This window comes from Flavobacterium ginsengisoli, from assembly GCF_029625315.1.
GTDB lineage: Bacteria > Bacteroidota > Bacteroidia > Flavobacteriales > Flavobacteriaceae > Flavobacterium > Flavobacterium ginsengisoli.
In genome coordinates, this window is record NZ_CP121110.1 from 4,037,472 (window position 1) to 4,095,142 (window position 57,671).

45 protein-coding genes and 10 pseudogenes (2 of these 55 cut by a window edge) are annotated in these 57,671 nt (G+C 33.5%); 23 read left to right on the plus strand and 32 right to left on the minus strand.

From position 1 onward, the window contains the following. From P5P87_RS18915 to P5P87_RS18940, 6 genes and pseudogenes are all read right to left on the minus strand, one after another. Positions 1-84: the start of an alpha/beta hydrolase gene (locus P5P87_RS18915; RefSeq protein ID WP_278020260.1), read on the minus strand. 810 nt of this gene lie to the left of the window's left edge; 84 of the gene's 894 nt are visible here — the first part of the coding sequence; it begins with the start codon at positions 82-84; its stop codon lies beyond the left edge, outside the window. After that, positions 85-1,368: an MFS transporter gene (locus P5P87_RS18920; RefSeq protein ID WP_278020261.1), complete on the minus strand. Its 1,284-nt coding sequence runs from the start codon at positions 1,366-1,368 to the stop codon at positions 85-87. It lies immediately after the preceding gene. Next, positions 1,355-3,058, minus strand: a pseudogene (gene recJ, locus P5P87_RS18925) (single-stranded-DNA-specific exonuclease RecJ). Before recJ ends, P5P87_RS18920 begins: the two are co-directional and overlap by 14 nt. A 251-nt stretch (positions 3,059-3,309) precedes the next feature. Beyond that, positions 3,310-3,654 (minus strand): HopJ type III effector protein, encoded by a 345-nt coding sequence (locus tag P5P87_RS18930; RefSeq protein ID WP_008465164.1) that lies wholly within the window; start codon positions 3,652-3,654, stop codon positions 3,310-3,312. A gap of 86 nt (positions 3,655-3,740) precedes the next feature. Continuing rightward, positions 3,741-4,457, minus strand: coding sequence for a 16S rRNA (cytidine(1402)-2'-O)-methyltransferase (gene rsmI, locus P5P87_RS18935; RefSeq protein WP_278020262.1), 717 nt, complete (start codon positions 4,455-4,457; stop codon positions 3,741-3,743). 45 nt (positions 4,458-4,502) lie between these two features. Then, positions 4,503-5,561: a hypothetical protein gene (locus P5P87_RS18940; RefSeq protein ID WP_278020263.1), complete on the minus strand. Its 1,059-nt coding sequence runs from the start codon at positions 5,559-5,561 to the stop codon at positions 4,503-4,505. A 236-nt stretch (positions 5,562-5,797) separates the two neighbouring features. Here P5P87_RS18940 and P5P87_RS18945 point away from each other — a divergent pair, with 236 nt between their 5' ends. Next, a complete protein-coding gene (locus P5P87_RS18945) occupies positions 5,798-6,388 on the plus strand; it encodes a thymidine kinase (protein WP_095928508.1) in 591 nt (196 codons plus the stop codon). Between the two features lie 44 nt (positions 6,389-6,432). Further along, positions 6,433-6,852 (plus strand): hypothetical protein, encoded by a 420-nt coding sequence (locus P5P87_RS18950; protein WP_198855416.1) that lies wholly within the window; start codon positions 6,433-6,435, stop codon positions 6,850-6,852. Positions 6,853-6,917: 65 nt separating this feature from the next. On the opposite strand, the gene rpoN is transcribed toward P5P87_RS18950, so the two are convergent. From rpoN to P5P87_RS18965, 3 genes and pseudogenes are all read right to left on the minus strand, one after another. Next, positions 6,918-8,378: an RNA polymerase factor sigma-54 gene (gene rpoN, locus P5P87_RS18955; RefSeq protein WP_278020264.1), complete on the minus strand. Its 1,461-nt coding sequence runs from the start codon at positions 8,376-8,378 to the stop codon at positions 6,918-6,920. 137 nt (positions 8,379-8,515) lie between these two features. Further along, positions 8,516-9,963: pseudogene (gene asnS / locus P5P87_RS18960) on the minus strand (asparagine--tRNA ligase). 446 nt (positions 9,964-10,409) lie between these two features. Next, positions 10,410-12,776 carry an efflux RND transporter permease subunit gene (locus tag P5P87_RS18965; protein ID WP_278020265.1) on the minus strand — a complete coding sequence of 789 codons (2,367 nt, stop codon included), beginning with the start codon at positions 12,774-12,776 and terminating at the stop codon, positions 10,410-10,412. Between the two features lie 274 nt (positions 12,777-13,050). Here P5P87_RS18965 and P5P87_RS18970 point away from each other — a divergent pair, with 274 nt between their 5' ends. The 4 genes and pseudogenes from P5P87_RS18970 to P5P87_RS18985 all read left to right on the plus strand — a co-directional run bounded on the left by P5P87_RS18970 (position 13,051) and on the right by P5P87_RS18985 (position 17,334). Next, a complete protein-coding gene (locus P5P87_RS18970) occupies positions 13,051-13,497 on the plus strand; it encodes a hypothetical protein (protein WP_278020266.1) in 447 nt (148 codons plus the stop codon). A 4-nt stretch (positions 13,498-13,501) separates the two neighbouring features. After that, positions 13,502-14,263 carry a sensor histidine kinase gene (locus P5P87_RS18975; protein ID WP_198855420.1) on the plus strand — a complete coding sequence of 254 codons (762 nt, stop codon included), beginning with the start codon at positions 13,502-13,504 and terminating at the stop codon, positions 14,261-14,263. Continuing rightward, positions 14,226-14,945, plus strand: coding sequence for a LytR/AlgR family response regulator transcription factor (locus P5P87_RS18980; RefSeq protein ID WP_198855421.1), 720 nt, complete (start codon positions 14,226-14,228; stop codon positions 14,943-14,945). Before P5P87_RS18975 ends, P5P87_RS18980 begins: the two co-directional genes overlap by 38 nt. 117 nt (positions 14,946-15,062) lie before the next feature. Beyond that, positions 15,063-17,334 (plus strand): annotated as a pseudogene (locus tag P5P87_RS18985) (cation:proton antiporter). Between the two features lie 145 nt (positions 17,335-17,479). Here P5P87_RS18985 and P5P87_RS18990 read toward each other — a convergent pair. The 3 genes from P5P87_RS18990 to pyrH all read right to left on the minus strand — a co-directional run bounded on the left by P5P87_RS18990 (position 17,480) and on the right by pyrH (position 21,442). Continuing rightward, positions 17,480-19,975, minus strand: coding sequence for a DUF5686 family protein (locus P5P87_RS18990; RefSeq protein ID WP_278020267.1), 2,496 nt, complete (start codon positions 19,973-19,975; stop codon positions 17,480-17,482). 120 nt (positions 19,976-20,095) lie between these two features. Beyond that, a complete protein-coding gene (gene frr / locus P5P87_RS18995; protein WP_278020268.1) occupies positions 20,096-20,659 on the minus strand; it encodes a ribosome recycling factor in 564 nt (187 codons plus the stop codon). Between the two features lie 75 nt (positions 20,660-20,734). Then, a complete protein-coding gene (gene pyrH / locus P5P87_RS19000; protein WP_111425130.1) occupies positions 20,735-21,442 on the minus strand; it encodes a UMP kinase in 708 nt (235 codons plus the stop codon). 193 nt (positions 21,443-21,635) lie between these two features. On the opposite strand from pyrH, the gene P5P87_RS19005 reads away from it, so the two are divergent. Beyond that, the gene (locus P5P87_RS19005) at positions 21,636-22,253 is read left to right on the plus strand and encodes a thioredoxin family protein (RefSeq protein WP_198855424.1); all 618 of its coding nucleotides are present in this window, start codon (positions 21,636-21,638) and stop codon (positions 22,251-22,253) included. A 338-nt stretch (positions 22,254-22,591) separates the two neighbouring features. On the opposite strand, the gene truB is transcribed toward P5P87_RS19005, so the two are convergent. The 7 genes and pseudogenes from truB to P5P87_RS19040 all read right to left on the minus strand — a co-directional run bounded on the left by truB (position 22,592) and on the right by P5P87_RS19040 (position 28,045). Continuing rightward, entirely contained in the window at positions 22,592-23,281 is a 690-nt protein-coding gene (gene truB, locus P5P87_RS19010; RefSeq protein WP_278020269.1) for a tRNA pseudouridine(55) synthase TruB, read from the minus strand. Next, positions 23,281-24,077: pseudogene (locus P5P87_RS19015) on the minus strand (undecaprenyl-diphosphate phosphatase). Before P5P87_RS19015 ends, truB begins: the two are co-directional and overlap by 1 nt. Before the next feature lie 80 nt (positions 24,078-24,157). Then, on the minus strand, positions 24,158-24,415 hold the full coding sequence (locus P5P87_RS19020; protein ID WP_198855427.1) for a DUF3098 domain-containing protein: 258 nt from the start codon (positions 24,413-24,415) through the stop codon (positions 24,158-24,160). A 70-nt stretch (positions 24,416-24,485) separates the two neighbouring features. Continuing rightward, positions 24,486-25,359, minus strand: a pseudogene (locus tag P5P87_RS19025) (cell division protein FtsX). 248 nt (positions 25,360-25,607) lie between these two features. Beyond that, entirely contained in the window at positions 25,608-27,254 is a 1,647-nt protein-coding gene (locus tag P5P87_RS19030; RefSeq protein ID WP_278020270.1) for a TonB-dependent receptor plug domain-containing protein, read from the minus strand. A 2-nt stretch (positions 27,255-27,256) separates the two neighbouring features. Beyond that, positions 27,257-27,604, minus strand: a complete 348-nt coding sequence (locus tag P5P87_RS19035; RefSeq protein ID WP_278020271.1) for a Plug domain-containing protein — start codon at positions 27,602-27,604, stop codon at positions 27,257-27,259. Positions 27,605-27,697: 93 nt separating this feature from the next. Continuing rightward, positions 27,698-28,045 (minus strand): winged helix-turn-helix domain-containing protein, encoded by a 348-nt coding sequence (locus P5P87_RS19040; RefSeq protein ID WP_278020272.1) that lies wholly within the window; start codon positions 28,043-28,045, stop codon positions 27,698-27,700. A 273-nt stretch (positions 28,046-28,318) separates the two neighbouring features. Between P5P87_RS19040 and leuS the strand changes: the two are divergent. The 4 genes and pseudogenes from leuS (at position 28,319) to P5P87_RS19060 (ending at position 33,636) form a co-directional block, all read left to right on the plus strand. Further along, a pseudogene (gene leuS / locus P5P87_RS19045) lies at positions 28,319-31,181 on the plus strand (leucine--tRNA ligase). A 547-nt stretch (positions 31,182-31,728) separates the two neighbouring features. Next, entirely contained in the window at positions 31,729-32,577 is an 849-nt protein-coding gene (locus tag P5P87_RS19050) for an alpha/beta fold hydrolase (protein WP_278020273.1), read from the plus strand. A 2-nt stretch (positions 32,578-32,579) separates the two neighbouring features. Further along, on the plus strand, positions 32,580-33,053 hold the full coding sequence (locus P5P87_RS19055) for an RNA polymerase sigma factor (protein ID WP_278020274.1): 474 nt from the start codon (positions 32,580-32,582) through the stop codon (positions 33,051-33,053). Further along, on the plus strand, positions 33,040-33,636 hold the full coding sequence (locus P5P87_RS19060; RefSeq protein ID WP_278020275.1) for a hypothetical protein: 597 nt from the start codon (positions 33,040-33,042) through the stop codon (positions 33,634-33,636). The genes P5P87_RS19055 and P5P87_RS19060 overlap by 14 nt, the downstream gene beginning before the upstream one ends. Before the next feature lie 67 nt (positions 33,637-33,703). On the opposite strand, the gene P5P87_RS19065 is transcribed toward P5P87_RS19060, so the two are convergent. Beyond that, positions 33,704-34,102, minus strand: a complete 399-nt coding sequence (locus P5P87_RS19065) for an MmpS family transport accessory protein (protein ID WP_278020276.1) — start codon at positions 34,100-34,102, stop codon at positions 33,704-33,706. Between the two features lie 167 nt (positions 34,103-34,269). Between P5P87_RS19065 and P5P87_RS19070 the strand changes: the two genes are divergently transcribed. The 4 genes from P5P87_RS19070 (at position 34,270) to P5P87_RS19085 (ending at position 37,689) form a co-directional block, all read left to right on the plus strand. After that, entirely contained in the window at positions 34,270-36,282 is a 2,013-nt protein-coding gene (locus P5P87_RS19070; RefSeq protein WP_278020277.1) for a tetratricopeptide repeat-containing sensor histidine kinase, read from the plus strand. After that, positions 36,272-36,715: a response regulator gene (locus P5P87_RS19075; RefSeq protein WP_278020278.1), complete on the plus strand. Its 444-nt coding sequence runs from the start codon at positions 36,272-36,274 to the stop codon at positions 36,713-36,715. Before P5P87_RS19070 ends, P5P87_RS19075 begins: the two co-directional genes overlap by 11 nt. Before the next feature lie 26 nt (positions 36,716-36,741). Beyond that, positions 36,742-36,900: a response regulator transcription factor gene (locus tag P5P87_RS19080; RefSeq protein WP_278020279.1), complete on the plus strand. Its 159-nt coding sequence runs from the start codon at positions 36,742-36,744 to the stop codon at positions 36,898-36,900. Between the two features lie 102 nt (positions 36,901-37,002). Then, on the plus strand, positions 37,003-37,689 hold the full coding sequence (locus P5P87_RS19085; RefSeq protein ID WP_278020280.1) for a zinc metallopeptidase: 687 nt from the start codon (positions 37,003-37,005) through the stop codon (positions 37,687-37,689). 183 nt (positions 37,690-37,872) lie between these two features. On the opposite strand, the gene P5P87_RS19090 is transcribed toward P5P87_RS19085, so the two are convergent. From P5P87_RS19090 to P5P87_RS19100, 3 genes are all read right to left on the minus strand, one after another. Further along, entirely contained in the window at positions 37,873-38,343 is a 471-nt protein-coding gene (locus P5P87_RS19090; RefSeq protein ID WP_111365821.1) for an Lrp/AsnC family transcriptional regulator, read from the minus strand. 142 nt (positions 38,344-38,485) lie between these two features. Then, positions 38,486-39,235: a uroporphyrinogen-III synthase gene (locus P5P87_RS19095; protein WP_008465120.1), complete on the minus strand. Its 750-nt coding sequence runs from the start codon at positions 39,233-39,235 to the stop codon at positions 38,486-38,488. A gap of 14 nt (positions 39,236-39,249) precedes the next feature. After that, complete coding sequence (locus P5P87_RS19100; protein WP_198855439.1) at positions 39,250-39,918, minus strand: DUF4271 domain-containing protein; 669 nt, start codon at positions 39,916-39,918, stop codon at positions 39,250-39,252. 107 nt (positions 39,919-40,025) lie between these two features. Between P5P87_RS19100 and P5P87_RS19105 the strand changes: the two are divergent. The 3 genes and pseudogenes from P5P87_RS19105 (at position 40,026) to P5P87_RS19115 (ending at position 42,599) form a co-directional block, all read left to right on the plus strand. Next, positions 40,026-40,750: pseudogene (locus tag P5P87_RS19105) on the plus strand (polyprenol monophosphomannose synthase). 10 nt (positions 40,751-40,760) lie between these two features. Further along, entirely contained in the window at positions 40,761-42,101 is a 1,341-nt protein-coding gene (locus P5P87_RS19110) for a dihydroorotase (protein ID WP_278020281.1), read from the plus strand. Between the two features lie 9 nt (positions 42,102-42,110). Then, complete coding sequence (locus tag P5P87_RS19115; RefSeq protein ID WP_198855442.1) at positions 42,111-42,599, plus strand: DUF4296 domain-containing protein; 489 nt, start codon at positions 42,111-42,113, stop codon at positions 42,597-42,599. Here P5P87_RS19115 and P5P87_RS19120 read toward each other — a convergent pair. Further along, the gene (locus tag P5P87_RS19120) at positions 42,594-43,595 is read right to left on the minus strand and encodes an NAD-dependent epimerase/dehydratase family protein (protein WP_278020282.1); all 1,002 of its coding nucleotides are present in this window, start codon (positions 43,593-43,595) and stop codon (positions 42,594-42,596) included. The two genes, P5P87_RS19115 and P5P87_RS19120, sit on opposite strands and share 6 nt — an antisense overlap. 233 nt (positions 43,596-43,828) lie before the next feature. On the opposite strand from P5P87_RS19120, the gene tyrS reads away from it, so the two are divergent. Together tyrS and P5P87_RS19130 are read left to right on the plus strand one after the other, a co-directional pair. Next, complete coding sequence (gene tyrS / locus P5P87_RS19125; protein WP_278020283.1) at positions 43,829-45,124, plus strand: tyrosine--tRNA ligase; 1,296 nt, start codon at positions 43,829-43,831, stop codon at positions 45,122-45,124. A gap of 173 nt (positions 45,125-45,297) precedes the next feature. Beyond that, positions 45,298-45,642, plus strand: a complete 345-nt coding sequence (locus tag P5P87_RS19130) for a hypothetical protein (protein WP_198855445.1) — start codon at positions 45,298-45,300, stop codon at positions 45,640-45,642. 68 nt (positions 45,643-45,710) lie between these two features. On the opposite strand, the pseudogene P5P87_RS19135 reads toward P5P87_RS19130, so the two are convergent. From P5P87_RS19135 to P5P87_RS19150, 4 genes and pseudogenes are all read right to left on the minus strand, one after another. Further along, positions 45,711-46,691 (minus strand): annotated as a pseudogene (locus P5P87_RS19135) (LuxE/PaaK family acyltransferase). A gap of 140 nt (positions 46,692-46,831) precedes the next feature. Next, the gene (locus P5P87_RS19140; protein WP_095928275.1) at positions 46,832-47,170 is read right to left on the minus strand and encodes a T9SS type A sorting domain-containing protein; all 339 of its coding nucleotides are present in this window, start codon (positions 47,168-47,170) and stop codon (positions 46,832-46,834) included. Positions 47,171-47,276: 106 nt separating this feature from the next. Then, a pseudogene (locus P5P87_RS19145) lies at positions 47,277-48,457 on the minus strand (hypothetical protein). 212 nt (positions 48,458-48,669) lie between these two features. Beyond that, positions 48,670-51,444, minus strand: coding sequence for a TonB-dependent receptor (locus P5P87_RS19150; protein ID WP_198855448.1), 2,775 nt, complete (start codon positions 51,442-51,444; stop codon positions 48,670-48,672). 244 nt (positions 51,445-51,688) lie between these two features. Between P5P87_RS19150 and P5P87_RS19155 the strand changes: the two genes are divergently transcribed. The 3 genes and pseudogenes from P5P87_RS19155 to P5P87_RS19165 all read left to right on the plus strand — a co-directional run bounded on the left by P5P87_RS19155 (position 51,689) and on the right by P5P87_RS19165 (position 54,939). Next, positions 51,689-52,372: a response regulator transcription factor gene (locus tag P5P87_RS19155; protein WP_278020284.1), complete on the plus strand. Its 684-nt coding sequence runs from the start codon at positions 51,689-51,691 to the stop codon at positions 52,370-52,372. Between the two features lie 206 nt (positions 52,373-52,578). Further along, positions 52,579-53,663 (plus strand): annotated as a pseudogene (locus P5P87_RS19160) (sensor histidine kinase). A gap of 163 nt (positions 53,664-53,826) precedes the next feature. Further along, entirely contained in the window at positions 53,827-54,939 is a 1,113-nt protein-coding gene (locus P5P87_RS19165; RefSeq protein ID WP_278020285.1) for a porin, read from the plus strand. Positions 54,940-55,282: 343 nt separating this feature from the next. On the opposite strand, the gene P5P87_RS19170 is transcribed toward P5P87_RS19165, so the two are convergent. From P5P87_RS19170 to P5P87_RS19185, 4 genes are all read right to left on the minus strand, one after another. Continuing rightward, positions 55,283-56,362, minus strand: a complete 1,080-nt coding sequence (locus P5P87_RS19170) for a glycosyltransferase (RefSeq protein ID WP_278020286.1) — start codon at positions 56,360-56,362, stop codon at positions 55,283-55,285. A gap of 214 nt (positions 56,363-56,576) precedes the next feature. Then, positions 56,577-56,969, minus strand: a complete 393-nt coding sequence (locus P5P87_RS19175) for a hypothetical protein (protein WP_278020287.1) — start codon at positions 56,967-56,969, stop codon at positions 56,577-56,579. After that, positions 56,947-57,153 (minus strand): hypothetical protein, encoded by a 207-nt coding sequence (locus P5P87_RS19180; protein ID WP_278020288.1) that lies wholly within the window; start codon positions 57,151-57,153, stop codon positions 56,947-56,949. The genes P5P87_RS19175 and P5P87_RS19180 overlap by 23 nt, the downstream gene beginning before the upstream one ends. A gap of 63 nt (positions 57,154-57,216) precedes the next feature. Further along, positions 57,217-57,671, minus strand: partial view of a hypothetical protein gene (locus tag P5P87_RS19185; protein WP_278020289.1) — the final stretch only. 2,980 nt of this gene lie beyond the right edge of the window; the window shows 455 of its 3,435 coding nt (coding positions 2,981-3,435); the start codon falls outside the window, past its right edge; its stop codon occupies positions 57,217-57,219.

Below are 57,671 nucleotides of genomic sequence, written 5' to 3' on the forward strand. Positions count from 1 at the left end.
GTTTCCGTAGGTTTTTATATAGAGATTTTGCCCTTTTGCGAAAAAGAAAAATATTAGAAATAAAGAAAGAAAAAATGACTTCATCTATTCTAATTTATGATGATCGTCCATATCTTTTTTCAAATCTAAATTTCTAAAAGTTGGCGATTTCAATGCAGTGAAAACTACAGTTAAAAGCGTAATACTTCCTCCAAAAACAACTGAAGTTACAGCTCCCATCAATTTGGCAGTTGCACCACTTTCGAAAGCGCCTAATTCGTTTGAAGATCCGACAAAAATTGAATTTACGGCACCAACACGTCCGCGCATGTGATCTGGAGTTTTAAGCTGTAAAATAGTCTGACGGATTACAACAGAAATTCCATCGGCCAATCCGCTTAAGAATAAAGCAAAAACAGAAAGCCAGAAATAAGTCGATAATCCAAATAAAATAATTGATAATCCGAAAACAAAAATGGCGATTAAAAGTTTTTTTCCAGCATTTTCATACAAAGGCACATAAGCAGAAACTAGCATTGTAATGAAAGCACCTACAGCAGGAGCAGCTCTTAAAATTCCGAATCCTTCAGATCCTACTTTCAAAATATCTTGTGCAAAAACAGGCAATAATGCAACGGCACCTCCAAAAAGTACAGCAACCATATCAAGTGATAGTGCACCAAGTACAATTTTGTTTTTAAAAACGAATGTCAAACCTTCTATAAGACTATCTTTTATAGATTCTCCCATTTTCGGATTTACGATCGGTTTTTGACTGATTTGTGATAGGGCAATTAACGAAAGAATTGAAAATCCGAAAACCAAGCACATTGACCAATGAACTCCAATCCAGTTAATTGAGAAACCCGCCAATGCTGGTCCCATAACCGCTCCAATTTGCCAAACTGAACTACTCCAAGTTGCAGCATTCGGATATACTTTTTTAGGAATGATTAATGAAAGAAGCGAGAAAATAGTTGGCCCCATAAAGGAACGAACAATTCCTCCGAAAAATACTAAAGCGTAAATCGAATATAAAATAATATGTGTAGACCAGCCTCCAACTACTTTTGGCCAAGTCAATAAGAAAAGCCCAAAACTAATTACTGAAAATCCTAAAATACATTTTACCAGTAAGCTTTTCTTTTCTCTTTGGTCTACAATATGTCCTGCGAACAAAGACATTGAAACAGCAGGAATAATTTCCATTAAACCAATAATTCCTAAAGAAAGCGGGTTTTTGGTTAAGCTATAAACTTCCCATTCGATTACAATAAATTGCATTGACCAAGCAAAAACCATTGCAAAACGCAATAATAAAAATATATTGAATTCTCTATAACGTAACGCCTGATATGGATCTGGCTTATTTGATTTAATTTCTTCCATTTGTTCTAATGTCTTTCAGCATAAGTTGTGTTGAAACAGTTCCGTTCCATTCGTTTTCAGCAATTGAATAAGCCAGCTGAAACGGATTTTGATTTTTTACAATATTTAATTTTTTTCCTAATCCGAAACCAATTGCGGCGATTCCGTCTGAATTGTTTTGTTTGGCAAAAAGCCTTAAATGTTCTTCTTCTGCACCCAAAGTTTTAGCATAACCTGTATCAATCGCATTTTCAGTCATAAAAACAGGTGTCATATTCTGAGGTCCGAAAGGTTCAAATTGTTTTAAGATTCGAATTAATTTGGGGGTTATATCAGAGAAATTGATTTCGGCATCGATTTCAATTTCTGGAGTAAGCATTTCTGGTTGGATCGTTTCTGAAACCTGTTTCTCGAAAGCTTCTTTAAAGGTTTGATAGTTTTCTGCTTTTAAAGTCATTCCTGCAGCGTACATGTGGCCTCCAAATTGTTCCAAATGTTCGGCGCAGGCGTCTAATGCATTATAAACATCAAATCCTTTTACAGATCGGGCAGAGGCAAGCATATTTGTCGCCGCTTTTAGTAAAAACCAAAGTTGGGCGATAATATGTTTCGATTAATCTTGAAGCAACAATTCCGATAACACCTTTGTGCCAATCTTCCTGAAAAACAACGGTAGAAAAACGTTCTTCTTCTTTATTTTCTATAATCTGCAGGAAAGCTTCTTTAGTTATTTTTTTATCTAAATCTTTTCGATCTGCATTATATTGTTCAATTTCAGAAGCAAATTGTTGTGCCTGTTCAAAATCAAATTCGGTTAAAAGCTCAACAGCATGATTACCATGTTTAATTCTTCCTGCTGCGTTAATTCTTGGCGAAATAATAAAAACAACATCTGTAATATCGAGAACTTTCTTTTTTACTTGATGTGTTAAAGCTTTAATTCCGGCCTCGGTTCGGTATTAATAACTTTCAATCCAAAATATGCTAAAACACGATTTTCTCCCGTAATCGGAACAATGTCGGCAGCAATTGCAGTAGCAACCAAATCCAGATATGGAACTAAATCTTCAATAGTTTCGTTTCGATTTTGTCCCAAAGCCTGAATCAGTTTAAAACCAACTCCGCAACCGCATAATTCATCGTAAGGGTAGGAGCAATCTTCTCTTTTCGGATCTAAAACAGCAACAGCATCTGGAAGAGTTTCTCCTGGACGGTGGTGATCGCAGACAATAAAATCGATATTTTTTGCTTTCGCGTAAGCGATATGATCAATGGATTTGATTCCGCAGTCGAGAGCGATAATTAAAGAAATTCCGTTGTCGTCTGCATAATCAATTCCTTTGTAAGAAATGCCATAACCTTCGGCATAACGATCGGGAATGTAAGTGGCAATATTTGGATAATGTGATTTTAAATAGGATGAAACCAAAGAAACTGCTGTTGTTCCGTCAACATCATAATCACCAAAAACTAGAATGTTTTCTTCGTTTTGAATGGCTTGTTCGATTCTGGCAACAGCTTTGTCCATATCTTTCATCAAATACGGATCGTGAAGATGTTCTAATGATGGTCGGAAGAAATTCTTTGCTTCTTCAAAAGTTTCAATACCACGCTGAATCAAAAGCGTTGCAACAAAATCTTCTACATTTAAGGCTTGTGCTAAATGTTTAATCTTATCTTCAGAAGGTTTTGGTTTTAGAGTCCAACGCATGGGTTGATTTTAGATTTTAGATTTTAGACTTCAGATTTCTGAAATCGTTTAATCTGATTGGTATTTTTTTTTGCCACAGATGAAAAGGATTTAAAAGATTATTTTTTTGCCACGAATTACTCGAATTTCCACTAATTTAATTCGTGCTAATTCGAGTAATTGCTTCGCCTATTCGCTATCGCTCGGGTCGTGGCAACTTTCATATTAATCTGTGTTAATCTATTTAATCTGTGGCAGAAATATATTTTGTTTTATTTTGCTTCTAAAGCATTTCCTTCAAATTGAATTCCGTCCCAACCTAAATTGATGAAATTTCTAATGTTTTGGTGATTTGTTCCGTTTGGATCTCCTAGAACTTCTTCAAAATAAAAAGCGCCAAAACACGCTAAAGTTTCTTCTTTGCTTAAATTTTGCAGTTTTGCAAAAGAAAATAATTTGCAAGAACCTGAGTTTTCGCCTGCAGCGTTATGTTGTGTTCCGTTTTGAAAAGCAGTTGGAGTAAAATTGTAATTTTCTTCAATTACTGCAATAGTTTCAGGAAATGTAATTTGTGTTGGAGTTTGTTTTACTTTTTCTAAAAAGGCTTGTATGCTCATATTTGTTGTTATTAGTTTTTTTGCCACGAATCACACAAATTTCCACTAATTTAATTCGTGCTAATTCGTGAAATTCGTGGCGAAAATTATTCTTCGTCCTTAGAGTATTTACTTTTCTTGGCTTCTTTTTCTATTGTTTTTCCGGCCACGACAACTACGATTTCGCCGCGTGGTGCTGTTTTTTCGAAGTGCGCTAAAACTTCTTTTGCCGTTCCGCGTACATTTTCTTCGTGTAATTTTGATAATTCTCTCGATACGCAAACTTGTCTGTCTTCTCTAAAATATTGGACAAATTCAGCTAAAGTTTTAACGAGTTTATGCGGAGAAACGTATAAAATCATTGTTCGAGTTTCTTCGGCTAAAGCCAAAAATCTGGTCTGACGTCCTTTTTTATCAGGCAGAAAACCTTCAAAAACAAATTTGTCATTTGGAAGTCCGCTATTTACAAGAGCGGGAACAAAAGCTGTTGCGCCTGGAAGACATTCTACTTCGATTTTATTTTCGACACAAGCACGAGTTAATAAAAACCCTGGATCTGAAATAGCTGGAGTTCCTGCATCTGAAATTAAAGCGATAGTTTCGCCGGCTTTCAAACGAGCAATTAAATTTTCAGTTGTTTTGTGTTCGTTGTGCATATGATGGCTATGCATGTGTGTGCCAATTTCAAAATGCTTCAACAATTTTCCGCTTGTGCGTGTGTCTTCCGCCAAAATCAAATCGACTTCTTTCAAAACCCGAATGGCTCTAAAAGTCATGTCTTCAAGATTGCCAATTGGCGTTGGAACGATATATAATTTTGACATAATTGTTTATTCGTGAAATGTAAAATGTGAGATGTGAAAATGTCTTTACGAGAATTTTTTCTCGATAATTCCCATAAAGCGCTCGGCATAATCCTCTTTTCCTTCCCAGTCGTTATAATCTGGTTTTACCATGTTTTCGATAAATTCTTTAGCTTCTGTATAAGAATCAAAAGTCATTAATTGATTTAAAACACGGCTGTAATCTTCTGTGCTATTTCCGAAAAGATTTTTGGTAAAAGCAATTCTGTCATTCAAGTCAATATGAAAACCTCTTGCTAGTTTTTCGTTCAAACTAACCGACTTTGGTTGTGCAGGAGTTTCAAGAATAGCAGTTTCTACTTTTTTAGGTTCTTTAAAATCACTGATAGAAGGAGTTTGCGTTGGCGGAACAGCTTCAAAACTGTCTACTTTTACAAACTGTGCATCAGCATAATTAACACCAAAATCTTCAAATTGAATAGTTGGTTGTGCTGGAATTTCTGCTTTTGGCTCTATTTTCGGTTCTTCTTTAACTTCTTCTCTGATTGGTTCTGTTTCCAATTCGAAAGCAGGTTTGAAATCTGGAATTGGCTTCAATTCATTGATAGTTGTAAACGAAAGATCATCAACAGGTTTTTCAGTTTCTTCTACCTTTTCAGCAATTGGTTCAACAATTTCTTCTGCAGCTGGCTCTTCAATCTCAACAACGATTGGCTCAATGATTTCTTCAACAACTGGTTCTTCAATTTCGGCAATTGGTTCGAGAGTTTCTTTTATTACTGGTTCTTCAACTTCAATAATTGGTTCAACAGCTTTTTCTTCTGAAATTTCTGGTTCATAAGATTCTTCAAGCGCAATTACTTTTTCTTCAGTAGGAGCTTCAAGTTCAATTATAGTTGGAATTGCATCTTCTTTTTCGAAAATAGTTTCCAATTCAGAAGTGATATCGCTTTGCCCGATTGTTGGTTTTGCAGAGTCGAAATTCTCTTCAACAAATTTTAATACTGCTAATTTCTCGTATAATTTCTGAGTTTCAAGGTACAATTGATTGATATCGGATTTGTTTTTTAGTTTTAAAATTCGATGTGCAATGCTAATTAAATCAGCTTCCAATTTTTTTTTCATAACTGTTGAAAATTATAGTGAATAAGGTATTTTAGTGTATTTGATGTCTGAATGTTTCTATTCTCAAGGAAATTCAAAAGATAATTTTTTATTTCTGTTAATACGCTTTCGCGAATTTAAGGTTTGATAAAAATTTTCTACTTTTGAAAAAATGTAAAACAACACATTTTTACATCAATTTATTGCCAGTACAAAGTAATAAAAACTATTCATTTTTAAAGGTAGAAAAATACAAAATGTTTCTCGAAAATACAGTAAATCACAAAGAACAATTTGGTTGGATTGAAGTTATTTGTGGATCAATGTTTTCGGGTAAAACCGAAGAGCTGATCCGAAGATTAAAGCGCGCCCAATTTGCCAAACAAAGAGTCGAAATTTTTAAACCCGCTATTGATACCCGTTATCATGACGAAATGGTTGTGTCGCACGATGCCAACGAAATTCGTTCTACGCCAGTTCCTGCAGCGGCTAATATCTTGATTTTAGCTCAAGGCTGTGATGTAATTGGTATTGACGAGGCTCAGTTTTTTGATGACGAAATTATAACGGTTTGCAACGATTTGGCAAATCAAGGAATTCGCGTAATTGTGGCTGGCTTAGACATGGATTTTAAAGGAAATCCGTTTGGTCCAATGCCTGGACTTATGGCAACTGCCGAGTATGTAACGAAAGTTCATGCTGTTTGTACACGCACAGGAAATCTAGCCAATTATAGTTTTAGAAAAACTGCTAATGATAAATTAGTTATGCTTGGAGAAACCGAAGAATATGAGCCACTTAGTCGTGCGGCGTATTTTAATGCTATGAAAAAAAATCAGGAAAAATAAATTTAAATTACATTTATAAAAGCCTTTTAATAAAAATGAAAAGTATGAGAAAACAGAATATTTTATTATTGATATTGATTGGGATTGCATTAGCTTTTGTAGCTTATTTTCAGTTTTATCTTGCCGAAAATGCAGATGAAGTAAATACTGAAGTGGTAGAATTGGTGGCAAAATATAATAAAAGCTGTCCGTTAAATATTCAGGAAGGAATGCGACTAGACAGTGTAAGTTTGCCTGAAGGCCGAGTGGTTCAGTATAATTTGACATTGTTGAATGTTGTAAAAGAAACTGCCGATATAAATGTAATTCAGGAAGAAATGGAAAAAAGCTTGATTAGTACGGCAAAGGCAAATCCAGGACTTAAAGTTTTTAGAGAAAACGATTATGATTTGATTTATCACTATAGCGACAAAAAGAAAGCATTTTTGTTTGAGGTTAGAATACAGCCAGATCAATACAAATAATTTAAAAGCAAAAAATAAACCCGACAGGTCTTTAAAATCTGTCGGTTTTTTTTTATTGTAAAAAATTAAATCTTCTTTCTCATTCTCGCTACCGGAATATCAAGTTGTTCACGGTATTTAGCAATTGTTCTTCTAGCAATTGGGTAACCTTTTTCTTTTAAGATTTCTGCCAATTGATCATCTGGAAGCGGTTTTCTTTTATCTTCTTCTTCAATTGTGTTTTGAAGAATTTTTTTGATTTCAAGAGTTGAAACATCTTCTCCTTGATCATTTTTCATCGCTTCAGAGAAGAATTCTTTAATTAGTTTTGTTCCATACGGTGTCTCGACATATTTACTGTTGGCAACACGTGAAATTGTCGAAATGTCTAAACCAACCATATCAGCAATATCTTTTAAGATCATTGGTTTTAGTTTGGTTTCGTCACCGTCTAAGAAATATTCTTCTTGATAATGCATAATGGCATTCATTGTTACAAAAAGAGTTTCTTGACGCTGTCTGATCGCATCGATAAACCATTTAGCAGAATCCAGTTTTTGTTTGATAAACTGAACGGCATCTTTCTGAGCAGTCGATTTATCACGAGATTCTTTGTATGTCTGCATCATTTCTTGATAATCTTTAGAAACGTGCAGAGATGGAGCATTACGACCGTTTAAAGTCAGTTCTAACTCGCCATCTATAATTCTAATGGCAAAGTCTGGAACAATGTTTTCTGTTACTTTATTGTTTCCGGCAAAAGAACCACCCGGTTTTGGGTTTAATCTTTCAATTTCGTGAATTGCTTTTTTAAGCTGTTCGTTAGAAACACTGTACTTCTGCAAAAGCTTGTCGTAATGTTTCTTCGTGAAAGCATCAAACTGATTTTCGATAATGTCGATCGCTAAATCAACATATTCTGTTGGGGTTTTATGTTTTAATTGAAGAAGCAAACACTCCTGTAAATCACGTGCACCAACTCCAGAAGGTTCAAGCTCATGAATTACGGTCAACATTTTTTCAACCATTGCTTCATCAGTGTAAATTCCCTGAGTAAAAGCCATGTCGTCTACAATATCCGGAATGCTTCTGCGGATGTAACCCATATCATCAATACTTCCCACTAAGAATTCAGCGATTTCGCGCTCTTCATCATTCAAAATAAAAGTATTCAGCTGATTGATTAAATCCTGATGAAAACTTATTGGAGCCGCAAAAGGTGTTTCGCGCTCTTCATCGTCACTATAATTATTTACCTGAGTTTTATAATCAGGTGTATCGTCGTCGCTTAAGTATTCGTCAATATTAATGTCGTCTGCTTCGATTCTGTCAGATTCTGCATCATCATAATCGTCGTAGTCTTCATTAGCGTATTCATCAGCTTCGTAATCGTCTTCTTTTCCAGCTTCAAGCGCTGGATTTTCGTTCATTTCTTCTAATAAACGCTGTTCAAAAGCTTGCGTAGGCAATTGAATTAACTTCATCAGCTGTATTTGCTGTGGAGATAATTTTTGGGATAATTTTAAATTTAAAAATTGCTTTAGCATTTGATTTTGTTAAAAGTTTCAAGTTTCAAGTTTCAGGTTGAAGAACGTCTTGCAACTTGAAACTTGAAACCTGAAACAAATTTTATTATATTTTAAAACCTTAGAATCTTAGTACCTCAGTAGCTTAAAACCTCAGATTAAAATTCTGCACTTCCAGGAGTTCTTGGGAAAGGAATTACGTCTCTAATATTTGTCATTCCAGTTACAAACAATACCAAACGCTCAAATCCTAAACCGAAACCTGCGTGAGTTGCTGATCCAAATCTTCTGGTGTCTAAATACCAGTATAATTCTTCTTTGTCAATTCCTAGTTTTTCCATTTTCTCAACCAAAACATCGTAACGTTCTTCTCTTTCAGAACCACCAACGATTTCTCCAATTCCAGGGAAAAGGATATCCATTGCACGAACTGTTTCTCTTCCTGGTTCTGTGTTGTCGTTCAAACGCATGTAAAACGCTTTAATGTTTGCTGGGTAATCGTATAAAATTACCGGACATTTAAAGTGTTTTTCAACCAAGAATCGCTCGTGTTCTGATTGTAAATCAGCTCCCCATTCGTTGATTAAATATTGGAATTTCTTCTTTTTTATTTGGAGTTGAATCTCTTAAAATATCAATTGCTTCTGTATAAGAAACACGTTTGAAGTTGTTCTCCAATACGAAGTTCAATTTCTCTAACAAAGCCATTTCGCTTCTTTCCGCCTGTGGTTTTGATTTTTCTTCTTCAAGAAGTCTTCCTTCTAAGAATGCTAAATCGTCTTTACAGTTGTCTAAAGCATATTTAATTACGTACTGAATAAAATCTTCAGCCAAATCCATGTTGTCATCAAGGTCGTTGAAAGCAACTTCCGGCTCGATCATCCAGAATTCTGCCAAGTGACGAGAAGTGTTTGAATTCTCCGCTCTAAACGTTGGTCCAAAAGTATAGATCTGACCCAAAGCCATTGCGAAAGTTTCACCTTCTAATTGTCCAGAAACCGTTAAGTTAGTGTGTTTTCCAAAGAAATCTTTTTTGAAATCAATGTTTCCTTCTTCATTTTTTGGAAGATTATCCAATGGTAAAGAAGTAACTTGGAACATTTCTCCAGCACCTTCAGCGTCAGCTCCAGTAATAATTGGCGTGTTTACATATACGAAACCTTTTTGTTGGAAATAGCTGTGAACCGCATAAGATAAAACCGAACGCACACGCATAATCGCACCAAAAGCATTTGTACGTACACGCAAGTGCGCATTTTCACGTAAAAATTCTAAAGAGTGTTTTTTAGGTTGCATTGGGAATTTCTCTGCATCAGAATCTCCAAGAATTTCAAGTTTGTTCACCTGAATTTCGTATTTCTGACCTGCACCTTTACTTTCAACCAAAGTTCCAATTACAGAAACTGCTTGCTCCAGTTGTGATTCTTTTTAAAGTTTCTTCTGGTGTATTTTCAAAATCAACAACACATTGAATATTATTAATGGTAGAACCGTCATTTAAAGCGATAAACTGATTATTTCTAAAAGTTCTCACCCATCCTTTTGCATTCACTTCCTGTAACGTCGTCGTACTGTTTAATAAGTCTCTAACTTTTGTGTGTTTCATTTTTATATATAATTGATATTAAATAATATTCGTTTTGAACAACTGCAAATATAATCGATAATAATTAATTTTTGAAGCTGTTTCCCGCTCTTCGCTATATCTTTCTATTTTTAAAGGAAAAATAGAAAGGATGTCGCTACGATCGAGGCTAGGGTATTTGGTTTCAAAAGAAGAAATTTCTCTTGTTTTGTCATTTCGACGAAGGAGAAATCTTCGTAAGAAACTCGACAAAGTTATGAATTACTGAGCGGAGCTACTTGCGGAGATTTCTCCTTCGTCGAAATGACAATATTGTGGCAAATCTTTGTCGAGCTTCGTGTGAGATTCCTCGTTCCTCGGAATGACAAACTGTGCTACTATCTTTCTTTGTCAAAGTTTAAAACTTTGACAAAGATTTATGTTTTTTAAATTCGTGCCAATTCGCGAAATTCGTGGCAAACAAAAAATTATTTCTCTAAATTCTCCAATTCTTCTTTCTTCGTTTTCTTCTTTTCGAAAGTCAAAACCAACGATGGTAAAACAACCAAGTTAGCAAACATCGCAAAAACCAAAGTACAAGAAATTAATCCTCCTAAAGCAATTGTTCCGCTGAAGCTTGATAAAGTAAAAGTGGCAAAACCTAAGATCAAAACGATAGAAGTGTAGAATGTACTTACTCCAGTTTCTCTTAAAGCGCTGAAAACAGATTTTTTTACTTTTCCTTTATTTTGAGTCAATTCATCTTTGTATTTCGCCATAAACTGAATGGCATTATCAACCGAGATTCCGAAAGCGATACTGAATACCAAAATCGTTGAAGGTTTTAACGGAATTCCAAAATAACCCATTAATCCCGAAGTAATGCAAAGCGGTAAAATATTTGTAATCAAAGAAGTCGCTACCATTTTGAACGAACGGAATAAATACAGCATTAAAATTGCAATAGTTAAAATCGCAAACAATAATGATTCAATTAAGTTATGCGCCAAGTAAGTTGTTCCTTTCTGGAAAACCAATGCTTTTCCTGTGATCGTAACTTCGTAGCGGTCTTTTGGGAAAATTTCGTCAATTTTCTTGCGAAGCTTTCCTTCTACTTTTGCCATTTCATCTGTTCCAATATCTTTCATGAAAGTAGTGATTCTGGCATATTGTCCAGTCGAATCAACGTAAGCTTTCATTAAATTTTCTTTGCTGTTTTTCGTCGCATTTTTAGCATAACTTAAAATAAAAGTCTGCTCTTGCGAAGTCGGTAATTGGTAATATTCTGGGTTTCCGTTATAGAAAGCCTGTTTAGAATATTTTACCAAGTTTACTATAGAAACTGGTTTTGCTAATTCTGGAATTTCAGAAATCGTATTCTGCAATTCATCCATTTTGCGAATAGTTGAAGCTTTCATAACACCTTTTTTCTTTTTGGTATCCACCATAATTTCAAGAGGCATTACTCCGTTAAATTCCTTTTCGTAAAATAAAATATCTTTAAAGAAAGAAGCACTTTTCGGCATTTCGCCAATCAAACTTCCCGAAACTTTCATTTGTCTAACTCCATTCAAACTCACAACAAATAGAACCGCATAAATACAGTATACAATTGTCTTTTTGCCTTTAACAATAGTTGTAACTGTATTTAAAAGTGTCGAAATATAAGTTTTGTCTAAGTGATATAAATGTTTCTCTTTTGGCAAAGGCATAAAACTGTAAATAATTGGCACGATGAAAAGTGTCAAAGTATAAACAGAAAGCACATTGATAGAAGTTACCAATCCGAATTCAAAAAGAAGTTCGTTTCCTGTAATCATCAAAGTTGCAAAACCAATTGCAGCCGTTAAATTGGTCATAAAAGTCGAATGTCCAATTTTTGAAATAACGCGTTGCAATGCTTTTGCTTGATTGTTATGCAGTTTAATTTCTTGCTGGTATTTATTAATCAGGAATATACAGTTTGTAATTCCGATTACAATAATTAGCGGCGGAATTATAGCTGTTAAAATCGTGATTTTATATCCGAATAATCCAAGCGTTCCAAAAGACCAAGTTACACCAACAATCAAAATACAGATTGAAATAAACGTAGCTCTAAACGAACGGAAGAAGAAAAAGAAAATCAGAGAAACGGTCAATAAAGACGCTCCAATGAAAAGTCCGATTTCGCCTTTCATATTGTCCGCATTGATCGTTCTGATGTACGGCATTCCCGAAACTTTCAAATCAATTCCGGTTGTTTTTTCGAATTTATTGATTTTCGGAACTAGATTTTCTAGGATAAAAGTTTTTCTGTTAGCAGTATTTACCAAATTTTTATTGATGTAAACCGCAGAGCGAATACTTCCGCTTTCTTTATTGAACAAAAGACCTTCATAGAAAGGTAAATTATTGAATAATTCATGCTGAATGCCTTTTAAATAAGTAGGATCCAGAACTTTGCTTTGATCAATAAAAGGCGCTAAAACAAATTTTTCGTTAACAGTATCTTTTTCAAGCTTTTTTAAATCGTTTAAAGAAACTACTAAATCAACTTCTTTAGATTTTTTCAAACCTGTCATCAATTCATTCCATGCGGCGTAGTTTTTTGGTGTAAAGAATTTAGGATCTTTAAAACCAATAACGATAAGATTCCCTTCCTCACCAAACTTATCAAGGAATTTTTGATAATCTTTATTTGCAATATGATCTTTTGGAAGCAAGTTAGCTTCTGTATAAGTCATAGCAAGATTCTTCCACTGATAACCAAAGAAAAGAGTCAAAGCAGAAAGTATAACTAGAATCGTAATTCTGTTTTTAAGTATGATTCGGGCTAATTTTTCCCAAAATCCAACTTGAATAGTGTTTTTCATAACATCTTTAAAAAATGGATGCAAATGTAGTGAAAAGTGCTCGAAATCATAAATATTCCTTTCTATTTTACTTTATGTTAACACAAAATATATCATCTTTAAAATGGGACAATTTGCTTGCTTTTTATCGATTAGTCGTTAGCTTTTCTCATATTTGCAATTAATTTCGAATAATAGCGGAATAAATTTGAATCTTTATTTTTTGCAAATTCTCATGCAGATTTGACAGATTACAGCAGATTAGATTTTCTATTTTCCTTAAAACTCAGTACAAATGGATTCAAAACAGATTAAATTTCTAACCATTGCCATAAGTTTACTTTTACTTTTTGTTTCATTAACACAAGATGCAATTGTTGTAAATTATAGTGGAGAAGTAAGAAACGATTCGGCTTTAGGATATTTCTTGATTGGTGCAATAGCTTTTTTGGGTGGCGGATTGTTTGAAGAAATTATTTGGTTGGCCAATCCATTATGTCTTTTGGCTATTATATATTTCCTGAAAAATAATGAAAAAGCAGTTCTTTTGAGTTTAATTGCATCTGGATTAGCTATTTCTTTTGCTTTTTGGAGTGAAATTTTAGGAGCTGAAAGTGGTGCACTGGCCAAGATTGTTTCATTTGGATTAGGATATTATTTGTGGGCATCCAGTATTTTGGTGCTAACAACCGGAATTTTGCTTAATTATAAAATGTCATTAAAAGAAAGTTTACAATCTTAAAAACATGCAAAATAATAATACCATAACGTTTATTTTTCTAGCAATTCTTTTGCTTTTAATTGTTATCATTTGTTTTATGATTTATCAATTAATGCAAACCAAAAAAGCAAAAGACGATGCCGAAAAAAGCTTTTATGCTTTAGAATCTAAAGTAAACGATTTGCAATTAGAAAATTTAGAATCGAAACTAAATCCGCATTTATTTAAGAACATTCTAAACTCTATTCAGTCTCATGCTTACCAGACTTATTTTGCTTTGGATAAATTGGCCAATGTTTTGGATTATATTCTTTACGAAAGCAAAAAAAAGTTTGTAACTGCAAAAGAAGAAATTGATTTTGCATTGAATTTGATCGAAATCAATAAAATCAAAATCAGTCCGCTTTTTGAGCTGAAAGTCAAAACTAATATTAATCAAGAAGACAAATTGTACGATCAGCCTTTATTGGCACCTTTAATTTCTATTGATTTAATTGAAAATGCTTTCAAACATGCAGATTTACAAAGTGCAGATGCTTTTATTTCGGTAGTTTTTGAGTTTAAAAACAATGCTTTTTTTATGACGGTTTCAAACAAAATCTCAGATAAAAAAGTGCTAAAAAAAGAACGCAGCGGTATTGGTCACGCAACACTTGAACACCGTCTTCGCATTATTTATAAGAATAATTTCAAACTCGATAGGTTTATAGAAAACGATGTTTATATTGCCCATCTAAAAATTGATTTGCTTGAATACAAAACTGAAATGCTTGCTTCTGGACGATGAGCTTCCAGGGTTAACTTACCTAAAAATGCTTTGCGAACAGATTCCTGAATTGGAAATCGTAAAAACATGTAATGATCCCGAGAAATTGCTGTCTGATTTTTCGAACCTTGATTTTGATTTGCTGATTTCGGATATTGAAATGCCCGGAATTGACGGATTGCATTTGGCAGAAAAATTGCAGGACAAATTGGTGATTTTCTGCACAGCGTATAAAGAATATGCAGCCGAAGCATTTAATATCGATGCTGTAGATTATATTACAAAACCTGTAAAATTGGAGCGTTTGCAAAAGGCAATTGCAAAAGCGTTGGAGCGTTTTGAAAAATCAAATTCGGATAAAAAATTCATTCAGCTGAATACTGATAAAGGAAAAACGTTGCTGTACTTTAATAAAATCCAATATGTAAAAACTGCCGCGAGCGATAGTCGAGACAAAACGGTTTTGCTTGCTGATGGAAGTTTTTTGAATTTGAAAAATGTAAAATTCGATACGCTTTTAAACGAATTGCCTGATGCTGATTTCTGCCGAATCAATAAAAAAGAAATCGTAGCGGTAAAAGCAATAAAGTTCTTTAATCATAACGAAATTGTACTGCACCATTTAGAAGAAAATAATAAGAACATCACTCTAATCTTAAGCGAAACTTATCGAGCTGACTTTTTAAAGAAAGTAAAACTCTAAAACTTATTACAATTTTTTCCCGACTTGTTACATGCGATCGAAATTAACAAGTGAATTGCTTTTTCACTAAATTCACAGTACGGATATTTGCGTTAATTAAATCTAAAGAACGAGTTTATGAATAATATAAAGAACTCTGTATTTTATGTAACAGTTATTGGCGGCTTTACCGCACTAATATATTGGGTAATTTCAAAAGGTGCCTCATTAGAAGTAGGACGTAATATTGTAAAGAAAAGTGTTGAAAGCAATCATTGGAAAGACTTTCTTCATTCGATGATTGAAAACCTGCAAGCATCCTTTAGCCATTTTATTGGCACAGATCGTGACGATCATTTTAGTGGCGCGTTTGTTTGGATGGTTTTTTAGAAAAAATCGGACAGCCATCGGTAATTGGCGAAATGATTGCCGGAATTGTTTTAGGACCCTCTTTGGTCGGAATGTATTTTCCAGAGTTTTCAGCGACCTTATTTCCAAAAGAATCTTTAGGAAATTTACAGTTTTTAAGTCAGATTGGTTTAATTCTGTTTATGTTCGTTATCGGAATGGAATTGGATTTGAAAGTCTTGAAAAACAAAGCGCATGATGCCGTTGTAATCAGTCATGCAAGTATTGTAATTCCATTTGCTTTAGGTCTATCGCTTGCCTTTTTTATTTATGAAACGTATGCTCCATTGGGAGTTGAGTTTTCTTCTTTCGGATTATTTATGGGAATTGCCATGAGTATTACAGCATTTCCGGTTTTGGCTAGAATTGTTCAAGAACGCGGAATGCAGAAAACAAAATTAGGAACTATTGCCATTACCTGTGCCGCTGCAGATGACATTACGGCTTGGTGTATTTTGGCTGTTGTTATTGCCATTGTAAAAGCAGGTTCGCTTTCGAGTTCATTATACGTAATCGGAATGGCGATTTTGTATGTAATTATAATGCTAAAAATCGTTCGTCCGTTCTTAAAAAGGGTAGGAGATTTAAATGCAACTCGAGAAAGTTTAAATAAACCCGTTGTTGCCATTTTCTTTATTACACTTTTAATTTCTGCTTATGCATCTGAGTTAATTGGAATTCATGCTCTGTTTGGAGCTTTTCTTGCTGGAGCAATTATGCCAGAAAACAACAAATTCAGAAACTTATTTATCGAAAAAGTTGAAGACGTTTCAATTATTGTTCTATTGCCACTGTTCTTTGTGTTTACAGGTTTGCGTACACAAATAGGATTGCTGAATGATCCAGAATTATGGAAGATTACAGGTTTAATTATTTTGGTTGCCGTAGTTGGTAAATTCTTCGGAAGTGCTTTGGTCGCCAAATTTATGGGACAAAACTGGAAAGACAGTTTGGCTATTGGTGCCTTGATGAACACAAGAGGTTTAATGGAATTGGTAGTTTTAAATATCGGTTATGATCTGGGAGTATTGTCAGCAGAAATTTTTACTATGATGGTAATTATGGCGTTGGTGACTACTTTCATGACAGGTCCAGCGTTAGATTTTATCGAATTTATTTTTAAAGATAAAATAACAGCCGTTCAGCAGGAAATAGGAAGCAAAAGCAAATACAAGATTCTGCTTTCGTTTGCAACTCCAGAAAAAGGAAAGAAACTGCTTAAAATTGCGAATAGTTTGGTGAAAAAACAAGCTGATAATTCGATTGTAACGGCAATGCATTTGTCTTTAAGTACCGAAATACATTCTTTTGATGTGAAAGAGCATGAGAAAAAAATGTCGCTTCGGTAATTGAAGAGTCGCACGCATTGAATCAGGATATGGTGAGTTTGCATAAAGTTTCTAGTGATATTGATTCGGATATTATTGATACAGCAAATCAGGGTGAATATGACTTATTGCTGGTTGGTTTGGGGCAATCTATTTTTGATGGAACTTTGCTTGGTAAAATACTTGGGTTTACAACCAGAATTGTAAATCCAGATCGTTTGATTGATAAGTTTACAGGAAAAGAAGGTTTGTTTGAAAATAATCCGTTTGATGAAAGAACGCGCCATATTATCTTAAAATCAAAAATGCCGGTTGGAATTTTTATTGATAAAGATCTAGAGGAAGTTAATCAGGTTTTGATGCCGATTTTTAGTAAAGAAGATGCTTTTTTAATTGAATATGCTAAAAAGCTAATTAATAACAACGGTTCTCAAATTACGGTTTTAGATGCTGGAGGAGAAGTGAAAAATACTAGAGAAATTCAGGAAACAATTCGTTCTATCGAGCAGATTGCACCCAATCATATCATGATTATGAATGACAGAACACTAAAGAAAGAATTTTTAGAAAGCCAAGATCTAATGATTATCAGTTTAGATAGTTGGAAAAAATTAATAGAATCTCAAAGTATCTGGTTGAATAACTCACCATCGGTTTTAATTCTTAAACCATAAAGTTTTAAAATTTTAATAAATAAAAATCCCAAATTCCAATTTTACCTATTGGAGTTTGGGATTTTTTATATGGCGCATAACTTTGTCAAAATTTTAAACTTTGACAAAGTTATATGTCCAAAGATTGTAAGTTGAAATTTCGAAATTAAAGTCCTAAATCAAGAACATAAGAAATCTTAACCGCGATATTATCTTCAAATTTCATTAACTGATTTGGCCCATATCTATAAAATCCGCCTAAACCAAAGCCCTTAAAAATTCTGTTCAATTCGATTCCCGATTCAAAATAACCTTTATCGAGCGTTTTGTAAGTTGGACCAACATGTTGTTCTGGTTTTTCCATACTTCCCCAAGCCATTCTAGAAACTATAACAAGAGATGGTCGTACTTTTTTGAAAAGTGTAATTCGGTCAAAACCATGTTTAATTTGAAACATTAGATATTGGCTCGAGAAGAACTCATTAAAATACATGGTTTCAAAAGAGTTTCTTCCTGCAAAAGTAATACGCTGAATAACGGTTTCTTTAGTTAAGTTATTCGGAGCTGTATTGTACAAATGCGTAATTGGAACATCTCCCATTGCATAACCCGCCTGTAAAAGCAAACTTGTTTTTTGACGATTTAAGTACTTTTTTTCGTATTCTGCTTTAAAATCTATTTTGCTAAAAGTAAAATCATTATCAAAAACATTTGGCAAAGATTGTGTGTATTGGAAAGTAAACCTCGGAAATTTTTTATCGCTTTCAGTTCTTCCTGTCGGAGTTTGCATGTAATTGCTAAAGGGTGCCCATAGAATAGAAAGCATTGCCGTGGTCATAACATAATTGGAATATAATTTTCCGTTAAGATTAAAAAGATAATCAAATTTTGGCTCGATATAATTTCGTGAAAGCTCCAGAATAGCCTCAGTTTTCGGAATAAATTTGGTTTGAACATTTCCTCTCCATCCCGTATATTCATAAAATGTGCTAATGTTGATAGGGCGAGGATCGTAAATTTTAAAAACACGTCTATCAACCGAAAAGACAGTACTTGCAATTTCTCGAACATCGTCGGCATAATAGCCATTAAACCAAGTATTGGTATGTTTGTCTAATAAAACACCGCCTCCAACGCTGTATTTAAAAACACCATCTTTTGTTCCGTAAGCGGTATAGCCTTCAAGACGGAAATTTTTAGATAAACGGTCATTTGTAATACCGCCTATGCCAAGACGAAAACCTTCGTAATTGTTATAGCTTATGATTTTTTTCAAATCCAAATCGACAGGACCAATCGGGTAGAAGCCGTTGATGATTTTTCGGCCAATTCCCAAACGTTTTTCGATTCGATTTCGAATAGAAAGACTATCTAATAGCAGATATGTTTTTTGGCTCTTTAAATCAAGATTTTCTTTTCTATAGGCTTCCCAGAAACTTTCTGGTTTTTTTGCCGCATCGTCTTTAATTTCGATATAAAGAGATGGGTTTTTTATTGGGTTGTTGGTGTTAACACGAATATCAAAACTATTACTTTCAGAAAGCAGATAAGTAAAATCTGAAGCTACTTTTTTTCGCGATTCAAAATTCTCTTCAACGTCTCCATCAAATTGAATGGTTCCTCCAAGAATTCTGATGTCGTCATCATTTTTTCCTTTTACGATTTTGAAAGTGGTATTGCTCTGAAACCATATTTTTTCTTTCGGAATATATTCAAATTCATGTATCCCACTGATATCCAAAACACCTTTAATTCGCATTACAGCTTTCGCGACAGCAAAATTTTCTTTATCGATATATAAGACTCCTTCTAATCCAGAAGCTCTGTGTCTTGACTTATTTTTAAAATAAATCATATACGTGTCACGGCCTTTAATACTAACAGTATCTAACAGTTTGTAATTGTAATTTGAAGGTGCATTTTTCGAAATAGGATTTTCATACTTAGTTTCGAACAATTCGTATTTAGAATCGTAAATCGAAATAGATTGAAGGTTGAAAGCTAAAACTTCATAAATAGGCTGTTTGAAACCAGCAATTTTGGTTCCTAAAACGGTTTCTTTTAACTTGTTGTTTCCAAATTGATATTGAGAAACTTTCTCTGTTTGAAATAAATGTCGCTTACTGACAATTTCTTTAAACTTATAATCAGACGAATCGATGTTGATGATTTTTTTATTTAAATCTTTATACGCCGCCGAAGTATCGATACGTCCGTCAATCGAATCGGGATTTGCAGTTACAATTAGTTTGTTGTAGGTTTTGTATTCAAAATTATCAAGCTTTTTCTGCGGATCATTGATCGACTTATTAGCAATAACTTTTTTTATTATAGTTAATGCAGGGTTTTCATTAGAAACCACAACTTCTTTTAAGTCATCTGTCTGCTGTAAAAGTGCTACCGAATAAAAAGTTTTAGTATTGATTAAAGCAATAGTTTTAGTCTGAAAACCTATATAAGAAACAGTAAGTGACGTGGCAGAACTGCTAATTTTAAAAATGAACTTACCATCAACATCTGTAATTGTGTTATTGTTTTCTGAAGTGGTAATGGTGGCAAACGGAAGAGGTTTGTTGTTTGAATCGGTTACGATTCCGTTTATTTGAATTTGCGCTTGAAGGGTAAGCGTAAAAAACAAAGTCAAAAAACAAAATAGCTTCATACAGAATGATATAGTTTCAAAAACGAAAAGAAATTAATTTTCGTATGCAAAAATAGCAATAAAAAAATCCGTCTGGTACAATAAACCAAACGGATTTTTTATTTTTATCTCAATCTCAGATTACACTTTCATGATTTCAGCTTCTTTTGCGACCAATAACTCATCAATTTTTTTAATGTAAGAGTTTGTTAAGTTCTGAACTTCTTCTTCTGCAGATTTACAGATGTCTTCTGAAGTTCCTTCTTTTTCTAATTTTTTGATGTCAGTATTAGCATCTTTACGAGAATTACGAATACCGATTTTAGCATCTTCAGCTTCAGATTTTGCTTGTTTTGCCAAATCACGACGACGCTCTTCTGTTAATGGCGGTACACTAATAATTATCATGTCACCATTATTCATTGGGTTAAAACCAATGTTAGCAATCAAGATTGCTTTTTCAATTGCTTGCAAGATATTTTTTTCAAATGGTCGCAATGTAATTGTTCTAGCATCTGGAACACTAATTTTAGATACTTGAGAAAGCGGTGTTGCAGATCCGTAATAATCTACAAAAACACCTCCAAGCATAGCTGGAGAAGCTTTTCCTGCACGAATATTAAGAAATTCTTTCTCTAAGTGTGCAATAGTACCATTCATTGATTCCTCAGTACTTTCTAAAATAAAGTCTATTTCTTCAGTCATTTTTTCTTTAGTTTTCAGTTTTCATTCTCAGTTTTCAGTTATAGTCTTGCGCGACTGTAAAACTGTTACTGATGACTATATATTTACTACAGTTCCGATGTTTTCGCCTTCGCAGATTTTCAAAAGGTTTCCGATTTTATTCATATCAAAAACAACGATTGGCAATTTGTTTTCTTGGCTCAAGGTAAATGCAGTAGTATCCATTACATTTAATCCTTTTTTAAGTACGTCGTCAAATGAGATAAAATCAAATTTTACAGCAGAAGCATTTTTTTCTGGATCAGAGTCATAAACACCATCAACGCGAGTTCCTTTTAAGATAACATCAGCATTAATTTCAATACCTCTTAAAACTGCAGCTGTATCGGTTGTAAAATATGGATTTCCAGTTCCAGCACCAAAAATTACGATTCTGCCTTTTTCAAGGTGACGGTCAGCTCTTCTCTTAATGTATGGTTCTGCAATAGATTCCATTTTCAAAGCAGTCTGCAGACGCGTTTTCATTCCTTTATCTTCAAGAGCGCCCTGCAAAGCCATTCCGTTAATAACAGTTGCAAGCATTCCCATGTAATCTCCTTGCACTCTGTCCATTCCTGAGCTTGCTCCGGCAACGCCTCTAAAAATATTTCCTCCTCCAATAACAATAGCAATTTCTACTCCTTTGTCGTGAATCTGCTTGATTTCATCTGCATATTCGCCTAATCTTTTCGGGTCAATACCGTATTGTAAATCACCCATTAAGGCCTCGCCGCTAAGTTTAAGAAGAATTCTTTTATATTTCATGTGTGTGTTGCGTTAATTTGTGCAAATATAGACATATTCTGATTTTTAAAAATAATGTTTGCAAAAAATTAATTCTTGGTGCAATTTTAGGTTTAAAGCGACTTCGCAGTTATTTAATTTAAATGTGACAAATGTCATTTTCTCCGTCTTCCTAAATTTTGTATTTTTATTGTATCCTAAAAAAAATAAAAAAATGAAAAGCATCGTAGCCAAAGCATTATTCAATAGTCATTCTTATGCTGAATACAGAAAAATAGTAACTGATTTGTTGAAGGAGGGAAAATCAACGGGCAATGAACAATCTGAAAGTCTTACCAATTATTCCAAATTGAATGAAGCTAGAATGAATAGGCTAGAAAAAACGATCTCTATTTCAGATGCTGTCGCAGAGAAACTCCAAAACTTAGACAATCACTATATCTGGCTTGTGCTTTCTGAAGGCTGGTGCGGAGATGCAGCGCAAATTCTTCCCATCTTGAATAAAATGGCTCTTGCTTCTCATAAAAAAATCGATTTGAGAATTGCGTTTCGCGATGAAAATGATGATTTAATGAATCATTATTTGACCAATGGCGGAAGAGCGATTCCAAAAGTAATTGTTATTTGTAAAGAAGCTGGAATTGTACGCGCCGATTGGGGGCCAAGACCAAAAGGAGCTGCCGAATTAATGGCGAAACACAAAAGAGAGGTTGGCGCTATCGACGAAAAAATAAAAACCGACTTACAGTTATGGTATTTGACAGATAAAGGAATTTCGGTTCAGGAAGAATTGGTCGAAATTATGGAAAACATTAAATATAATAGACTTTAGCAAGATAATGTGTTGATAAGCAGATGTTTTGGTTGATAAAATTATCTTAAAGTCTTTTTATCTTAAATAGAATTTCGTAACTTAGTGAAGCTAACCCACTTCTATTATAACTTTCAGATTTACTCTTTTTACTGGTGTTTATTTAATGTTCAACAATTAAAAGTACACTATTATGAAAAAGTTATTCGAAAGGTTTTATGATTTCTTTTCTAAATTTTTGTTCGGAGGGAAAAATGTGCCTCACTATTAAATCGAGATGAGTATGAGATAAAATTACTTTTCTTAAGAGCTTGGCACATTACTTTTTCAAACAATAGTAATGTGCTTTTTATTTTTAGCTATTTAAAGCTCTCTTCAAATAAGGTAATATCAATAGCATTTTTCACATCGTAATCACCAATTTTTGTTCGGCGTAAAACAGTTAAATGCGAACCAGAATTCATTGCTTTCCCAAAATCGTAAGCAAGTGAACGAATGTAAGTTCCTTTAGAGCAAACCACTCTAAAATCTATTTCTGGCAATGCAATTCTTGTAATTTCAAATTCGTGAATCGTAGTTTTTCTGCTTTCAATTTCAATAGATTCTCCAGCGCGAGCATGTTCGTATAAACGAACACCGTCTTTTTTAATAGCAGAAAAAATAGGCGGTTTCTGGTCGATTTCTCCTAAAAATTGTTTTACCGTTTCATGAATTAAAGATTCATCAATATGATCGGTTGGGAAAGTTTGATCGATTTCAGTTTCTAAATCGTACGATGGAGTAGTGGCTCCAATATAAAAAGTTCCCGTATATTCTTTTGCCTGACCTTGAAGTTCTGAAATTCTTTTAGTGAATTTTCCTGTACAGATCAATAAAAGTCCTGTTGCTAATGGATCTAAAGTTCCTGCGTGGCCAATTTTGAACTTTTTAGGAAGTCCAACTTTATTAATTAAAAGGTATTTTAATTTATTGACAGCTTGAAATGAACTCCATTTTAAAGGTTTGTCAATCAATAAAACCTGACCTTCTAAATATTCTTCGGGTGTCATTATATAATAGTAAGCGGATGAATGAAAAAGTGAATCAATAATAAAATGATTCCGCAATAATTCGGTAATAACCAAAAACTTTAAATCCGTTTTTAGTCAAAAATCCGATGAAAGTTTTTATTGCTAAAAGTGCCACAACAAAAGCAACAATGTTTCCAATAACCAACATATTTACTTGATCGTGAGATAATTCAAAACCAGCTTTGTAATAATCGTAGCATTTTTTTGCAGTTGCACCCAACATAGTTGGAACGGCTAAGAAAAATGAAAATTCCGCAGCTGTAGTTCTTGATAATTTTTGAGACATTCCTCCAACAATACTAGCTCCACTTCGAGAAACTCCAGGAATCATAGCAATACACTGAAATAATCCAATTTTGAAAGCTTGTAAATAACTGATTTCTTGTGAAGTTTCAGCTGTATTTGGATTATTAAACCATTCGTCTACTTTCAATAAAATAATTCCACCAATTAAAAGAGAAACCGCAACAGTTACAGGGTTTTCTAATAAGCCATCAATAAAATCGCTTAATAATAATCCTAAAACAACGGCAGGAATAAAAGCAACTAAAAGTTTGAAATAGAAGTCAAAAGTTTGAAAGAAACGTTTAAAGTATAAAATAACAACCGAAAGTATTGCACCAAGCTGAATTACAATGGTAAAAAGTTTAGTGAAATCGTCGTGTGCGATTCCGAAAAACGAAGAGGCAATAATCATATGACCCGTTGAAGAAACAGGCAAAAATTCTGTAATTCCTTCAATAATGGCAAGAACAATAGCTTGTAATGTGTTCATTTAGAATTTTAGATTTCAGATTTTAGATTTCAGATTGATTACTTCGCTTTGCTCAGTGTCTAAAATCTATAAACCTTGTATTATTTTGATTTTTTGAATATAGAATAAATCGTGATTCCAAAACCGATTAAAACAGTTGTTGGGGCTAAACGAATACGTCTAAAGTTGAAAATGTCTTCGTTAAAAACATTCGGATCTTTACTTCCTCCACCAGACATTAAAATAAATCCTAGCGCAATTACAACAATACCAATTAATAAAATTTTATAATTGATGCTGTCAAAAAGGAATTCCTGTTTTTGAACTTGTTGTTCTTCTTTATTATTGTTGTTTTTCATCTTTATATGTTTATCAGCCTGAGCTAAGTCGAAGGCATTTTTTTTAAAATCTGTAATCTACAATCTAAAATTAGTAAAGATCGTCGGTTCTTAAATTCAAGAAACGTTGTGTTGCAAAATGCGTACTTACCCAAGTAATTAAAACTCCTAAACCAAAAACGGCAACTAAAACTAAACCAGTTAAAGCTTTGTCTTCTAGAATTCCTAAACCAGGGAAATTAGTGTCTACATAAAGCAAAAGTGCGATTAAAGCAATAATAGCCAAACCTGCGCCTAGCATTCCAAGTTTTACGCTTCGCATTACAAACGGTTTACGGATAAACGCTTTTGTAGCACCAACCATTTGCATGGTTTTGATAATGAAACGATTTGAATGAATGGATAAACGAAGCGAACTATTGATTAATAAAACAGCAATTACAGTCAAGAAACCACTGATAATCAAAATCCACATACTTACTTTTCTGATGTTGTCATTTACAAGATTTACCAATTGTTTGTCGTAAACGATATCTGAAATCATAGCATTTTTGCGGAAACGGCTTTCGATTTTTACGATACTGTCTCTCTCTACATAATCTGCTTTTAAGTGAATGTCGTATGAATTCAATAAAGGATTTTCTCCCAAAAAGGTTAAGAAATCTTCTCCGATAATATCTGTATGTTCTTTTGCAGCTTCTCTTTGGTTACATAAACAAAAGATCTGGCAAAAGGCGCTCTTTTAAGTTCGGTGTTAAATGCTTTGATAACACTGTCGTTTGCTTCATTTTTAAAAAAACGGTCATCGCAATTTTTTCTTTAAAATCGTCAGCCAACTGTTTAGAATTGATAATGAATAATCCTAGTACTCCCAAAAGGAATAAAACCAAGAATACACTTAATACTACCGAAAAATAAGAGGAAATTAACCTGCGTTTTTGAAATTTATCAAAGTTAGAACTCATAGTCTGCTTAAATTATGTGGTAAAAATAATAAAGAATTTCTTTATTTAAAGTTAATAACGAACTTTTATCCCATAAATGTACGATTCGTTCCCGAATAAAAAGTTGAATTAACCGCAAAGTACGTAAAGATTTCTTTATGCTCGAATGTTAATAACTCAAAGTTCGCAGAGCTTTTAACGATAGAAGCTTTGCGAACTTTAGCAAATATTGGAAGAAAGAAAACCTAGTTTCTTAACACCTTTGAAAATTAATTGAAAAAACGAAGTGTCACAAAAAAGTTACGGCCTTCTTCTGGATATCCTTCAACAAGACTGTAATTTCGATCGAAAATATTATTCAAACCAGCATCAAGACTGAAGTTTTTAGATATTTTGCCAGAAACATATAAATTGAGAAGCGTATAATCTGGAACTCTTGCGCCATAACTTGTACTGAAACGAGGCGAATTAAATTCGGTATTGGCAATTAATCGAAGAATTTTGATTGGACTATATTCTAAAGTTCCCATTACTTTTGTGTTTGGAACATCTGTAAAATGAATATTTGGATTGGTGATGTTTTTTCTTTCGATGTAAGTGTAATTCAAATTTAATGAGAGGTTTTCTAAAATTGCATAATTCAGTTGCGCTTCTATCCCTTTATAATCAGCTTCGCCAAAATTCTGCATTTGCGATTTTCCTGGTTCAACATTGCTTACGCTTAAGATTGCATCTGAAAGTGAACTGTAGAAAAGCGCTGTTTGAAAAGTGATTTTCTCGAAAAGATTTGTGGTATAATTTAATTCATAATTAATTGCTTTTTCGGGTTTTAAATCTGGATTCGGAATTGCTGTTCCCATTCTATAAGAATATCGGTCTTTTATAGTTGCAAATCTGGTTTTCTGAGAAATGGTTGCGCCCAGTTTTTGCTGATTATTTAACTGATAGAAAAGTCCAACTTGCGCATTAAAAGCATCACTTGCCCCAGCATCTGGAAAATCTGAAATTGTTTTTGTTGTGCTGTTGTAATCCTCAGCTTCCAAGTTTTTTCGAATGTTGTAACTAACGCCAGGAATTACAGTGAATTTTGAATTGACTTTGTAAACATCTTCAATTCCAATTAAAACCGTATTGTCTATAAAATGGCGAACAGGTTCACCAAGATTGTTCTCGCGATGCACATCTTCTTTAAATTGAAAGGCAAATTTTAAATCGTTTTTTGGAATTATTTTAGTGTTGTATTCCAGATTTCCTCCAAAGGTATAATCGTTGTAAATGCTTTCAAAAGCATACGGTTTTGTTTGTGTCGAATAAGAAGAATCGTCGTAACTATCGAGTGTGTTTTTAAATCGGTCAAAATACAATCTTGTTTTGAAACTGTTTTTATCATCAAAAGCAGAATTAGAAATAAAATAAAAACTTTCTTTATCCCAGTTTGGCCATTGCCAATAGCGAGGTTTTAGCAAAAGCGAATTTTGCGTGTCGTATCCCGTATAAACAGGATTTCCTTTTTCGCCCTGCTGATTGATGTAGCCAATTGCATATTCGCTTTTTTCAGTTGGAGTCCATCCAACTTTAAAGCTGATTTTTTGGTCTGTTCGATACGAATTGTCTCTTTGTCCGCCATTCTCATTGGCTGTCGGAACAAAACTAGAAGACATTCTAAAAGAATCACGGTCTAAATAAGAAAACCCGCCTTGAAAATAGAATTTACCTATTTTCGAACCGATATTTACATTTCCTCGATATCCGTTTTCATTAATCATTCCTAAAGCGGCATCATATTCTAATTTTTTAGAAGGTTTTCTAGAAACAAGATTGATCGCGCCTCCAAGCGAATTTGGTCCGTAAAGTACAGACGAAAATCCTTTAGAAACATCTACTGCGCCTAAATCAAAAGTGGTAAATCTGGCCAAATCTACATAACCGTCATACGGAACATAAACCGAATTCCGTCCATATAAACCGGAACCTGTCTTAAGTCGAAACCGCGAACAGAAACCATCGATTCATTTCTTGGGCCAGAAGCAGTTAAACTTATTCCAGGTAATAGATTCAAAGCTTTCGAAACCTCCATTTTATTTTGTGATTCCATTGTTTTTGAAGTCACTCGGTTCAAAGTGTCTTTGTTTTGTTGATTGGTAATAATGACTTCTCCAAGATTAAAGACATTTGAAATTTTGAGAGAATCTGTGGTTTTCGAATTGTTTTGTTGTGCAAATCCGATGAGTGGAAAAAGCAGAAAGGATAATAATTTTGGTTTCATATAAAAATAGTTTTTCAGTATGTTTTAAAATGAATACTGCTTGTTAAAAAAAAAGGGTTTGGTTAATCGTTTTTTTTTAGAATAGGGTTGATTTTAAAATTTTAAATTTTGAGTTTCTTTTTTGGCAAATTCTTTAATACGATTTTCAACGTCATAAAAAACTTCGATGGCTCTTTCTCCTGCTTCAGTTAATTTTGCACCGCCGCCTCCTTTTCCGCCAAGAAGTTTTTCTACCAATGGAGATTCTGCCCGCTGATTCATTTCTTCAACCAATTGCCAAGCTTGCCTATATGCCATTTTCATTTCTTTCGCGGCATTTGTAATTGATCCTGTTTTTCGGATATTTTCTAAAAGCCAGATTTTACCAATTCCTAAAAACGCACCTTCGGTTTCTTCGATCCAAATACGAACTTCAACAGAATATTTTTTATCCTTATTCATTTTTATTCCCTTAATGACTTTTGTAAAAATAATGATTAGTTAATAAAAATATTCTTTCCTTCTTTTAAGAAATTGATTTGTGAAATAAGTAATGTACGTATTTTTGGTGCTAATATAAGTATTTTTACGTAATTAAAAATAAGTATTTTGTTATTTTATTTGTTTGTCAGTGAAATAGCTTTGCTACAATCCGCAATAAATGTAAATTTGCTACTTAATTAATTTAGTGAAAAGCTTAGAACCTTAGTAACTTAGAATCTTAGTCGCTTAGAAATGAAGTACAATCCAAACGAAATTGAAGCCAAATGGCAAAAATATTGGGCAGAAAATCAAACTTTTGCAAGAAAAATAACTCCGAAAAACCGAAACATTATGTTCTCGACATGTTTCCTTATCCATCTGGAGCAGGACTGCATGTAGGACATCCGCTGGGTTATATTGCTTCAGATGTGTATTCTCGTTTCAAAAGACATCAAGGTTTCAATGTTTTGCATCCAATGGGATACGATAGTTTCGGATTACCGGCAGAACAATATGCAATTCAAACAGGCCAGCGTCCGGAAGATACAACTCGTGTAAATATTGATGGAGGTGTTGATAAAGAAGGAAAACAAATTGCTGGTTATAGAAAACAATTAGATAAGATTGGATTTTCATTTGACTGGGGACGTGAAGTGCGTACATCAAATCCAGATTATTACAAACATACACAATGGATTTTTATCCAATTGTTCAACTCTTGGTATTGCAAAAAACAAGGTCAAGCTTTTGATATTTCTGAGTTGGTAACTGTTTTTGAAGAAAGTGGAAATGCATTAGTCGAAGCAGTTTGCGATGACAATGTTGCGATTTTTACTGCTGATGAATGGACTTCTTATTCTGAAGATCAAAAAGAAAAAATTCTTTTACAATATAGATTAACATATTTGGCAGAAACCGAAGTAAACTGGTGTCCAGGCTTAGGAACTGTTTTGGCAAATGATGAAATTGTAAACGGAGTTTCAGAACGTGGAGGCTTTCCTGTTATAAGAAAAAAATGACACAATGGAGTATGCGAATTTCTGCTTATGCCGAACGCTTGCTTGAAGGTCTAAATAATATTGACTGGAGTGAGTCAATCAAAGAATCTCAAAGAAACTGGATCGGGAAATCGGTTGGTGCTTTGGTTACTTTTAATGTGAAAAATCATGATGAAGTAATCGAGGTTTTTACTACTCGTCCTGATACTATTTTTGGGGTTACTTTTATGACTTTGGCGCCAGAACATGATTTGGTTACTAAAATTACAACTCCAGAACAAAAAGAAGCTGTTGAAGCGTATATCGAAAAAACAGCAAAACGTTCAGAGCGTGAACGTATGGCCGATGTAAAAACTATTTCTGGTGCGTTTACTGGAGCTTATGCCGAACATCCATTTACAAAAGAACCAATTCCGGTTTGGATTGGTGATTATGTTTTGGCAGGTTACGGAACTGGTGCTGTAATGGCGGTTCCTTGCGGAGACGAAAGAGATTATGCTTTTGCTAATTTCTTTAAAGGTCAGAATGGAATGCAGGAAATTAAAAACATTTTCGCAAATGTTGATATTTCTGAAGCCGCTTATGGATCTAAAGACAATGTTGAAATCGCAAATTCTGATTTCTTAAACAGATTGAATTATAAAGAGGCAACTCAAAAAGCAATCGCTGAATTAGAAAAATTAGGACAAGGAAAAGGTAAAACCAATTACCGTTTGCGTGATGCAGTTTTCTCTCGTCAGCGTTATTGGGGTGAGCCATTCCTGGTTTATTATGTGAATGGATTACCAAAAATGATCGATACACAGCATTTGCCAATTATTTTACCAGAAGTAGAGAAATATTTACCAACAGAAGACGGTTTACCTCCATTAGGAAACGCTGCAGTTTGGGCTTGGGATACAAAACAAAATAAAGTTGTCAATACAGATTTAGTTGACAATGTTTCGATTTTTCCTTTAGAATTAAATACAATGCCAGGTTGGGCAGGAAGTTCATGGTATTGGATGCGTTATATGGATGCACACAATGAAAATGAATTTGCAAGCAAAGAAGCTTTGGCTTATTGGGAAAATGTAGATTTATACATTGGTGGAAGCGAACACGCAACTGGTCACTTATTGTATTCTCGTTTTTGGAACAAATTCTTAAAAGATAAAGGTTTGGCTCCAACCGAAGAACCATTCAAAAAACTGATCAATCAGGGAATGATTTTAGGAACAACGGCTTATGTTTACAGATTGGAAGGAACGAATACTTTTGTATCTAAAAATAAAATTGAAGGTCAAAATGTACAGCCAATTCGCGTTGATGTTCATTTCGTGAATTCTTCTGATGAATTGAATATTGAAAAGTTCAAAGCTTGGAGAGAAGATTTCAATACGGCAGAATTTATTTTTGATGAAAACGGAAAATACATTGTAGGACGCGAGGTTGAAAAAATGTCGAAATCATACTATAATGTTGTAACTCCAGATGATATTTGCGCTGAATATGGAGCAGATACATTGCGTTTGTACGAAATGTTCTTAGGTCCTTTAGAGCAAGCAAAACCGTGGAATACTGCTGGAATTTCTGGAGTATTTGGTTTCTTGAAAAAATTATGGAGATTGTATTTTGATGATAATGGTTTAATCGTAAACGATGAAGAGCCAACAAAAGACAACTTAAAATCGTTGCATAAAACGATTAAAAAGGTTGCAGAAGATATTGAGAATTTCTCTTTCAATACTTCGGTTTCTCAGTTTATGATTTGTGTAAATGAATTGTCTTCTCAAAACTGTCATTCAAGAGCGATTTTAGAACCGTTGGCAATTTTGGTTTCGCCTTATGCACCGCATATCGCAGAAGAATTATGGTCTCAGTTAGGATATACAACTTCAATTTCGGATGTTGCTTTTCCAGTTTTTGAAGAAAAACATTTAGTTGAAACTAATAAAGAATACCCAGTTTCTTTCAATGGAAAAATGCGTTTCACAATCGAATTGCCTTTAGATTTAACTAAAGAACAAATTGAAGAAATCGTGATGAAAGACGAGAGAACACAAAAACACTTAGATGGAAGAACGCCAAATAAAGTGATTATTGTTCCTGGAAAAATCATCAATTTGGTAGGGTAACCAAATTAATTTTCAATATAAAAATTCCAAATTCCAATTTTACGATTGGGGTTTGGGATTTTTTTTTGTGTTTAATTTTTTGCCACGAATTACACGAATTAACACGGATTTTTATTTTTAAAAACGCTTAGTTTGTCATCCTGAGGAACGAAGGATCACACGCGAAACTCGACAAAGATTGGCGATTCAGTTTGCGGAGCTTCTCGCGTGGTCTTCGACTTCGCTCAGACTGACAATAACGTACAGTTTGTCATTTCGCTATCGCTCTAGTTTCCTTCATCGAAAAGATAAACTATGTATTTTTAAAAATAAAAATTCGAGAAAATTAGTGCAATTCGTGGCGGAAAACTTTGCGACTTCGCGTCTTTGCAAGTAAAAAAACTCGCGTTCTTTGCGTAAACCTTTGTTTCCTTTTCGGTTAAAAACCCGCACCAACATTGGAATTTGGATTTTTTTCATTGAAATTTTAAATTAAGTTGTAACATTTTAATAGCTTCCGTATCAAAAGCATGGATCCGATTTAATTAACAACTTAAAACTATTAAAAATGAAAAAGTATATCATCTTAATTATTGCATTTTTATTCTCGGCATTATGTTTAAATGTTTTCGGCCAAACCAAACAATTTCCGTTTGAAGTTTTAAAAAAGGGAAGCGGAGATCAATCTATTATATTTATTCCTGGCTTTGCATCTTCTGGAGATGTTTGGAATGAAACCAGAGCAACATTCGAAAATGAATTTACTTGTTATACACTCACAATGGCTGGTTTTGCAGGGAGAAAACCGCAGCCCAATGCCTCGTTTGAAAACTGGAAAACTGGAATTGCCAATTATATAAAAGACAACCAAATTGAAAAGCCAATTTTAATCGGACATAGTATGGGTGGCGCTCTAGCACTTGCACTTGCTGCCGATTACCCGGATTTGATTAGCAAAATTGTGGTTGTAGATGCTGTTCCTTGTCTGGCCGCGATAAACGATCCTGCTTTCAAATCAAAAATAAATAACGATTGTTCTACGAGTGTAAACCAAATGACGGGAATGACCAATGATCAGTTTTATGATATGCAAAAAAAGACAATGCCAAGCCTTTTAGCTGATACTACTAAGCTTGATATGGTGGTGGATTGGAGTGTGAAATCAGATCGAACAACTTTTGGTCAAATGTATTGTGACTTTTTCAATATTGATTTAAGAGAAAGAATAGCACAGATTAAATGTCCAGCATTAATTTTGTTAGAATCTTATTTTATAAATTTAAAACCAGCGATTGAAGGTCAGTATCGAAGTTTAAAAACGGCTAATTTTCAATATGCCACAACGGGTCTTCATTTTATTATGTACGATGACACGGCTTGGTATTTAGGGCAGTTAAGTACTTTTTTAAAACAGTAAGAATGGAATTTGAACAAATCTACAATACATATTGGGATCGAATTTTTAGACTATGCATGGGTTTCGTAAACGATTACGATGGCGCCCAAGATTTGACTCAGGAGACGTTTATAATTGTTTGGCAAAAACTGGAAACTTTTAGAAATGAATCAACAATCGGAACTTGGATTTTTAGAATTGCTTCTAATAATTGCCTCAGACAAATAGAGAAGCAAAAGCGTTTCCCGAAATCAGAACTTCCGATTCATCTTTCAGAAGAGAAACAACATTCAATCGAGCCACAGATTCAATTTTTGTATAAATGTATCGCCGAGCTTCCAGAAACCGATCGTATCATCATTTCGTTAGAGTTAGAAGATATCAAACAAACGGAAATTGCTAAAATCGTCGGACTTTCTGAAGCCAATGTTAGAGTGAAAATTCACAGAATAAAAGAAAAACTGACTCAAAAATTTAAAGAAAATGAACAACGATAGCAATATAGATTTTAAAGATTTATGGAAAAAACAATCCATAAGCCAGCCAGATATGAGCGATTTGCTCACGAGATTAAACAAGTTTAAAAAAACGGCTTTGCGCTGTTTATGGATGACTAACATTATGCTTTTGGCAACATGTGCGATTATAATTTTTATCTGGATATTTTTTCAGCCTCAGTTCATCTCTACTAAAATAGGAATTGTGTTTACTATTCTCGCGATGGTCGTTTATGTGTTTGTCTATAATAAATTATTGAGCGATTATAAAAACATTGATTCTACTCAAACCAATCAGGAATATCTTCAAAAACTAATTTCGATAAAAAAGAAACAACAGTTTTTGCAAACCAAAATGATGAGTTTTTACTTTATTGTACTTACACTCGGCCTTTGTTTGTATCTGTATGAATATGCGAGCAAAATGAATTTTATAGGAGCAAGCCTCATGTACGGATTTACATTGTTTTGGATGCTTTTTAATTGGTTTTACCTTCGTCCGAAACAAGTCAAAAAACAGCGAAATAAAATAGACAATTTAATAGAAAAGTTTGAAGAAGTAAGCGATCAATTAGATGCATAAAAAAAGCTTCGTTCAATACGAAGCTTTTTTACCAAAAACAAAAATTTAAATTCTAAATTTCTATAAATTATTGTCCAAAAACGTACGGTGTAAGAGGTAATACGATTATTCCCTCACTATTTGCTGTCGCAGTTAATTCATTCTCTAATTTTCCTCCAATATAAATTTTTCCAGTTAATGTTTGTCCAGCAACACCACCGTATCCGCTAGCGCTTAAAGAAGCTCCTATAGATTTTTCTTCTGCAGTGAATTCTTTAGTCCATGGTAGTGTAGTAAGATCTTCATTCAATCCATTACCGCCTTTTTCAAAATATGTAACAGATGCTGTTCCTGTATAATTTCCAGTTATTTCGTATTTAACGTCTCTTGAGTTGTTTTTGCCATTATCATCATTATCGTCGCCGCAAGAAACCGCTGTAAAAGCAAGAGTCATTACAATTGCTAAGGTTTTCAAAATTGATTTCATATTATATCTTTTAATTAATATTCAGATTTATAACAAAATTAGCCCCTTAATTACGAGAGGACAATACCTGATAAAATGTATTTTTTATTACCTGATATCAGGTAAAAGACTACTATTTCTTTTTGAAAGTCATTAAGCTTTAATAACTTTGAGTAAATGCCACATTTATGAAGAAACTCTACGCCATTTTGTTTTTTTTGTTTTTCACTGTAATTTCTCATTCACAAGTAATTCTTTCATTAGATGATGATACTGTTTATATTGACAGTATTGTTAAGATCACAAAAAACACAAAATCAGACAGTGTCAAAAGTTTAAATAGTTTTAGATTATCAAAACTATTTTTGATGGCACAGGATGCTAAAAAATCGAAAGAATATCTTGAACAGGCGAATAAATTAAAAGTTAAATATCCTTTTTTAAAAGATGCTTCGATTTTTTATAATGCTTCCGGTTTTATAGAAAAAGGCGATTTGGAAGGTTTTGAAAAAGCATTGCTTGAAGCAAACGATAAACTCAAAAAATATCGTAATAAAGAAGCTTATAAGCTTCGCGCCATTATACTTCAGAATTATGGCATTATGCGACAACGAAAAAATAATGAGAATGCTTATATGAAGTTGCTTATAAATGAAGCTATTCCGATTGCTAAAAAAAGTGGCGATTACGAATTAATCAGTGCTTTAAATAAAGCTGTTGCCATTATTTTTATGAATAATGATGAGCGTGAAAAAGCGACTGAATATCTAGATCAAGCACAAAAGTATATTGAAAGCGCCACTATAAAATCTGCAACTTTAGCAGAGTCTAAGATGGAAACGTATATTATAAATGCTGAAAATCTAGTTGAACTGAAGCATTTTTACGACGCTAAAGAAATTTTGGATAAAGCTTATTCGACTTTAGAAAAATATCCCGCATCTAACTTAAATGATTCTTATTTTTATTCGGAAGGACTTTACTATGCCAAACAAAATAAACACGATGAAGCATTGGTAAGTTTTAATAAAGGAATTAAATCGGCAGAAAGTCATCAGAATGCTATTGCAGTAAACAGATTGAAATTTGCAGAATATGAAGTGCTTTTTAAACAGAAAAACTATGACAAAGCAAAAAGTAATTTAGAATATCTGATAGAAAAAACACCTTTTATTGTAGACAAAAAGAATTATTACAAAGAACTGTCTAAAGTTTACAACGCGACAAAAGAATATCCGAAAGCTTATTTTTATTCAAACAAATACAATGTTATAAACGACAGTTTAAACGATGCCAAGCTTAAAAGCGAAATTGTAGAACTTGAAGCGAAATACAAAAAAGCAGAAAGCGAAAAGAAAATTGGTCTGCTGCAATCTGAGAATGAAAAAGCGGTTTTGCAGGTGAATAATAATCGTTTGAATATGATGCTTTTTGCGGTGCTTTCGTTTGTATTGTTTTTGACGGTTTTGTTTTTGTGGAGTTGGAATAATTATCAGAAAAAGATAAGTTTTCAAAAAGAGGTAAACCACAAACAGGAACTCGAAGCATTAGAGAATCAGCAGAAATTATCTATTTCAAATGCTTTAATTGAAGGAGAAGAAATTGAACGCAAAAGAATCGCGAGAGATTTGCATGATGGACTTGGAAGTATGCTTTCTGGCCTTAAAATCCATTTGAATCTTGCAGAACGAGAAAACAATGAAAATGCTCCAAATATAAACGGAATGTTGAACGATTCGATAAAAGAGCTTCGTAATATTTCTCAAAATCTGATGCCTGAAAGTTTGATGAAATTAGGACTTGAACATGCGTTAAGAGATTTGTGCGCTTCGCATTCGACACCAGAAACAACTATCGAATTTCAGTATTTGATTAAGAAAACAACCTTGCCTCAGCATTTTAAAATAATGATTTTCAGGATTATTCAGGAACTTTTAAATAATTCTTTAAAATATGCAAAAGCCTCCCAAATTCTGGTTTCCTGTTCGCAGAATAAAGATGTGTTTTTTATTACAGTAGAAGATAACGGAATTGGTTTTAATGTTGATCATGCAGAAAAAAGAGATGGAATGGGCTTGCGAAATATTAAAAACCGCGTGGCTTTTTTAAACGGAAAATTAGAAATTGATTCTGTTCTTGGAAAAGGAACTTCAACTTATATCGAATTAAAATATAACCCAAATCATGATTATGAAGCATAAAACGGTAATAGTAGACGATCATCCGATTGTGATTTCTGGAATTGCAGGCCTGTTGTCGGATCTAGATAATATAGAAATTGTAGAAAAATTCGAATCGGGAATTGCGCTTTTAGATTATATCGAAGACAATAATGTAGATTTGATTTTAATGGATATTTTTCTGCCTGTTATAAATGGAGTCGATTTATGTAAAACAATCAAACAAAAATATCCTAAAATTGTAATTATAGGTATGAGTAGCCAATCTGAAAGAAGTTTGGTGATGCAGTTTATTCAGAATGGCGGAAATGGATATATTCTTAAAAATGCTTCTTTTGATGAGTTTAAAGAATGTATTTACAAAGCAATTGATGGTGAAATTGTTTTTAGCGAAGAAGTAAAAACGATAATTAGTCAGCCTTTGTCTGAAGATTTAGAAAGAATTCGGGTTTAAGCCGAAGAGAGCGCGATATTGCTCTTTTGCTTTCTCAAGGAAAATCGACTCAAGAAATAGCCGATGATTTGTTTTTAAGTTTCTTAACCGTTCAAACGCATCGTAGAAATATCCTTCAGAAGTATAAAATGAAAAATGTGGCAGAATTAATTGCTTTTCTGCTCAAAAACAACATGCTGAATTAAGTCAAAAATGGTAGAAAAATGTCAAAATGGCATTTTGTTAAAATGGTTCGCATTTTGCAGTTTGTTTTGTAAATTTAAAAATCAATCTAAAAACAGAAAAAAATGGGATCAGGATATTTAATTATTGCTGGAGCTATAATGTTGTTCAGCTGGCTGGTAAGTTCGCAGCTGAAGAGCAAATTTGAATTGTATTCGAAGTTGCAATTAAGAAACGGAATGAGCGGACGCGAAATCGCTGAAAAAATGCTTGCCGATAACGGAATTACAGATGTTCGCGTTATCTCAGTTCCAGGTCAGTTAACAGATCATTATAATCCATCAGATAAAACAGTAAATTTAAGTGAAGCTGTATATAACCATCGAAATGCCGCCGCAGCAGCCGTTGCAGCGCACGAATGTGGTCACGCTGTGCAACACGCAATTGGTTACGAATGGTTAACAATGCGTTCTAAATTAGTGCCAATTGTAAGTGTAGCTTCAAACTTCGTACAGTGGATTTTGATAGCAGGAATTCTTATGATTAAAGTTTTTCCGGGACTATTATTAGTTGGAATTATCATCTTTGCGGCAACGACTTTGTTCTCAATTGTTACACTTCCTGTAGAGTATGATGCAAGTAATCGCGCTTTGGCTTGGTTAGAAAATAAACACATGCTAACACAAGAAGAACAGGCAGGAGCAAAAGATGCTTTAAAATGGGCGACAAGAACTTATGTAGTAGCGGCAATTGGTTCTATTGCAACGTTGCTATACTATATATCAATTTACTCTGGAAGCAGAAGGAATTAAATAGTTTAAACTTTCAATATCTAAAAATTCCAAATTCCAAATCTGTTGGGTTTGGGATTTTTTTATGCATTTCTGAAACGAAATTAAACCCGACAGGTTTTTAAAACCTGTCGGGTTTAACTTTTAACTTTTAACTTTTAACTTTTGGAATTTGGAATTTTTAAAATTTGGAATTTATCTTTTCTAAAGCTGTATCTGTCTATCAATTTGCTGATCTAAAGAAATAAAAGTTTCTGTTCTAGAAACCCCTTCGATAGCTTGGATTTTGTTATTTAAAAGTTGCATCAAATGTTCGTTGTCACGACAGATGATTTTAATTAAAACTGACCAGTTTCCTGTAGTGTAATGACATTCTAAAACTTCGGGTATTTTTCTAAGTTCTTTTACTGCTTCTGAGTTTCTAGACGCTTTGTCTAGATAAACTCCAACAAAAGCCATAGTGTTATAGCCTAAAACTTTTGGATTAACGGTAAACTTAGAACCAGAAATAACTCCAGATTGTTCTAGTTTTTTTAATCTTTGGTGAATTGCCGCTCCAGAAATCCCTATTTTATTAGCTATTTGCAAGATTGGTTTGCGGGCATCGTCCATTAGATAGCGAAGAATTTCTTTGTCGATTCCGTCAATTTCAATTAAAAGGGAGTTGATTTTCATAACTTACAATTTGAAACTATTTTTTGTGATTTGGGTTATCAATAGAAATCAAATGTAGTTAAAATGCTGTACAAAAGAAAATTCCAAATCTCAAATGGTTAGTTTGAAATTTGGAATTTTAAAAGTTGTATATTTCAAAAGGTTATTTTCCTTTGTTGGCTTCTGCTACGTATTTTTCTAGAGCCATTGTCATAGAAGGAGTTTCAGGAGTTGGAGCAAGAATATCAATTCTTAAACCATGATCTAAAGCTTCTTTTTGCGTTGTGCTTCCGAATACGGCAATTCTGGTGTTGTTTTGTTTAAAATCTGGGAAATTCTTAAACAATGATTTGATTCCTGTTGGGCTGAAAAAAGCTAAAACGTCATAATAAACATCAGCTAAATCAGATAAATCACTCATTACAGTTCTGTAGAAAATAGCTTGTGCCCAATCTACTTTTAAACTGTTTAATGTAACAGGAGCATCTGCATTTAATTGGTCAGATGCAGGAAGTAAAAATTTCTCGTCTTTGTACTTCTTAATTAGCGGAGATAAATCTGCAAAATCTTTTGCTCCAACGTAAATCTTACGTTTTCTGTACACGACATACTTTTGAAGGTAAAACGCAACAGCCTCAGATTGACAAAAATATTTCAAACCTTCTGGCACTTTGTAACGCATTTCATCAGCAACTCTAAAAAAATGATCTACAGCATTTCGACTTGTTAAAATGATCGCAGTGTAATGATTAAGATCGATTTTTTGTAATCGAATCTCTTTTGCGCTAACCCCTTCTACATGAATAAATGGTCTGAAATCAATTTTTATTTTGTGTTTTTGTTGGAGCTCAAAGTAAGGAGAATTCTCCACTTTAGGTTCAGGCTGTGACACCAAAATTGTTTTCACTTTCATATTATAAATATTTTCTAAGCACTCCCTTTTGTAATCCAATAATAAAGAAAATAATAAGGGGCTATTTCAAGAGCGCAAAGATACAAAATAAAATAAAATAACTTACCGATAATTACGTTTTGATATGTTTTAATTGAAATAAAGTAAGAGTATACGCTAATACACAGCGAAATACCTATGATTGCTAGCGGAATAATCTGCGGAATATTGTTGTAATAAAACAAAACAGCATTGATTGGAAGGATTAAAACACCAATATACGTTCTGTAAGTTACTTTTTGTAGGTTAAATAGTTCTACAAAATCGTCAATATTGAATGAAGTTGCTACAATTTTTTCAATTAAATACTTCCCTAAAATGAAATAAAGAAGGAAAGTGGCAATCTGAATAAACAGAACCCAATCGGTTTTTGATGCATAACCAAAAATATTCATCGTAAGCAGAATAAAAAAGGCAAAGGATACAATTTGCACAAAAAATAAACCAACTGTAAAGCTGTTTTTCATGTGGCTGTTGTCTCGATAAATTTTAGCATATTTATCAGAAAAAATAAGTTTACTAAATTCACTAAATCTTGTTTCGTAAGCAGATTTTGTCATGGCAACAACGGCAAAGGTCACCACAAATAAAAGTGTTGCCCAGTCCTTGTTTTCGATTATTCGAGGATGAAGTTGTTCAATCATAGCGATACAAAATTAGTAATTTTTTGATGCAATACTTTTATTATATATTTATTATGAATCAAATGCTATAAAAAGTTTACTTTTGCGGTGAAATTACCGAGAAAAAAATGAGTGATAGTATTGTCATAATTCCCACATATAACGAAATTGAAAACGTTGAAAGTATAGTAAGAGCTGTACTTTCGCAACATAAAGCTTTTCATCTGCTGATTATTGATGATAATTCTCCAGATCATACTGCAAAAAAAGTGATCGCTTTACAAGAAGAATTTCCAGGAGACTTTTTTTAGAACAAAGAGCAAAAAAGTCAGGATTGGGAACTGCGTATGTTCATGGCTTTAAATGGGCTTTGGAGCGCGAATATCAATTTATTTTTGAAATGGATGCCGATTTTTCGCACAATCCAAATGATTTAGAGAAATTGTACGATGCCTGCCATTTTGGTGGAGCAGATCTTGCAATTGGATCTCGATATGTAACTGGTGTTAATGTGGTGAACTGGCCTTTAAGTCGAGTTCTGATGTCTTATTTTGCATCTGTTTACGTAAAATTTATTACCGGAATGAAAATTCACGATGCTACTGCAGGTTTTGTTTGCTACAAAAGAGAGGTTTTAGAAAAAATAAATCTGAACAAAATAAAATTTGTGGGATATGCGTTTCAAATCGAGATGAAGTACAGAACTTATTGTGCTAAATTTCAAATTTCAGAAGTCCCAATTATTTTTACAGACCGAACAAAAGGAGTTTCTAAAATGAGTAATGCTATTATTAAAGAAGCTATACTTGGAGTGATTTCGCTTAGATTAAGAAAATTAGTCAATTCATTATAAACCAACCGAAATGAACAGGATTTTAATAAAGAATGCCAAAATTGTAAACGAAGGGACAATTTTTGAAGGTGATGTTTTAATTGAAAACGATTTGATTGTTGAAATTGCAGACAGCATTTCATTAAAAACTTCAGATTGTATCGTTATTGATGCTGAAGGAAATTATTTAATGCCAGGCGCGATAGACGATCAAGTGCATTTTAGAGAACCAGGTTTAACGCATAAAGGGGATATCGAATCGGAATCTCGTGCTGCAGTTGCGGGCGGAATAACCTCTTTTATCGAGCGACCAAATACGGTTCCAAATGCGGTGACTCAGGAAATATTAGAAGATAAATATCAAATTGCTTCTCAAAAATCATTTGCGAATTATTCGTTTATGATGGGAGCAACAAACGATAATCTGGAAGAAGTTTTAAAAACAAATCCGAAAAATGTTGCAGGAATCAAGATTTTCTTAGGTTCGTCAACAGGAAATATGTTGGTTGACAATGAAGCGGTTTTAGAAAAAATATTCTCAAGCACTCCAATGTTAATTGCAGTTCACTGTGAAGACGAAACTACGATTAAAAATAATCTTGCTTCTTTTAAAGAACAATACGGCGACGACGTTCCAGTAACGGCACATAATTTAATTAGAAGTGCAGAAGCGTGTTATATTTCTTCTTCAAAAGCTGTTGCGTTGGCAAAACGTACTGGAGCTAGATTGCATATTTTCCATCTTTCAACTGCGAAAGAAATGGAATTATTTACGAATAAAATTCCGTTAGAAGATAAAAAGATCACGGCAGAGGTTTGTGTACACCACCTTTGGTTTACAGATGAAGATTATAAAACAAAAGGAAATTTCATTAAATGGAATCCTGCTGTTAAAACTGCTGAAGATCGTGCCGAACTTTGGAAGGCTTTAAACGATGGAAGAATTGATGTAATAGCAACAGATCACGCGCCTCATACCAAAGAAGAAAAAATGCAATCTTATTTGAACGCACCTTCTGGAGGTCCACTTGTTCAGCATTCTGTTGTCGCAATGTTTGAAGCACATCATCAAGGAAAAATTACAGTGGAGAAAATCGTGGAGAAAATGTGCCACAATCCGGCTAAAATTTTCAAAATAGAAAAAAGAGGATTTATTAGAGAAGGTTACCACGCCGATTTAGTAATTGTTAATCCAAGTTTGCCTTGGAGCGTAAAGCCAGAAAATATTTTGTACAAATGCGGATGGTCTCCGTTTGAAGGATATACTTTTAAATCTAGAATAACACATACTTTTGTAAACGGTGAATTGGTTTACAATAACTTTAAAGTAAAAGATACCAGAGCAGGTAAAAGACTATTGTTTGACAGATAAAAAATAACTATGAAGAATTTTATAGTAATAATATTGGTTTTGTTTCTTTCTATAAGCTGTAAAAAGGATTTGGTAAAACAGCCAGCAAAGCTTATTGAGAAAGGTAAGATGATTGATATTATGTATGATTTGTCTCTTTTGGAAGCAATGAGATATCAGAAACCTTTGTCTTTAGACTCGATTGAAAATGATCCGAAAATGTTTATTTTGAAAAAATACAAAGTAGACAGTCTTCAGTTTGCTCAAAGCAACATGTATTATGCTTCAGATTATGAGAACTATAAAGATATGTTTGATGAGGTAAATAAAAGAATTTCTGTAAACCAAAGGGCAGCAGATTCTTTAGCTAAAATTGATGAGAAAAAAGCAGCTAAGGAAAGTAAGAAGAAGGCCAAAGAAGCCTCAAAAGATTCTATTCAAAAACCAGCTCCACGCGTTAATGACGATTCTATAAGAAGAGCTCGCATGCAAATGCGAGATAGGACAAAAAAACTATAGTTTAGCGCTGTCTTTAATATATCGATGAATATCAGTAAAAACCGTTCCTAGAGCGGTTTTTATTTTTTCATTACTATACAAATTCTTTGAATACGAAGCTTTTGCTGTTGCTTTTGTGATGCTTCTTTTTCTGAAAAATAAAGTAGAAAAAATTCCGTCTGCAATCCACAATATATTCATTAGGAAAGGTTTGGCGTGAATATGAGGTCTCTTTACTTTTAAAACATCAGAAACGGTATCTAAAAGATCTTTAAAAACAATATTGTCTGAGATAAGAGTGAAACGTTCGTTTATTATTTCGCTTTTCATCAATTCATAACTCGTTTTCACAACATCTTCAACCGAGATGAAACCAGTGCTTCCAAGTGTGTAGAATGAAAGTCCTTTAGAGACTTTTCTATAGATTTCGCTACTTCCTTCGTCAAAAATAGCCATCATTTTTGGAGGGCCTAAAATAACTCCTGGATTTACAATAATAACGTTTAAACCTTCTTGATGTCCGCGCCAAACTTCCATTTCGGCACCGTATTTAGAAATGGCATAATCACTATGCGGTTTCTCAGGATTCCAATCTGTTTCTTCGGTAATATGGGTTTCGTGAGCGAGAATATCTCCTAATGCGGCAATAGAACTGATGTAGCAAAACTTTTCTACTTCTTTGGCGATAGCAAAATTGACTATGTTTGCGGTTCCTTCAATATTGGTTTTTCTAAGAATTTCTTCGTCTTTTGGTTCAAACGAAATAAAAGCTGCGCAGTGATATACTTGTTTGATATCGATAAAAGCAGTTTCAAGCGAAGGTATGTCTAGAATATCGGCTTCAAGCCAATTGATTTTTTCAAACAAATCTGCTTTTTTATACAAATCAAAAACCGATTTTGTCTTCTGAATATTTTTTTCTGTTCTGTAAATAGCCCGAACATTTTCTCCATTTTCAATTAAATGAAGCAATAAATGTGCGCCGACTAAACCAGTTCCTCCAGTTACTAATACCATTTTGTAAAGATAAGTTTTTGTTGTAAAGGTGCAAAGGTGTAGAGGGACAAAGTTGCAAAGGTTTTTTGCTTTTTGCCACAAATGCGCTAATACGTAAAATTTTTTATTTCAATAAATTTTATGCAATACTTCCATAGTAAAAACAAAAACTTTGTGCCTTGGTGTCTTCGTGGCAGACTTTTTTGTCATTACCATTGACATTGATTACATTTGCGCAAATTATTTAAGAAAAAATGAAGAATCTAGTTGAAGAATTAAAATGGCGCGGGTTATATCATGATAGTATGCCTGGAACAGAAGAACAATTACTAAAAGAAGCTACAACTGCGTATATTGGTTTTGATCCAACGGCAGATTCTCTGCACATCGGAAGTATGGTTCAGATCATTTTATTGGTTCACTTAAAGAATTTTGGTCACAGACCAATTGCTTTGGTTGGTGGAGCAACTGGGATGATTGGAGATCCTTCTGGTAAATCTGATGAAAGAAACTTGCTTGACGAAGTAGCTTTGGCCAAAAACGTTGCTGGAATTAAAAGTGTTTTATCTCGTTTCTTAGATTTTAATTCAAATGATGCAAATGCGCCAGTAATGGTGAATAACTACGATTGGATGAAGGAATTTTCTTTTATCGATTTTGCACGTGAAGTTGGAAAAAGAATTACTGTAAATTACATGATGGCTAAAGATTCTGTAAAAAAGAGATTTAGCGGAGAAGGAGAGGGAATGTCTTTTACAGAGTTTACATACCAGTTAATTCAAGGTTACGATTTTTATCATTTATACAAAAATAACAATTGTATTCTGCAAATGGGCGGTTCTGATCAATGGGGTAATATTACCACAGGAACAGAATTAGTGCGTAGAATGGGTGGAGAAAATGCAAAAGCATATGCTTTAACAACTCCATTAATTACAAAAGCTGACGGATCTAAATTTGGTAAATCTGAAGGCGGAAATGTTTGGTTAGATGCCGATAAAACTTCGGTTTACAAATTTTACCAATTTTGGGTAAATACAACTGATGTTGATGCTGAGAAATACATCAAGATTTTTACTTTCTTAGATAAAGATACTATTGATGCTTTAATTGAAGAGCACAAAACAGCACCACATTTAAGAGTTTTACAAAAGAAATTGGCAGAAGAAATTACTGTTTTTGTTCACAATAGAGAAGAATTAGAAAAAGCGATTCAGGCTTCAAATATCTTGTTTGGAAATTCAACGGCAGAAGATTTGAAAAAATTGGATGAAGCTACTTTCTTAGAAGTTTTTGACGGAGTTCCACAAGCTGAAATCGCAAAAGCTGATTTAGAAAACGGATTGGAAATTATTACTGTTTTAAATGAAAAAACAGGTTTCTTTAAATCAAACGGAGAAGCTAGAAGAGCTTTAACCGCAAACTCAATCTCTGTAAACAGAGAAAAGATAAAAGAGGATTTCGTTTTAACTGCAAATGATTTAATCAATAATCAATTTGTTTTATTGCAAAGCGGAAAGAAAAATTATTTTGTGATTCGTGTTGTTTAAACAGGTTTAACCGTTTAATCGGTTAATTGTTTAATCGATCCATGAAATCTTAAATTGAATATATAATTCCCAATGTTCGAAAGAATATTGGGATTTTTTTGTTTTAAAGTTCTGATATTGAAAATGTAAATATTTTTTTATTAAGTTTATTCCCTAAAACTAACCTAAAAAATATGATTGGAATTTTACTTATTTACTGGATTTGGAAAGGATATACCAATTTAGCTCTTGAATATGATAAGAACAAATGGGGTTATTTCGGCATTGGAATAGTGTCTTATTATGGAGGTACTCTCGTTGCAGGATTTCTTGTTGGAATTTTAGCTGTCCTTATTAGAGGTGTTGAAAATGTAAACGATGACAGTTTTAGTAATCCAGGATGGAATATACTTTTTGTACTTTTTGGTGCTTTGGCTTGCTATGGAGTTTACAAGCTTTTAGAGAGTAAAGGCGAAAAAGAAAAAGAGCTTCAAAAAAGAGAAGGAATTGAAAGTATTGGTGTAACAGAGGAGAATTAGTTTTTTTGTTTAATCGGTTAATTGTTTTTTTGCGATTAAACGATTACACAAATCAACGATTAACCAATTTAAAGAACCATCAAGTTACATCCACGAATATCAGAATTATCAAAACGTCCTAATACTTCGAAAGAGTTGTTGGGATTTTTTTGCCTAAATCTTGCGTAGCAATAAAAGAACACGAATTAATATTAGCTAAATCAATCACATTGATTCCGCCAGTTCTTCCGTCTTTTACATAAGTTAAAGCATCTTCCGGATCTCGAACTAAAATATGCATCCAAGAAGGGCATTCAAAAACTCCTTCGCCAAGAGAATAAGCTTGCGCTAAAAGCTCCGTCATTCCATATTCTGAATGAATAGATGAAACGCCAAAACCTTTACATAAAATGTCATGCAATTCTTCACGAATCATTTCTTTGCGTTTTCCTTTCATTCCTCCAGTTTCCATAATAATGGTATTTTGAAGGTTAAATTGGTGTTTTTCGATCAGATCTAATAAAGCATACGTAACACCAATTAAAATTACATTTTGGCCTGCTTCGTCGAGCTCAAGAAGTTTTTTGATTAAGTCGTCGTGATTGTGCAAATAAAACCCGCTTTCAGGCTGATTAGAGAGTTTTATTAAATCTTCGACCATGTAAATTAACGAAGAGCCTTCGCGTTCTAAATAAGACGGCAAAAGGGCTAAAACAACGTAATCTTCGATATTGCCATAAAACTGAGAAAATCCTTTGCGGTAACTTTCCTCATATAGAGAAACATCGGTCACGATATGTCTGCTAGTAATCATTCCGGTTGTGCCGCTGCTTGTAAAAGTTACTTGTGCAGGATCTGTATTAGAAACCACATCATGACTTTTGAAAAACTGAATGGGTAAAAAAGGAATTTGCTCGCAGTGATTTTACTTGTTGCAGATTAACCTTTAAAAAATCACAGAATTCACGATAAACTTTGTTGTTCTCGTGTTGAAAACGAAACACTTTTAATGCTATTTTTTCAAATTGTTTCTGACTTGAAATGGTAAAGATATCGTTGGCTGTGATCAAAACTTTTTTTTTGCAAAGATATTATATTTAGTGTTTAGTCGCAGTATTCAGTCACAGTTTTCAATCTTGGTTTGCAGTAAAGTGTGTAAACTAAATACAGGCACTGAGTCTTAAAACTAAAAAAAGCTCCAATGGAGCTTTTATCGTATAATGAGTTTTCGGGTTGCCGATGCGTTTTGTTCACTTATTTTGATGATATATACACCAGGAGGTAATTCTGCAACACTTAGTTCTCTTGAAACTAAATGGGCTTGCAAAACTTTTTTTCCTAAGATGTCAAACACAATAATTTCTTTCTCTAAATCGTTTTTAGACGATATATAGACTTTGCCATTTGTCACTGGGTTAGGATACAAGCTTAAACCCTCAATAGAAGTAGATTCTTGAGTTTTTGGTAATTGCTTGCTGTCTTGCGCCGAAACGCTTACAGTGAAGAAAAATGCCAATAAGAAAGTAATATAAAAGTAGTTTTTTGCCATCGCGTATATTTGGATATTGTAAATATACAAAAAAAATTACAAAAAGTACGCCAAAAAAAACATCCTAAAGAATTAGGATGTTTTTAACATTATGTGTTCGAAGTGATTAGAAACCTACTGACCATCCAGCAGCCCATGTTGGTTGAGCAATACCAGCTCCAGCTCCAGTTGCAGAAGCTGACTCAACAGCTACAGCAGAAACATTAGCTGAAGTTCCGTCTGTTTTCTTTCCTTTAGTTTTTGTAGCTATATCAGCACCAAATAAGATGTTTGTGATTTTTAAATCTGTACCAACAAAAGCGATAGTTTCATCGTTTTCAACATCAACACCAGTTGCCCAAGCAGTTACTACTACGTTAGAGAATTTAGCTTTAGTTCCTCTTCTTAATTTGATAGCTTGGTTTTCTTGGAAGTTTGCTGTAGAAGCTGTACTTCCAGGTCCAACAAGAGTTAAGTTTGTAATAGTTGGGTTAGAGATTGGAGCAAAAGCATATCCAAATTCGAAGTTATCAGCTTCAATTCCTCTGTTTCCTTTTCCGAAATCTAATTTACCGTACCAGTTTTCGTTTGTTCCACTCCATCCTTCAGTCCAGTCAAATTGGTCATCTTCGTTACCGATAGAGATTAAGTTTTTAGTATTTACAGTTCCTCCGAAGAATTCAAATCCGTCATCAGCTCCGTAGTAAGCTTGTACATTTTCAACAGTTGTACCTGAACCAACTCCGAAGAATGAAAGTCCGTTGAATTCTTTTTCAGTATTGAAAGCAGCACCAGCGTACTCAATTCTTAAATATTTAATAGAACCTGAATTGTCATTAGCAACAGTTCCACCATAAGTTAACTCAGCAACTTCAGATGTAGCTGTAGTAGTCTTACCATTATCACGGTTGATTGGCGCTTTTCCACAAATTACTAATCCACCCCATTTACCAGCAACTTTTACAGAAGCAGTCATAATAACTGGTTTAGCAAGCAGTACCGTTTACGTTGATTTTACCACCTTGCGCAACTGCGATGTAAGCAAGCAGTTCCACCTGTTCCTTCAATTACTGTTCCAGCAGGAATTGTCAAAGTAGCACCATTTTCTACTTTAATAGCTCCAGTTAATTTGTACGTTTTAGTAGCATCAAGAATTACTTCACCATCAGTAATTTTTCCTTGAAAATTAGCAGGATCTGCTGTAAACGTAGAAGTTGGTTTTTTATCATCATCGTTAGAAGAACAGCTTGTAAGCAAAACTCCTGATAAAGCAAAAACTGTAACGAAATTTAAAATTGATTTTTTCATAATCGTTTTAATAATTTTTTTTGTGTTTAATTTCTGTTGCAAAGATGGATTAGAAATCTTTTTCAGGTGTTAAGCTACTGTAATTGTTAGTTTAACAAAACGAATGCTTTATATTAAGGAAATGTTAATTTGTTAAGGAAATATTTTGAATTAAAGAGCAAAAAAAAGACAGCTTTTAGAAGCTGTCTTTTTTAATTAAATATTTTTTCGGTTTAGAACTCGTAACTAAACTGTAGGCTTAAATTCAATCCTTTTTTGTAGCTCAAAACGCTTACATCGCCCGATTTGTTTTCTTGAACTCTGTCTATAGTTGGGTTAAGTAAGTTTTTTGCAACAAAACCAAGGCTATAGTTTTTGTTCAATTTCGATTTTGCAATAAAGTCTAATGAACCAACAGCTTTGTCAACTAAATCACCTTTTTCTAATGTACCAATTGCATTTACTCGGTCAGAGAAATAATTGTAAGCTATAGTTGTTGTCAAATTGCTTTTTTTGTCATTCCATTCGTTGAAGAAAGATAAATCGGCATTTAATAACAAAGGAGAAGCTCCTGTAAATTTACCTGTTGTGTTGGTAAAAGTAGTTGGACGTGTTCCTTGTGTTTCTTCTTGAACTTTTTCGTTATTCAGCTCTTGTTTGCTGTATAAGTAAGATACGTTGATTCCTCCAGTTAATTTTTTAGCATTTTCGCTATCGAAATTAAAAAGTGTTTTCTTGTATTCTACCTCTGCTCCAGCTACATAACCATAATCTCCTGAGTTTACATAAGAGATATCATTTGTAGAAGAGTTAATAACTACCTCGTTAATTGGGTTTAAGATGTATTTTCCGAAACCTGTTACAGAAAGAACTTCATCACTGTTCGGGAATATTTCCCATTTTAAGTCAAAGTTGTAATCATCTGAAGCATATAAAAATGGGTTACCAATTTTAGCTTGTAAAAATTCTTCGTAGATAAAAGGAGATCTTTCTTTGAATTGTGGCAATGTATAAGTTTTACTGAATCCGAAACGTAAATTTTGTTTTTCGTTAAGTTCATATTTCAATACCAAACTTGGTAAGAAAGCTGTTTTGTCTAATTTATCGCTTCCTCCTGCAGGATCTAACTGCGTACTCCAGTCAACAGTTTGTGTAATAACTTCAGCTCTTAATCCTAAAACTGCAGTAAATTTATTGTTGAATTTGTATTCTGTATTTAAGAAACCTCCATTAATAGTCAAGTCTCCATTATATGTTTGTGGGTCAAGTGCGTTTGGAACTTCTGGTCCTCCACGGAAAGTAGAAATGGTAAAGAAGTTGTTATCCAAGTTTTGTTGGTTGTAGAATAAATCCAAGTTATTTGGGTCTACGATATCACCTGTATGAGAAACTGGGAATGTTGTAGTTTTAAAGTTGAATTGAGTTGCCTCAAAATCTCTGTTTTTAAACCTTCCGTTGTAGCCTAAAGTAAATTTTCCTTTGTAATCTCCTTCTTCATTTTTATTGAATTTGTAGTTTACAGATAAATTTGCCGCTAATTCGTTTTCCTTTAAAGTTTGAAAATAACGGTGGTTGTTTGGCGCAGATTGAGAGTTGATTACATAACCTTGGTCAAGAACATTCATAGTGTTGTATGTTCTGTCTGGAATATCTTGTTTTACAGTATTAAAAGATCCGCCCCAGTTAAATGTGCTTCTATCGCTTAATTTGTGCTCTCCTAATAATTGGTTTACCCATAAAGCCGATTTTTCATATTCATTTCTTCGGATGTATCCGTTTCCTTCGTTTGCTAAGTCAACAATATAACCTCTTGATTCTTCTTTTCTTTGAGTAGAGGTATTGATGAACAAAGTATTGAAGTTAATCTTGTTATTGCTGTTAATTTTGTATCCAGCATTAAACATTGCAGTAGTGTTTGTATTGTATGAAAGATAGTTGTAATCCAAATCTTTTCCAGCAACACCAGCAGCATTAACACTACCTCTTGCAATACCTTCTGTTCTTGAAGCATATTCGTTTGTGAAAGATGCAGTTCCGAAGATATTGATTTTTCCTTCTTCACCAACGTTATAAGAATCACCACCTGAGATTCCAAAAGATCCTCCAATTGGCGTCTTTTTGTCAAATTGCAAAGAACCGTAATTGTATTGTGTCAAAGGATTATTTGGGATTTCAGCTTTGCTAAATCCAAAAGCATTTGGTCCTTTTTGTAAAGTAAAATTGTTTTCGCTAATAGCGTTTGTATTTATTTTTGATTCAAAATCAATTTTTAAGAAACCGTTCCCTTTGTAATCTTTTGAAACGATGTCAACATTTCCTCCAGCAAAATCTCCAAAGAATTTTCCGTTGTATACTTTGTCGATAGAAACATATTCAATAATATCTGTTGAGAAAATATCTAAATTGATGTTTTTCTTCTCAGGATCATTTGATGGAATTGGAAGTCCATTCATTGTTGTAGAGTTGTAACGATCTCCTAAACCTCTCACAAAAATGTTATTGGTTCCTTCTTGTTTAGTAATACCAGTAGTTTTTACAACAGCATTGGCAACATCGCTCACACCTTTTTTAGAAAGTTCTTGTGCACCAATAGCTTGTTTAATATCTACAGCATTTTTTTGTTCTAGAAGTAAAGCAGATTCTTTTTGTTTGCCTCCAGTTGAAGCTTGAACCACTACATCTTTAAGAGTATAACTTCCTGATGAAAGTCCTTGATTAACCACTACAGTTTCATTTGCTTTTACAGCAACAGGAGCTTCTACAGATTCATATCCTAAAAAACTAAAGATTAAAGTATAGTTTCCAGGATTTACGCTTAAGGAATATTTTCCGTCTACGTCGGTATTTGCGCTAATATTTGTACCTTTAACTAAAACATTAGCAAATGGTAGAGATGCGTTGTTCATATCTTTGTCAGTTAGAACTCCAGAAATCGTACCTTTGTTTTGCGCGATCGAGATCGTACAGATAAATAATGCAATAAAGAGAAATCTTAAATTGAATTTCATTTTTTTTCAGTGTTGTGTTTGTGTCTTAATTATTTTTGTGCAAAGAAAGAACCGCTCTGTGAAGTCCATGTTACCGACTTGTTATGTTTTTGTGTTGTTAAGATTATCAAATTGTTACGAGATTAAATTACGGTTAACACCATTTTTTAAAGGTTCTTTTGTTAGTATATTTACCCTGTGAAATAAGAAATATCGAATGTTTAATGAAGAAGTTTCGATATAAAAATCTCAATTTTTGCTATTTATGAAAAAAACACAAACTAAGATTTTATTAGTTGACGACGAACCAGATATCTTAGAAATCGTTGGCTATAACCTTGCTCAGGAAGGCTACCAGATTGTTACAGCTTCTAATGGAAAAGATGCTATAGCAAAAGCGCAGAAAGAGTCGCCAGAATTAATCATTATGGACGTGATGATGGCAGAAATGGACGGAATGGAGGCTTGCGAGCATATTAGAAAAATTCCAGAATTAAATAATGTTATCATAACATTTCTTACAGCAAGAAGTGAAGATTATTCTCAAGTGGCTGGTTTTGATGCTGGTGCAGATGACTACATTACCAAGCCAATTAAACCAAAATTGTTGGTATCAAAAGTAAAGGCTCTGTTAAGAAGGTTAAAAGAACAAGAAGTTGTTACAGATACTTTAAATGTAGGCGGAATCGAGATTAACCGTGAGGAATACAAAATCATAAAAGGCAATGTAGAAATTGCTTTGCCAAGAAAAGAATTCGAATTGTTTTATCTATTGGCTTCAAAACCAGGGAAAGTTTTTAAAAGAGACGAAATCTTGGATAAAGTTTGGGGTAATGAAGTTGTAGTTGGAGGAAGAACAATTGACGTTCACATCAGAAAACTGCGCGAAAAAATAGGCGAAGATCTTTTTAAAACTATAAAAGGTGTTGGTTACAAATTTGAAGTTTAGTATTTTTAAGATGCTAAGATTCTGAGGTGCTAAGTTACTAAGACTCTTTGGGATTTGGTTAAGATTTAAATCCATTCAAATTCTTTTAAAAATATTCAATACATTTAAACCATATAAGGAGCTGAAGTTTATCCGAACTTCAGTTTTTTATATGGTTTTTGAATTACACTTAATTTCTCTTAATCTCTTAATGGTTAAAATTATCAATGAAAATTAATTTTAAAAAAACATACAAATTCGCGATAAAATCGGCATTGTATATCAGTCTCTTTACAACAGCATTTGTACTGATGTTAATGTCATTATTTTATAAAAATCAATTAAAACATCAAGTTGCGTTTGGAATAATTTTCATAATCGTAATCTATATTTTTTCTTTTCTGGTTTTACAATATCGTGTAGAACGCTTTATTTACCGAAGAGTGAAGAAAATTTACGATGAGGTTTCGTTGCTAGAATCCACAACATTAATCAATCAGCCGATTAATACGGATATGGAAACGCTTTCGCGTGAAGTGAAAAAGTTTGCAACCGATAAAAAGCTCGAAATTGAAATGCTCGAAATTCGTGAACAATATAGAAGAGAGTTTTTAGGAAACGTTTCGCACGAATTAAAAACCCTTTATTTACCGTTCAAGGTTATGTTTCTACTTTGCTTGATGGAGCAATGGATGATAAAAATATCAGAAAAAAATATTTAAAACGTGCCGAAAAAGGAGTAGAGCGTCTTATATATATTGTTGAAGATTTGGATATGATTACCAAATTAGAATCGGGAGATTTAGATTTAAATATGACTGATTTTGATGTTGTTGAATTGATTCAGAATGTCTTTGAGCTTTTAGAAATGAAGGCAGACAAAAAGAAAATTAAACTAGCTTTTGAAAGCAAAAATGTACAGTCTGTAATGATAAGAGGAGATCAAGACAGAATTCAACAAGTGTTGGAAAATCTGATTGTGAATTCTATTAAATACGGAAAAGAAGGCGGTTTGACTGAAGTTGGCGTAGTAAATTTAACCAAGAAAAAAGTTTTAATACGTATTAGTGATAACGGAGAAGGTGTTGAAAAACAAAACATTCCAAGACTTTTTGAACGTTTTTACAGAGTAGATAAAAGCGGTACAAGATCTGAAGGCGGTTCTGGTTTAGGATTGGCGATTGTAAAACATATTATTGAAGCTCATAAAGAGAAAGTTTACGTAGAAAGTGAGTTCGGAATTGGCTCTGAATTCTCTTTTACACTCGAAAAAGCAAATAAAACGACAAAAATTGACGTTAAAAAATCGTAACGGCAGTTTTGCTAAAAGCCCTAAAACAAAGGTGTTTAACAATAAATAAACATTCCGATTTAGGCCATAACATTAAATTTTTATTATAGTAACATCTGGTTAATGATTTCTTAACATAGGTGCTCCATCTTTGCATCCTGAAATTAAGGGAATTACAGAACTAATGATAAAAAGAAAACTATTAGCCGTTTTATTACTGCTAACTTGTGCAGTCAATGCACAAGAAACAAATAAGCAAGAGCTGAATAAACAGGATGTAAAAAACGAAGTAATGCGTATTTTAGATTCTATAAACAAAGCAAAACTTCCAGAAACCAAGTCTGGAGGAGGAGTTGAAGAACATTGGTACGATAGAATCTCCTTAAGAGGTTACGCACAGATTAGATACAATGGTCTATTATCTACAAACGATAAAGTTTCTTGCGAACAATGTGATAGATCTTGGGGGACTACTTCTACAGCTCCAGATGCCAAAGCAAATAACGGACTTTTTATTCGCCGTGCCCGTTTAGTGTTTTCTGGACAAGTGCATCCGAATGTATTTTTCTATTTTCAACCCGATTTTGCAAGTTCACCGGCAAGTGGAATTAATAATTTTGTGCAGATTCGTGACTTGTATTTTGATCTTTCTTTCGACAAGAAAAAAGAATATCGTGTTCGTGTTGGACAAAGTAAAATTCCGTATGGATTTGAAAATATGCAATCAAGTTCACAGCGTTTAACTTTAGACCGTGCGGATGCAATAAACTCTTCAATCTTAAATGAACGTGATTTAGGAATATTCTTTTACTGGGCTCCAGCCGAAATTAGACAGCGTTTTGAAATGCTGGTTAAAGATGGTTACAAAGGTTCTGGAGATTTTGGTGTTTTTGCTTTTGGAGTTTACAATGGTCAGATTGCAAATAAATTGGACGGAAACAGAGACTTAAATGTTGTGGCAAGAGTAACATATCCTTTTGTTATTGGAAGTCAGATTATAGAACCAGGAATTCAGGCTTATACTGGTAAATGGGCTTTTACGGGAGAAGTTTCGTCAGGAGTTATTGTTAACGATCCTCAATATGTAAAAGATCAGAGAGTTGGAGCAACTTTCGTTTTATATCCAAGACCATTCGGAATCCAGACAGAATATAATATAGGAACTGGACCTAGATACAATACTCTTACAAATACCATTGACCAAACCGATTTGAACGGTGGTTATGTTCTATTAAACTATAAATGGGATATTAAAAAGCAGCTGTATTTACCCTTTCGCCAAATTTCAATATTATGACGGAGGAAAAAAATACGAAAAAGATGCTAGAAGCTACGTCGTTAGAGATTACGAATTTGGCATAGAATGGCAACCAATCAAAGCATTTGAGCTAACTGCTGAATATGTAGTGGCAGACAGAAGCTTTGTAGACAGTGCACTTCCAATAAACAGACAACAAGGAAATGTGCTTAGATTACAAGCGCAGTTTAACTTCTAAATCGACACCGATTAGACGCATTTGCTGTCGCAAAGACGCTTATGAAAACTGATTTCTTTATATAAAAAATGAAAAACCTCCAGCTTTAACTGGAGGTTTTTTTATAGTATAAACAACTTATAAATCCGTTTTATCAGCGTGCAATTATGCAGTTTTGTCTTCAAAAACCTTAAATAGAGAATCCCAGTCAATGTTGTTTTCAAATTGAGTTAGTCCTTTAAACGACTTTACTTTTGATAAATCTTCAATACTAAAGTCGTCTTGCATTGCATAAGGTACAAGATTTTCTTCCTGAAGTTTTATGGCTAGATATTCCTGTTCATATTGACCAGGTGTCGGAATAAAAAAGGCTTTTTTGCCTAGTTTTGCCAAATCCATTACAGTTGTATATCCAGAACGGCATAAAACAAATTCACTTTCATTAAAAGTCTGTTCTAACTGTTTAGAATTCATAAAATTATAATAGGTAACATTCCCTGATTCTCTTTTAGTCTGTGTTTTTTCTACAACACCTTGTACAAAAACAACTTTTCCAGGATAATTTGCGCCTTCTTTTTGCAGTTTTTCATCCAAGAAAGTACGTTGCGGTTCTGGTCCAGACAATATAATCATTAAATCATATATTTTTGGAGTATCCTTTTTCTTCATTCGGCTTAACGGACCGATATATTTTAGATTTAGTTCATTCGATTTTAAATGACCTAAATCTCCTGTCAAGTTTATTTTTTCATTAGTATCGGGAACCCAGCATTCATTATATTTTTTAATGAAATACTGATGGCATTTACTTGTAAACCAAGTTGTATTTCCTGTCATTACATTCAGTTGATGCGTAATAAAAACAGAAGGCACTTTCTTGCTGAAAACTCCTAATCTATTGTCTGAGATGATGCCGTCAATACCATGTTTTTTAATCCAATGATTGATCATTTTTTTCTCATCCAAAACGGCAGTAATCATTTTTGGAAGATTTTTGATCAGCTTCCATTTAAAGTTTTTACCATTCTTTGCATATTCAATATGGTAAGAAGGCAATTCTAAAGTTTGTATATAAGGAAATTCTTTTCGCAATAAAGACAATGCAATTCCGTCTGAAGCAATAATAGGAATGTAATTATTCTCTTGAAGCGCTTTGATAATAGGAATGCATCTAGTGGCATGTCCAAGTCCCCAATTTAATGGAGCAATTAAAATAGTTTTATTCGCAGAATAATCTATGCTCATTTTTAACACGTTTTAAAAACGAAGATAGACAAATATGTTTTTTATGTTATTTCGAGGGTATTACTAAATTATTAATTTAAGGTTCTAAGTTTCTAAGATGCTAAGTTGCTAAGTTCAAAGATTTTCTGTTAAACAAAAGAAGCCGAACTATTAGTTCGGCTTCTTTTGTTAATCTTAGAAACTTAGCGACTTAGAGTCTCAGCATCTTAGAAATTTAATCCTGAATATACGTTTTATTACCATTTTTGTTAATGTAGTATTTACCGCCTCTTGGTCCAGTATATACTTTTTTACCATTGTATTCGCCAGTAACTTTATCTGGAACAGCAGGTGCTTTTTCGTTAGTTTCCTTTAAAGTCTTAGTTGCCGATTTTTTAGCAACTGTGGCATCTTTCTTAGCGGCGTCAGCTTTTGCAGTAGAGCTTTTTGCATCGGCTTTAGCTTTATCTGCGCTTGTTTTTGCTTTGTCAGCAGTGCTTTTCGCTTTGTCAGATTCTATAGTAGCTTTTTTTGCATCAGCTTTAGCTTTTGTAGCTTGTTTGTCTGCTGTCTTTTTTGCTGCGTCTGCAGTTTCTTTCTTTGCTTTAGACGAAGCTCGCTTTTGCATCGTCAGCAGCTTTTTTAGATTTTGTGGCTTCTTTTTTGGCATCAGCCGAAGCTTTGTCTGCAGTTGTTTTTGCTTTTTTTGCTGAAGCTTCTGTTTTACTTTTTGTAGTTTTTGCAGTTGTTTCTTGTGCATAAAAATTAGAAGAGAAAACAACCATTAAACAGAACAATACTAATTTTTTCATAGGGTTAGATATTTAAATTTCAATTAAAATTAAACAATTTATTGTCATCTTTTTCGCAACCAATTAAAAATATGCACGAAGCTGAACATTTCCTGTATGAATGGTAGATCCAGTATCGCTTTTGCGTCCTTGATAATTTAAATTAACATCCAAAAAAGACGTAATGTTCTTTTGTAGAAGAAGTTTCCAAACCAAATTTGATCCTGCTTGAAGCCCTTCCAGCATGTGAAAACCTACAGACGAAAACTCGTTTCCATTAAATTTATTTTCATAAAAAGAAAATTCGCCATTTACGGTTACTTTCCTTTCACCTGCATAAGAAAAAGAAGTTCCGATTCTGTTTTGGTCCAAAGTTTCGAAATTTCCAATTTGGTTTTTCTTGCTTTGAAGTTCATAAAAGAAATCCAATTTGGTGTTTTTAGAAAATAAATAACTCACTTTGGGCGCCAATTGCCAACCTTGAATATCATAGTTTTTCTCTGTAAAATCTTTAGAAACCAAATCGGTTTTTATGGTTT

Coding starts and splice junctions, on each gene's coding strand:
- P5P87_RS18920 (WP_278020261.1), bottom strand. CDS start 1,368: ATGGAAGAAATTAAATCAAATAAGCCAGATCCATATCAGGCGTTACGT.
- P5P87_RS18930 (WP_008465164.1), bottom strand. CDS start 3,654: ATGAGCATACAAGCCTTTTTAGAAAAAGTAAAACAAACTCCAACACAA.
- rsmI (WP_278020262.1), bottom strand. CDS start 4,457: ATGTCAAAATTATATATCGTTCCAACGCCAATTGGCAATCTTGAAGAC.
- P5P87_RS18940 (WP_278020263.1), bottom strand. CDS start 5,561: ATGAAAAAAAAATTGGAAGCTGATTTAATTAGCATTGCACATCGAATT.
- P5P87_RS18945 (WP_095928508.1), top strand. CDS start 5,798: ATGTTTCTCGAAAATACAGTAAATCACAAAGAACAATTTGGTTGGATT.
- P5P87_RS18950 (WP_198855416.1), top strand. CDS start 6,433: ATGAGAAAACAGAATATTTTATTATTGATATTGATTGGGATTGCATTA.
- rpoN (WP_278020264.1), bottom strand. CDS start 8,378: ATGCTAAAGCAATTTTTAAATTTAAAATTATCCCAAAAATTATCTCCA.
- P5P87_RS18965 (WP_278020265.1), bottom strand. CDS start 12,776: ATGAAAAACACTATTCAAGTTGGATTTTGGGAAAAATTAGCCCGAATC.
- P5P87_RS18970 (WP_278020266.1), top strand. CDS start 13,051: ATGGATTCAAAACAGATTAAATTTCTAACCATTGCCATAAGTTTACTT.
- P5P87_RS18975 (WP_198855420.1), top strand. CDS start 13,502: ATGCAAAATAATAATACCATAACGTTTATTTTTCTAGCAATTCTTTTG.
- P5P87_RS18990 (WP_278020267.1), bottom strand. CDS start 19,975: ATGAAGCTATTTTGTTTTTTGACTTTGTTTTTTACGCTTACCCTTCAA.
- frr (WP_278020268.1), bottom strand. CDS start 20,659: ATGACTGAAGAAATAGACTTTATTTTAGAAAGTACTGAGGAATCAATG.
- pyrH (WP_111425130.1), bottom strand. CDS start 21,442: ATGAAATATAAAAGAATTCTTCTTAAACTTAGCGGCGAGGCCTTAATG.
- P5P87_RS19005 (WP_198855424.1), top strand. CDS start 21,636: ATGAAAAGCATCGTAGCCAAAGCATTATTCAATAGTCATTCTTATGCT.
- truB (WP_278020269.1), bottom strand. CDS start 23,281: ATGACACCCGAAGAATATTTAGAAGGTCAGGTTTTATTGATTGACAAA.
- P5P87_RS19020 (WP_198855427.1), bottom strand. CDS start 24,415: ATGAAAAACAACAATAATAAAGAAGAACAACAAGTTCAAAAACAGGAA.
- P5P87_RS19035 (WP_278020271.1), bottom strand. CDS start 27,604: ATGAAACCAAAATTATTATCCTTTCTGCTTTTTCCACTCATCGGATTT.
- P5P87_RS19040 (WP_278020272.1), bottom strand. CDS start 28,045: ATGAATAAGGATAAAAAATATTCTGTTGAAGTTCGTATTTGGATCGAA.
- P5P87_RS19050 (WP_278020273.1), top strand. CDS start 31,729: ATGAAAAAGTATATCATCTTAATTATTGCATTTTTATTCTCGGCATTA.
- P5P87_RS19055 (WP_278020274.1), top strand. CDS start 32,580: ATGGAATTTGAACAAATCTACAATACATATTGGGATCGAATTTTTAGA.
- P5P87_RS19060 (WP_278020275.1), top strand. CDS start 33,040: ATGAACAACGATAGCAATATAGATTTTAAAGATTTATGGAAAAAACAA.
- P5P87_RS19065 (WP_278020276.1), bottom strand. CDS start 34,102: ATGAAATCAATTTTGAAAACCTTAGCAATTGTAATGACTCTTGCTTTT.
- P5P87_RS19070 (WP_278020277.1), top strand. CDS start 34,270: ATGAAGAAACTCTACGCCATTTTGTTTTTTTTGTTTTTCACTGTAATT.
- P5P87_RS19075 (WP_278020278.1), top strand. CDS start 36,272: ATGAAGCATAAAACGGTAATAGTAGACGATCATCCGATTGTGATTTCT.
- P5P87_RS19085 (WP_278020280.1), top strand. CDS start 37,003: ATGGGATCAGGATATTTAATTATTGCTGGAGCTATAATGTTGTTCAGC.
- P5P87_RS19090 (WP_111365821.1), bottom strand. CDS start 38,343: ATGAAAATCAACTCCCTTTTAATTGAAATTGACGGAATCGACAAAGAA.
- P5P87_RS19095 (WP_008465120.1), bottom strand. CDS start 39,235: ATGAAAGTGAAAACAATTTTGGTGTCACAGCCTGAACCTAAAGTGGAG.
- P5P87_RS19100 (WP_198855439.1), bottom strand. CDS start 39,918: ATGATTGAACAACTTCATCCTCGAATAATCGAAAACAAGGACTGGGCA.
- P5P87_RS19110 (WP_278020281.1), top strand. CDS start 40,761: ATGAACAGGATTTTAATAAAGAATGCCAAAATTGTAAACGAAGGGACA.
- P5P87_RS19115 (WP_198855442.1), top strand. CDS start 42,111: ATGAAGAATTTTATAGTAATAATATTGGTTTTGTTTCTTTCTATAAGC.
- P5P87_RS19120 (WP_278020282.1), bottom strand. CDS start 43,595: ATGGTATTAGTAACTGGAGGAACTGGTTTAGTCGGCGCACATTTATTG.
- tyrS (WP_278020283.1), top strand. CDS start 43,829: ATGAAGAATCTAGTTGAAGAATTAAAATGGCGCGGGTTATATCATGAT.
- P5P87_RS19130 (WP_198855445.1), top strand. CDS start 45,298: ATGATTGGAATTTTACTTATTTACTGGATTTGGAAAGGATATACCAAT.
- P5P87_RS19140 (WP_095928275.1), bottom strand. CDS start 47,170: ATGGCAAAAAACTACTTTTATATTACTTTCTTATTGGCATTTTTCTTC.
- P5P87_RS19150 (WP_198855448.1), bottom strand. CDS start 51,444: ATGAAATTCAATTTAAGATTTCTCTTTATTGCATTATTTATCTGTACG.
- P5P87_RS19155 (WP_278020284.1), top strand. CDS start 51,689: ATGAAAAAAACACAAACTAAGATTTTATTAGTTGACGACGAACCAGAT.
- P5P87_RS19165 (WP_278020285.1), top strand. CDS start 53,827: ATGATAAAAAGAAAACTATTAGCCGTTTTATTACTGCTAACTTGTGCA.
- P5P87_RS19170 (WP_278020286.1), bottom strand. CDS start 56,362: ATGAGCATAGATTATTCTGCGAATAAAACTATTTTAATTGCTCCATTA.
- P5P87_RS19175 (WP_278020287.1), bottom strand. CDS start 56,969: ATGCAAAAGCGAGCTTCGTCTAAAGCAAAGAAAGAAACTGCAGACGCA.
- P5P87_RS19180 (WP_278020288.1), bottom strand. CDS start 57,153: ATGAAAAAATTAGTATTGTTCTGTTTAATGGTTGTTTTCTCTTCTAAT.